This window comes from Stenotrophomonas sp. FR024, from assembly GCF_047500745.2.
Lineage (GTDB): Bacteria > Pseudomonadota > Gammaproteobacteria > Xanthomonadales > Xanthomonadaceae > Stenotrophomonas > Stenotrophomonas maltophilia_A.
Window position 1 is genome coordinate 1 of the sequence record NZ_JAXAXM020000017.1, and the last position, 54,919, is coordinate 54,919.

The following is a 54,919-nucleotide window of genomic DNA, read 5'->3' on the forward strand; positions in this document are numbered from 1 at the left end:
TGTGCGCAGGACTGCGCACACGAGCAAGCGGCGACCGAGCTTACATGGGTGAGGGCGCTTTGCTTGCGAAGCACGGCTTCGCAAGCGCCCGAACGCACAGCCGCCAGCGGCTGGGCCGGGCCCCGGAGGGGGACTTGCAGCGGCCCCCGCAACCGGCCCCACCCCGCCAACCCTCAGGAAACCCGCTTCTGCTGTTGCTTCGGCCGTTGCCGTTGCTTGCGCGTCTGCGGGTGCAGGGCGCAGCCCTGCCGACCAACCCTATACTTGCCGCCGTGAGTGAATTCCCTGCCCTCGTTCCGCTGGATGCGCCGCTGCTGGTGGGCTACAGCGGTGGTGTCGACTCCACCGTGCTGCTGCATTGGCTGTGGTGCTGCGCGCAAGCTTCCGGCACGGCGCTGCGCGCGGTGCACGTGCACCACGGGCTGCAGCCCGATGCAGATGACTGGGTGCTGCACTGCCAGCAGCAATGCGACGCCTGGGGCATCGAACTGGCCGTGCAACGCGTGCAGGTCGAGAACGGCACAGGCCTGGGCACCGAGGGTGCCGCGCGACTGGCACGACGCGCCGCGTTCGCGGCCGAACTGCGCGACGGCGAAACCCTGGCGCTGGCACAGCACCAGGACGACCAGGCCGAGACCTTCCTGTTGCGCGCCCTGCGCGCTTCCGGCGTCGATGGCCTGGCGGCGATGTCCACGCACAGCCGCCTTGGCGAAAAGCCTCTATGGCGACCGCTGCTGGCGGTGCCACGCAGTGCACTCCTCGACTACGCCCGCCAGCATGCACTGCACTGGATCGAAGACCCCAGCAACGCCGACGACCACGCCGATCGCAACTTCCTGCGCCTGCAGGTGCTGCCGCTGTTGCGCCAGCGCTGGCCGCATGCCGCTGCGGCGATGGCGGGCAGCGCAACGCACTGCGGGCAGACCCGCGAACTGCTTGACGAGGAAGACGCCGAGCTGATCGCACACCTGGAAGTCGCTCCACGCGTGCTGTCGCTGCAGCTGCTACGCCAGGTCTCACCCAGGCGCGCCGCGCGCGTACTGCGCGCCTGGGTGACCGGCCACGGTGCGGCACCGCTGCCGGCCACCGTGCTGCAGCAGGCGCTGGACGAGCTGCTGCCGGCCGACAACGATCGCCAGGCGCGGGTGCGCTGGCACGATCACGCGATCCAACAGTGGCGCGACCACGCCTACCTGCTGCCGGCCCGGCTGCCTGCGCTTCCCCACGAGTGGCAGGCCGAATGGGATGGACGCGCACCGCTGGCACTGCCCGATGGCGGACAGCTGCGCCTGCAGGGCACCCCGGCCTTCGATCGCCCGCTGCAGGTCCGTGCACGCGTGGGCGGTGAGCGCATTCTGCTGCCCGGTCGCCAGCATTCGCACGCGTTGAAGGACTGCCTGCAACGCGAACACCTCGCCCCCTGGCGACGCGCGCAGCTGCCGCTGATCTTTGATGGCCCGCAGTTGCTGGCCGCCGCCGATGTGCTCGTCGCCGCACCGCTGCAGGCCTGGCTGCAGGCGCATGGCGCACAGTTGCAGTGGCGCCCGGGCGGCTGGTGAATTGACCCCCGCGCGCGGCCCGTCCACACTTGCCGCATGGCCAAGAAGTCCCCCGAAAACGCCTCCCCGGTCGCCCAGTTCGAGCAGTCGCTCGAATCGCTGGAGCAGCTGGTGGAGCAGATGGAAACCGGCGAGCTGAGCCTGGAAGCTTCGCTCAGTGCTTACGAACGTGGCGTCGGTCTGTATCGCCAGTGCCAGCAGGCGCTGGAGCAGGCCGAGCTGCGCGTGCGCCTGCTCAGCGATCCGGCGCAGCCGGAAGCATCCGAGCCTTTCGATCCGCCCAGCCATGACGGCTGAGGTTCTGTTCGCGCGCTGGCGCGACCGTATCGAAAGCCAGCTCGACGCCGCGCTGCCCTCGCCTGCCGAAGCGCCGCAGCGCCTGCACCAGGCCATGCGCTATTCGGTGCTGGGCGGTGGCAAACGCATGCGCCCGCTGCTGGTCTACGCTAGTGGCCACCTGTTCGGTGCGCAGCCGGAAAGCCTGGATGCGGCCGCCATGTCCGTCGAACTCATCCACGCCTACTCGTTGGTGCATGACGACCTGCCGGCGATGGATGACGACGCGCTGCGTCGCGGCAAGCCGACCACCCACATCGCCTTCGATGAAGCCACCGCGATTCTGGCAGGCGACGCGCTGCAGACCCGTGCCTTCGGCCTGCTGGCCGATGCACCGCTGCCGGCCACGCTGCGCGTGGCCTGCCTGCAGATCCTGGCCCACGCGTCCGGCGCCGCTGGCATGTGCGGCGGCCAGGCGCTGGATATCGATGCCACCGGCCAGCAGCAGACGCTGGCGGCATTGACCCGCATGCATGCCCTGAAGACCGGCGCGCTGATCCGTGCGGCGGTGCGCATGGGCGCGCTGTGCGGCCAGGCCCACGAACCTCAGCTGGCCCAGCTGGACAGCTTCGCCGACGCACTCGGCCTGGCCTTCCAGGTACGCGATGACATCCTCGATGTCGAGGCCAGTTCCGAGCAGCTGGGCAAGACCGCCGGCAAGGACCAGGCGCAGGACAAGAGCACCTTCCCTGCCCTGCTCGGCATGGACGGTGCCAAGGCTCAGCTGCACGAACTGGCCGCACGCATGCAGTCGATCCTGGCCGGGTATGGCGAAGAGGCCGATGCACTGCGTGCACTGGCGACGCTGGCGGTCGAACGCGATCATTGATCGCTCGCCGGGCACCGCCCGTCGCTCCCCGCACATGAAAACGCCCGGCAATGCCGGGCGTTCTCAATTCCGCATGCCGCCGGTATTACTTGATCAGGCGCAGTGCGAACGGGTAGCGGTAGGCTTCGCCGTTGTTGGCCTTGACCGCTGCGATGATGCTGAACACCAGGCTGATGATGCCTACGATCGGGGCCAGGAACACGCCGATGATCACGATGGTCAGGATCATGCTGATGACCATGGCGATGGTCACGGTGATCTGGAAGTTCAGGGCTTCCTTGGCCTGGTCGGTCACGAAGGCCTTGCCCGCGTCATCCTTGTTGATCAGCCAGATGATCAGCGCGCCGATGAAGCCGGTGAAGATGCCCAGCAGGTGCGCGGCCAGGGCCATGGTGCGCTGGTCGGCCGGCACGTCGGTGGTGGCCGGCGGCGGCGGGACGTTATCGAATTCGCTCACGACAAAACTCCTTTTCATTGGGTGGTCTTGACCCACCAGCACCAAGCTGGTTGCGTCAGGCGGGCATAGCTTACGCCATCGACGCCATCAATCATTACCGGCGATGGTCATCCGCCCCAGCAGGATCGAACCGGTCCGGATGTGCGAGCGCGGGTCGACGTCACTGCCGACCGCTTCGATGCTGCTGAACATCTCGCGCAGGTTGCCGGCGATGGTGACGCCATCCACCGGGTACTGGATCTCACCATTCTCGACGCGGAAGCCGCCGGCACCGCGCGAGTAGTCGCCGGTCACCCCGTTCACGCCCTGCCCCATCAATTCGGTCACCAGCAGGCCATCGCCCATCTGCCGGGCGATGTCCTGCAGGGAGCCCGCGTTGGCGGCCAGCTGCAGGTTGTGCACGCCACCGGCATTGGCGGTGGTCTGCAGGCCCAGCTTGCGTGCCGAGTAGCTGCCCAGCACATAGCGCTGCAGCACGCCGTCACGGACCAGGGCCGAAGCACGCGTGGCCACGCCGTCACCGTCGAAGGCGGCCGAGCGCAGGCCACGGCGCAGGTGGGGCAGTTCCTCGATCTGCATCCAGTCCGGGAACAGCTGCTGGCCAACGCTGTCCAGCAGGAAGCTGGCCTGGCGGTACAGCGCACCGCCGGACACCGCCGACAGCAGGTGGCCGACCAGGCTGCGCGCCACTTCCGGGGCGAACAGCACCGGCATGCTGCCGGTGGCCATCGAACGAGGCTGCAGGCGGGCGACGGTGCGCTCGGCAGCACGACGACCGACCAGGCCCACCTCTTCCAGATCCTCGCGGGCCAGCGCGCTGGTGTACCAGCCATCGCGCTGCATGCCATCGCCCTGGCCGGCGATCAGCGCACAGCCCACCGAATGATGGGTGCCACGCTCACGGCCGAAAAAGCCATGCGAATTGGCGTACACCGACAGGCTCTGCATGCTCGACACCGAGGCGCCGTCGGAATTACGGATCTGCGCATCGGCCTCACGGCCTGCGTTCTCGCAGGCCAGGGCCAGGTCCACCGCCTCGTCGGCCTGCAGCGCCCAGGGGTGCCAGGCATCCAGATCCGGGAAGTCGGTGGCCATCAGCGCGGCCTCGGCAAGGCCGGCAGCCGGGTCATCTTCGGTGTGCCGGGCGATCGCACAGGCCTGCTCGACCGTGGCGGCAAGGCTGGCCTCGTTCAGGTCGCCGGTGCTGGCGCTGCCCTTGCGTTGGCCGAAATAGACGGTGACGGCGATACCGCGGTCACGGGTGGACTGCACGGTCTCCACCTCGCCAAGGCGGACATTGACCTCCAGGCCACGATCCTCGCTGCAACTGACCTCGGCCTGGCTGGCGCCCAGCGCACGGGCGCGGTCGAGCAGCTGCTGGGAGAGGTCGGCCAGCCGTTCCAGCCGGGCCAGGCTGTCGTCGCCGACAGCGACTTCAGGGGCGATCACGTTCAATGCTTTATCCTGTACGGGTTGGGCCCGGCATCACGCCGGGCGACTTTTTTTGAGATCAGGTAGGAACGATGCGCGGACGCGACGAAGAAACCGGTGAATTCCACGACAAGAGCCGCAGCCAGAACCGGCGCGACGCGCTCGACGTCCTGGCCCTGGGCGAGAAGCTGGTGTCGTTGACCCCGGCCCAGCTGGCACGCCTGCCGATCCCGGAAGACCTGCTGCCGCATATCGCCGAGTGCAAGCGCATCACCGCCCACATCGCCCACAAGCGCCAGCTGGCGTTCCTGGCCAAGCACATGCGCCGCGAAGAAGACGCCACGCTGGATGCGATCCGCGATGCGCTGGACGCCAACAGCGAAACCGGTCGCCGTGAAGTGGCGATGATGCACCGCGCGGAAGACTGGCGCGAGCGCCTGCTGGCCGAGGGTGACAAGGCGCTGGCTGCACTGCTGGACGACTACCCGCAGGCCGACCGCCAGCAGCTGCGCACGCTGGTGCGCAATGCGCAGGCCGAGAAGGCCAGGAACAAGCCGCCGCGCGCCTACCGCGAAATCTTCCAGGTGCTGCGCGCCCTGATGCTGCCGGCCGCGCTGGGCCTGAAGGCCAGCGCCGAAGACGCCGCCCCCGTCGACAGCGACGAAGCCGACGAGGACTGAGTCCGCGCCGGCCTGGGCGGTGGCGCTGGCCATCGCCCGGCTCAGGCCTGGGTACCGCCGACCGTGATGCCCTCGATCAGCAGCGAGGGCTGGCCGACACCCACGGGCACGCTCTGCCCGTCCTTGCCACAGATGCCCACGCCCTCGTCCAGGGCCAGATCGTTGCCGACCATGCGCACCTTCTGCATGGTTTCCGGACCGTTGCCGATCAGCGTCGCACCCTTCACCGGCGCGGTGATGCGGCCATCCTCGATCAGGTAGGCCTCGGTGGCCGAGAACACGTACTTGCCGCTGGTGATGTCGACCTGGCCGCCACCGAAGTTGACTGCGTACAGGCCCTTCTTCACCGAACGGATCATTTCCTGTGGGTCGTGCTGGCCGGCGCGCATGTAGGTGTTGGTCATGCGCGGCATGGTCAGGTGCGCGAACGATTCGCGGCGGCCGTTGCCGGTCGGCGCCATGCCCATCAGCCGTGCGTTGAGGCTGTCCTGCATGTAGCCGACCAGGATGCCGTCCTCGATCAGGGTGGTGCACTGGCTCGGGTGGCCCTCATCGTCGATGTTCAACGAACCACGGCGTCCGTCCAGCGTGCCGTCATCGACGATGGTCACGCCCGGGGCGGCAACGCGCTCGCCGATGCGGCCCGCGTAGACGCTGGTGCCCTTGCGGTTGAAGTCGCCTTCCAGGCCGTGGCCGACCGCTTCATGCAGCAGCACGCCGGGCCAGCCCGAGCCCAGTACCACCGGCATCACGCCGGCCGGTGCCGGAACGGCGTCCAGGTTCACCAGCGCCTGGCGCAGCGCCTCGCGGGCAAAGGCCTCGGGGCGACCGTCCGCGAACAGCTCCTCATACCCGTAGCGGCCACCACCGCCGGCATAGCCGGACTCGCGGCGACCGTTGTGCTCCACGATCACCTGCACGTTCAGGCGCACCAACGGGCGCACGTCAGCGCCCAGCACACCGTCGCTGCGGGCGATCAGTACCGTATCGACGCCGCCGGACAGGCTCACCATCACCTGCTTCACGCGCGGGTCGGCGGCGCGCAGGTAGCCATCCAGGCGCTTGAGCACCTCGACCTTGGCCTCGTTGCCGATGCCATCGATCGGGTCCAGCGCCGGGTACAGCGCGCGCGCGTTGCCGCGCAGCAGCGACCGCCCGGACTGGGCGCCACCTTCACGCGAGATCGCACGCGCCGACTGCGCCGCCGTCAGCAGCGCATCGGCATGGATGTCGTCGGAGTAGGCGAAGCCGGTCTTCTCGCCGGAAATCGCCCGCACGCCCACGCCCTGCTCGATGGAATGGGCGCCGTCCTTGACGATGCCGTCTTCCACGCTCCAGCTCTCGCGGCGGGCATGCTGGAAATAAAGGTCGCCGAAGTCCACACCGGGGCCGAGCAGCTGGCCGAAGGTGCGCTCCAGGCCAGCGGTATCCAGGCCGCCGGGGCGCAGCAGGCGGTCTTGGGCAAGCGTCAGGGCGATATCAGTCATGGTTCTCGATCTGGGGATGCGGGGGCGCTCAGGCAAGCCCCGTGAACAGGAATGCCGCGCTCAACGCGAGCGCGGCAGGCCGGTGACGGTCGGCGGAATGGCCGGCGCCGGTGTCGGTACGGGTGGCGGAGCCTTGTCGCGGCTGCGCTCGATCACTTCCACCTTCGGTTCCTTCCATGGACCGGTCACCTTGTAGGTACGGGCGCCAATCTCGCCCAATGGCTTTGACAATACCGCATTGGTGGCCGCGCCCAGCGCCGCCCCCACCGGGCCACCGGCGACCGCACCCACCACGGTCAGCAGATTGCCTGCACGCGGGTTGACGTCGATGGTCTGGTCAAACTGCTGGTTGCGCAGGTCGGCCTGGCCGCGGATGGTGATGTTGGCTGCCGGGCCTTCGATCAGCACTTTGTCGGTGCGTGCCATGCCCTGGCCGAACTGCATGCTGCCGTCGATCTGGTTGAACGCGAAGCCCTTGGAGAAGAAGTCGCGGAAGTCGAACATCAGGCGCCGCGGCAGCTGGGTGACACTGAGCAGGCCCAGCACCCGGCCGGCGCCCGGTTCCAGCTCCAGCAGCTGGCCGTTGCGCGCGTGCAGGTCCAGGCGGCCCTGCAGGTTGCCCAGCTGGAAGTCCGACGGCCCCCCACTCCACGTGGCCTGCAGCTGCGCCTGGCCGGAACCGCCACGCAGCTGGCCGCCGTAGTCGAGGTTCTGCATCAATCCGCCCAGGTCCTCGCTGCGCACCTGTGCGGTCAGCTCGGTGCGGCCACCACCGGTGCGGCCCAGCCAGCGACCGCTGATGTCGATCTCCTGGTCGGGCGCACGGAAGCGCAGCTCGTCCACGTTCAGGCCATTGGCCAGCGGCCGCGTACGCAGTACCGCCTGGCCCAGCACCACCTTGCCGAACTTCAGGTCGGCGATGTCCAGCGCGAACGGCGGCAGCTTGGCCGGGTCCATGTCGTTGGCGCCGGCCTGTACCCGTGCCGGTGCGGCCGGTGCACCCAGAGCCGCCGGCAGGGATTGCCAGTGCACGCGGTCGAGCTGGCCACTGATGGTGCCGCCGTCTGCATTGGGGACGGTCAGGCGCCCGGCCAGCGACGGGCCGTCCAGGCGCACATCCAGTGCCTGCGCGCCCGGGCGCAGCTGCAACCGGGTCTGCTCGAACACGCCACCGATCAGCTTCAACTGGCCGACCTGCACGTCCACCGCACGCAGCGGCATGGCGTCGTCATCACTGCCACCCCGCGCCAGGCTGATCCATTCCAGGGCGTCCAGGGTCGGGCTGCGGCCATTGACGGTCAATCCGCTCGGCGGCGGCTCGCGGTCGACATGGTCGCTGCCCAGCGTCACCTGCACACCGGTCTGGTTGTTGTGGCTGCGTGCGGCCAGCGCCAGGCGCTGGCCGAACGCCACGTCGATGCGGCCGGCCCCCATCGGCAGCTGTGCAGCCACGGTGGTCGCCAACGGCTCGGCAGCCGGTTTGTCCAGCGGCGCCGGCAGGTCCAGCCGGGTCCCGACCAGATCGGAGCTCAACCGCAGCTCGCTGGGCGGCGCAGGCGCCCCTGGAGCGACCTTGGGCAGGCTGACCGCGATGGTCCACGGCGAGGTTCCGGTGATGTAGGGCTTGAGCCACGCCATCTCCGGCGCGCGGTCGATCAGCACGCCAGCATCCAGCGTGGCCGACAGCTGCGATTCGAAGGCCAGTCTGCTGTCGTGCACGTAGCCACCGGCACGCAGGCTCAGGCGACCGTCCTGGCCGAGGTGGCGCACCGACAGTGCCTCGGCATCGAAACCGCCATTGCTGTAGCGCGCCTGTCCCTGCATGTTGTCGAAGGCGAGCTGGAAGCGCTTGTCGACCAGCTTCACGCCGGCCAGATCGACCGTCCCCTGCAGGTGGCCGCCACCTTCATCGTGGTGCAGTGGCTGCAGCAGATCGAAGGTCACATGCGCCGGGCCGGCAGCAGTGAGGTTGTCCAGGGTGTCGCCATAATCCTTGTGCAGCGGGCTCTGCCGCAGCATCGCCAGCAGCTTGCCCGCCTCGCTCTGCGCATCGGCGCGCACATACAGCGGCTGCTGCCCGAAATCCGGAATGCCCGCCTCGAACTTCTGCACAGCCACACCGGCCAGATCGCCGCGCCCATGCATGTCGAAGCCGGGGCCGATGAAGGCGATATCGGCGTCGACCTGGCTCATCAACGGCCAATCGTGCTGGAAACGGATGTCACCGTTGGTGATATGGCCGGTGGCCTCGAAGCGGCCATCGTTGTTGTCGAACGGCCAGTCGTCCAGGTCGCCACTGACCAGGCCGATGCCATTGCGCACCTGGCCGCCGGCCAGCGCCATGTCCAGCCAGTCGGTGGCGCCCTTGCTCATCTTGGAGTGGATCCAGAAGCGCTTGGCCGCGGTCATCGGCACGTCGTCCAGCTTGGCCGCCAGCTGCAGCCACGGCCGCGTACTGTCCCCCTGGAACCAGACCCCGCCGCGCACGTCGGCCGCATAGTCGGTGCCTTCCACGCGCATCGCCGCAGTACCGATACGCCAACCACCGCCCTCGTCGCGCCAGCCCACCACCTGTCCCGCCAGATGCAGGTCATGACGCACACCAAAGCCGGTCGGCCAATCGAACTGCAGCTGCCGTTGCGGCTGCAACTGCAGGCTGAAGCCATCCGCGTCGCCTTCGAAGCGCCCGCCCAGGCCGCGCAGGCCGGGCGAATTGCCCACGCTGGCGAAGCCCAGCGACTGCAGTTCGCCCTGCGCCCACAGTGGGCCATCGCGATCGCCCGCCAACTGCAACTCGCGCACATCCAGCTGCGGCCTGGACAGGAACAGCCAGCGACGCAGGCCCGGTTCGAGACGATCGCTCAGGGCCAGCGCACGCAGCGCGGTGCCGGCCTGCACTTCGCCAGAACGGACCCGCAGCTGCTTGCCAAGCTGCAGCTGCAGGCCATCGAGCTGCTGCTCGCCCTCTTCGGTTTTCAGGCGCAGGCGCGGCACCTGCAACGCCCAGCCATCAGCCTGGCGCTGCCAGCGCAGGCGTGCCTGCAACCGCTGCAGCTGCAGCTGCGGAGCCGCCATCGAGGGCATCGGTGCGCCATCGATGCGGACATCACGCAGGTCCGAATCGGTGGTCACCGCCACCGGTGCGAAATCGCGCAGGGTCAGCCACAGGTTGAGTTCGCCCTTGCCTTCGCGCAGGCGCACACCGCCGGCCGCCAGCAGCGGCGACCAGGCATGGAAATCGACCGGATCGGCGCCCAGCCAGGCCTGGCCATTGCCGCGCACGCGGTCCACGTCCAGCACCGCCGTCAACGGCAGCGCTTCGGTCTGGGCCCAGGCACGCACGCCTACACGCAGGCGGTCGCCATTGACCCGCAGGCGCACGTCGATGCGTGGCAGCGTGGTGTCGATTCCCAGCCCCGGCGCATGCACGCCCAGGCGGCCTCCGATCACCTGCAGTTCGCCCAGCCGGCGCAGCGCATCCAGCGGGTCCCCGCCATTGGCGGCCTGCGGCAGGCCGCGTACCGACCAGCGACCGTCCTCGCCCTGCTGCAGGTCGAGCGCCAGGCCACGCAGGCGCAGCTCGGTCAGCGACCGGCCAGGCAACAGGCCGCTGTACATCGATACCAGCACTTCGGCCTCGCCGATCGCCAGGCCCTGGCCGGCGCCGATGCGCAGGCCCTTGAGCTGCAGCAGCGGGCCGCGCCGGGTCCAGGCGGTCTGCAGCTGGTCGAAACGCACCGGCTGGCCAGCGCGTTCACTCAGCCAGGCGGCAATCCTGTCGGGATGGCGCTCGGCCAGCGGCAGCAGCTGGCTGAAGGTGCCCACCAGCAGTGCAAGCCCGACCAGGCCCACCGCGCAGGCGGCAATGAAATGACGGCGGATCCTTCGCAGTCGCAGGCGCGGCGGCGCGCTCATCGGCCACCGCCGGCCTGCGGCCGGCGAGGATCAGAGCAGAACGACATCGAATTGCTCCTGCAGGTACTGCTCGTCCGCCTGGAAGCGGATGCTCTTGCCGAGGAATTCCTCCAGCTCGGCCACCGCCGCGGATTCCTCGTCGGTGATGCGCGCGACCACCTTGGTCGACGCGATCACCAGCAGGCGCGCGGCATCGAACTGGCGCACGGCACGGGTGATCTCGCGGAAGATCTCGTAGGTCACCGTCTCGGTGGTCTTGATGCTGCCGCGGCCGCTGCACTGCGGGCAGGTCTCCGACAGCTGGCGCTCCAGGCTTTCCACCGTGCGCTTGCGGGTCATCTCCACCAGGCCCAGTGGCGAGAAGTCGTACACCGTGGTCTTGGCATGGTCGCGGGCCAACGCCTTTTCCAGGGTGCGCAGCACCTGGCGGCGATGCTCGGCATCGTCCATGTCGATGAAATCGATGATGATGATGCCGCCCAGGTTGCGCAGCCGCAGCTGCCGTGCCACCGCCTGTGCCGCTTCCAGGTTGGTGCGGAACACCGTCTCTTCCAGGTTGCGCTGGCCGAGGAACGAACCGGTGTTGACGTCGATGGTGGTCATCGCCTCGGTCTGGTCGATCACCAGGTAGCCACCGGATTTCAGCGGCACCTGCTTGTCCAGCGCGCGGCCGATCTCGTCCTCCACCCCGAACATGTCGAAGATCGGGCGATCACCGCTGTACAGCTCGATCTTCTCGGCCAGCACCGGCATGTACTTGGCAACAAAGGCCTGCAACTGCGCGAAGGTCTCCTTGGAGTCCACCTTCACCTTGTCAACGTCCTTGCGGATCAGGTCGCGTACCGATCGCAGCGGCAGGCTCAGGTCTTCATAGATGTTGCTGCACGAGGCCGCTTCGCGGCCACGACGCTCGACCACGTTCCAAACGCGCGACAGGTAGGCGATGTCCTCGGCGATGGCCTCTGCCGGCTGGCCCTCGGCATTGGTACGCACGATGTAGCCGTAGCCCCCGTGCTGCGCCGACAGTTCGGTCACCAGCGCCTTCAGGCGGGCGCGCTCGGTTTCATCCTCGATGCGTGCGGAAACGCCCACGACCTTGGATTGCGGCAGCAGCACCATGTAGCGCGAGGGAATGCTGATCTGGGTGGTCAGGCGTGCGCCCTTGGTCCCGATCGGGTCCTTCACCACCTGCACCACGATGTCCTGGCCGTCGCGCAGCAGCTCGACGATCGGCACGCTGGATGGCGGCGGCAGCGTGGTGTTCTCGGTATCGGCACTGGCCACCGGCGCCGGCCGCACCACATCGTTGGCATGCAGGAACGCGGCACGCTCCAGCCCGACTTCGACGAAGGCGGCCTGCATGCCGGGCATCACCCGCTGCACCTTGCCCTTGTAGATGTTGCCGACCACACCCCGGCGCCAACCGCGCTCGATGTGCAGTTCCTGCAGCATGCCGTTCTCGATCACCGCGACCCGGGTTTCGCGCGGGGTCACATTGACCAGGATTTCCTCAGACATCGGCAGCCTCCCTGGCGGCATCGGCAGTTGTGGCCGGCACGCCGCAGCGCGCCAGCAGACGATCGGTATGCAGCAATGGCAGCCCCATGACGCCGGAGTAGCTGCCGGAAAGATGTTCGATCCAGCGCTCGGCCCCGCCCTGGATGGCGTAGGCCCCGGCCTTGTCCAACGGCTCGCCGGTGGCCACGTAGGCGGCGATGTCGGCAGCGTCGATCGGGGCGAAGGTCACTTCGGAAATGACCAGTTCGCTGTCCAGCCCGTCCGCGCCGACCACCACCACGGCGGTCATCACCTGATGGGTACGCCCGGCAAGGCGCGCCAGCATCGCCCGCGCATCGGCGGCGTCAGTGGGCTTTCCGAACACGTCGCCATCCAGCACCACCTCGGTGTCCGAGCCGAGCACGCGCGCCTGCGGGTCATCGGCCAGCACCCGGGCCAACCCGGCGCGCGCCTTGTCGGCGGCGACCCGGCAGACATACTGTTCGGCGCTTTCAGCGGGCGCGCGCTGCTCGACGACCTCCAGGTCCAGGGCCTGGAAGGGGCGTCCGAGTCGGGCCAGCAGCTGGTTGCGTCGGGGGGAGCGGGAAGCAAGATAGAGCATCGGCACAGCATAACCTGAGGCCGCCACCTGAATCGTCGGCAACCCGTCCCGGAACGTGCGCAACCCCGAACGGGCTCACAGCGCGTTCATCGCTACGACACCACCCTCAACGGCACAACAAGGAGTTCTCCATGCGCCTGACCGCCACCCCGCTGCTGCTCGCCCTGTCCCTCGCCCTTGGAACCTCGATGACCGCCCATGCTGCCCCGTCGTCGCCGTCGATCGCCGCCCCGGCCGAAGGCACCCTGCTGAACATCTCGGCCAATGCCGAGGCGACCCGCGTGCCGGACGTGGCCACCCTGTCGGCCGGTGTGGTCACCCAGGCCGCCGATGGCAACAGCGCCATGCGCCAGAACGCCCAGCAGATGGACAAGGTACTGGCCGCGATCAAGGCCGCCGGCATCGCCGAGCGCGACGTGCAGACCAGTGGCGTCAGCCTCAATCCGCAGTACCGCTATGCCGACAACGAAGCACCGAAGATCACCGGCTACCAGGCCAGCAACACGGTCAGCCTGAAGGTGCGTGACATCGCCAAGCTGGGCAAGGTGCTGGATGCACTGGCTGCGCAGGGCGCCAACCAGATCAACGGCCCCAGCTTCGAGATCGACCAGCCGGAACCGGTCTACGACGAAGCCCGCCTGGCTGCATTGAAGAAGGCCCAGGCCCGCGCCCAGACCTATGCGAAGTCGCTGGGCCTGCAGGTGCGCCGCATCGTCAGCATTTCCGAGAACGCCGGCGGCGGCTACCGCCCGATGCCGATGATGCGGGCCATGTCGGCCGGCGCGGCGATGGACAAGGCCACCCCGGTCGCACCGGGTGAATCGACCGTCTCGGTCAACCTGGACGTGGTGTTCGAACTGGGTCGCTGATCCCGTTCGCCATTGCCGACAAAGGCGGATCCCGCAGGGGATCCGCCTTTTTCATGCCCATAGCCGGCGTTGGCTGAAGGCCAGCCCAACGATCGCCCCCCTGCCTCTAGGCAGTGGCTGCCCTGTCGCGCTACTGATGGACTGCCAGCCGCGTGCGGCAACCCCGCCACGGGCCCTGGTGCGTTGAGGACTTCGTCACTGGCATGGAGGTGGACCATGGTTCGTACGTATCCCGTTGCATCCCCGCACTTCGACCCCGCCCGCGTTGCCGCCTGGAGCGCGGCCATCGCCCTGCATCTGCTGGCCTTCCTGTTGCTGCTGATCCCGGCGACCTACCAGGCCGTGCAGGTCCCACGTGACAAGACTGCGGTCAGGCTGATCGAGAAGATCCCGCCACCGCCCACGCCGCCGGTTCCGATCCTGCCGAAAGAGATCGTCCAGGTGGTGCCGAAACCCCGGACGCAGCCGGTAGCACCGCCACTGCCTGCACCCACCGCGACCGTGGAGGAGACCCAGGGCATCGCACTGCCGGCCGCCGAACCGGCCCCGCCCCAGCTGGCACCGAGCATCGATACCTCCACGCCTCTGGCCGGCGCCCAGCTGCAGTACCGCAGCGCCCCGCCGCCGGCCTACCCGCTGGCGGCACTGCGCAACCGCGAGCAGGGTACGGTGCTGTTGCGGGTGGAGGTGGACTCCCACGGGCAGCCGGCGGTGGTCAGCATCGAGCGCAGCAGTGGCTCGCGCAGCCTGGACCAGGCCGCACGCCAGCAGGTGCTCAGGCACTGGCGCTTCGAGCCGGCCCAGCGTGATGGCGTGGCCGTGCCGGCCATCGGCATGGTGCCGGTGCAGTTCTCGCTGCCGGACTGAGGTGATCGCCGGCCCGGCTGCTTGCCGGGCCGGCGCTTCCGTCCGGACGGGTACGGACGGAACAGGATCAACTGTTATTGATTAAGCAAAAATTCACGACTTCGTCACCTGTCGGAAACCTAGATTGGTCCGTCCCGGAATCTTCCGGAGACAGCCCTCAACGCTACGGTTTTCCAGTTAGGAGAGAAGCTGTGAAACACCTGATCCAACGGCCCGCCAGCCGCCGCCGCACCACCCTGGCATCGTCCATCACCCATATCCTTACCGGCGGCACGCTGCTGCTGGTTGGCGCCGTGGCTTCCACCTCCGCTTTCGCGCAGGAAAAGGCCACCAACCTGGACCGCATCACGGTCACCGGTTCGAACATCCCGCGCACCAACACTGAAACACCGTCCCCGGTGCAGGTGGTGACCCGCCAGGAAATCGACCGTACGGGCAAGACCACGGTTGCCGAGTACCTGCAGACACTGACCGCCGACGGTTCCGGCTCCATTCCCAAGACCTTCGGCAACGGCTTTGCCGGCGGTGGTGCCGGCATCTCGCTGCGCGGCCTGGGCGCGGGTTCGACCCTTGTCCTGTTGAATGGTCGCCGCATGGCCACCTACGGCTTGGCCGATGACGGCCAGAAGGTTTTCACCGACCTGAGCACCATCCCGCTCGACGCCGTCGAACGCGTGGAAGTGCTGAAGGACGGCGCCTCGGCGATCTATGGTTCCGACGCCATCGCCGGCGTGGTCAACATCATCCTGCGCAGCGACTTCCAGGGCGCGATCCTCCGGGGCTCCTACGGCCTGTCTGGCGACAGCGATGGCGACGCGAAGAAGGCGACCCTGACCGCCGGTACCGGCGATCTGGCCACCGACGGCTGGAATGCCTTCTTCAGCCTGGATGTGGCAAAGACCGACGCGATCAAGATCAGTGATCGCAAGAACCGCAAGTGGATCGGTACCGGCGATACCCGCCCGTGGGGCTATGGCAACAACGCCCAGTTCCTCGGCGGCGCCTTCCTCAGCGGCAAGACCCGCGGCGGTGTTGGTCCGAACGGTTCGGTGTATGACGATCGCAATGTGACCAAGGACAATCCTGCCTTCCTGGTCGCATTGCCGGGCTGTGCTGGCCTGACCACCATTCCCGGCCAGACCGAGGCTACTGCACAGGCGCAGGGCTGCCTGTGGGATCCGAACCAGCTGTATCGCGATCTGACCCCGGAAGAGAAGTACGTCAACGTGTTTGGCCGTGCCAGCTTCGCGTTTGGTGAAGGTGGCGAGATCTACACCGAAATCGGCTACTCGAAGAAAGAGACCACCTTCAGCAACACCCCGTCCGGCGTATCCGGCAGCTGGGGCTTCCCCGAAGGCCCGGTCAACGGCAACAGTGGCCCGGGCGCAGTGGTGCTGGGCCCGAATCATCCTGACAATCCCATTCCCGGCCAGGCCTCGCGCCTGCGTTATTCGGCGTGGGATGTCGGTCCCCGCGTGACCAACAACACCAATGAGTTCACCCGCTTCCTGGTCGGCGTCAAGGGCAACTGGGGCGACTGGAGCTACGACACCGCCTATCTGCACTCGGGCACTGATCTGGTCAACAAGCGCACCGGCTTCCTCAACTACGACAACGTACGTTGCGCATTGGCCAACCCGAACTGCGCCGGTGGTGTTTGGCGCATCGGTGACAACGCGGGCATGAACTCGCAGGCGTTGTACGACTTCATCTCGCCGGATATCAGCGCCCGCGCCAAGTCCAGCCTGGACATGTTCGACTTCACCGTGTCGCGCAGCCTGATGGACCTGAAGGGTGGCCCGCTGGGCCTGGCATTGGGTACCGAATGGCGCAAGACCAGCAACAGCCTGACCCCGCAGACCTACACCGACAAGGGCCAGATCATCGGCCTGGGCTACTCGGCCTACGACGGCACCCAGAACGTGTACGCAGGCTACGTTGAGCTGTCTGCGCCCGTGCTGGAAACCCTGGAACTGTCCGGTGCGGTTCGCTACGACAAGTACGAGAGCGGTGAAGGCAAGGCCACGCCGAAGATCGGCATCAAGTGGACCCCGGCCGACTGGATCGCACTGCGTGGCAGCTACGCCGAAGGCTTCCGGGCACCCAACCCGGCCGAGAACGGCGATGGTGGCCTGGCAGCGTTCTCCAACGCGTCCGATCCGGTACGTTGCCCGAACGGCAACCCTGCACCGGGTGCCACCGGGGATGACTGCGGTGCCCTGCCGGTGGCCATCATCACCCGCCCGAACAAGGATCTGAAGCCGGAAGAGTCCAAGAGCTACTCGGTGGGTATCGTCCTGCAGCCGACGTCCACGACCTCGCTGACCATCGATGCCTGGCAGATCAAGCGCACCAACGAAATTGCCCAGGGCAGCACCTCCGAAGCCATTGCCGCCGGCAACGTGTTGCGTGACAGCAACCTGCTCAACGGCGTGCCCGGCACCGGCAGCATCCTGGCAGTCAACACGCAGTACATCAATGCCGCATCGACCCGGGTCCGGGGTATCGATACCGATATCCGCCAGACCTTCGACATCGGCCCGGGCCAGCTGGAGATGGACCTGCAGTGGAGCCATGTGCTCAAGTTCGAGCGCACCGATGCCGACGTGACGGTTGACTACGCGGGTACTCACGGCAACTGCGACGTGACCAACTGCATCGGCACCCCGAAGGACCGCATCAACTTCGGCACCACCTGGAGGCAGGGTCCGTGGAGCGTCAGCGGCGTTGCCAACTACATCTCGAAGATGGACAACAAGGACTTCCGTGGTCCGAACGGCTCCTATCTGTTCGCGTATGCAGACGGAACGGACGTCAAGAAGATCTCCTCGTTCACCACCTTCGACCTGTCGGGCCGCTGGAACATCACTGAAGCCTTCGAGTTGAACGCCTCGGTGCAGAACGTGTTCGATCGCATCGCGCCGCTGGATCCGTCCACCTACGGCGGTGTCAACTACAACCCGCTGCACTTCAGTGGTGCCATCGGTCGCTACTTCACCGTCGGTGCCAAGTACACCTTCAAGTAATACAGGCAATACACTTCAACGCAGCAACTTCGAAGGCCCGGGCAGCTGCCCGGGCCTTCGTCGTTCCGCCCCTTGCAGGCATGTTCACGGGCACATGGCTACCGTGTGCACGCGGCATCACCGCCGCAGGGGATCTGCATGGCCGCAACTTCGCAACGCCTGGGCCTGCCCGCGTTGACTGCACTGGTGGTCGGCTCGATGGTCGGCGCCGGCATCTTTTCATTGCCGCAGAACGTGGCGCGCAGCGCCGGGCCTGCCGCCGCGCTGATCGGCTGGGCCCTGAGCGGCGCGGGCATGCTGATGCTGGCCTTCGTATTCCAGGCGCTGGCCAACCGCCGGCCTGATCTCGATACCGGCATCTACGCATACGCACGCGAAGGCTTCGGCAACTACATCGGCTTCTCCGCTGCGTGGGGCTACTGGGTTGCCTCGGTGCTCGGTAACGCCAGCTTCTTCGTGCTGATCTTCAGTGGCCTGGGCCACTTCATGCCCGTGTTCGGCGAAGGCAATACCCCGGCCGCCGTGGCCGCATCGTCATTGCTGTTGTGGACCGTGCACCTGTTGGTGCTGCGTGGCCTGCGCACTGCAGCCATCGTCAATGGCCTGGTGACCGTGGCCAAGCTGCTGCCCATTGCGTTGTTCCTCATCCTGGCCGCCGGCGCGTTCCGCATGGACGTGTTCGGTGCCGATTTCCTGGGCACGCCCGCACTCGGCGATCTCGGCCAGCAGCTGCGCGGCATGATGCTGGTGACCGTATGGGTGTTCATCGGCATCGAAGGCGCCAGCATCTACTCGCGGCGCGCCGCACGCCGTGCCGACGTGGGTCGCGCCACGGTGATCGGCTTCCTCGGCGTGTGGCTGCTGCTGGTGCTGGTCAGCCTGTTGTCGATGGGCGTGCTGTCGCAGGCGGAACTGGCCGGACTGCCCAATCCGTCGATGGCCTATGTGCTGCAAGCCATTGTCGGCGAATGGGGCGCGACGGTGATCATCATCGGTTCGATCATCTCCGTTCTCGGTGCATTGCTGGCCTGGGTGCTGCTGTGCGCCGAAGTGCTCTATGCCGCCGCGGGTGACGGCACCATGCCGGCCTTCCTGGGGTGTGAGAACGCGCGCGGCGTGCCGGCCAATGCACTGTGGTTGAGCAACGGGCTGATCCAGTTGTTCCTGCTGCTGGTGCTGGTCAATTCCGGCAGCTATACCGGGCTGGTGCTGCTGGCCGCGTCGATGAGCCTGGTGCCCTACTTCCTGTCCACCGCGTTCGGTGTGCAGCTGGCCTGGCGTGGGCAGGCCTATGCCGGTGAACCAGGCGTGCGCTGGCGCGATTTCGTGGTCGCACTGCTGGCCAGCGCCTATGCGCTGTGGCTGGTGTATGCCGGTGGCCTGGACAACCTGCTGCTGTCGGTGCTGCTGTACGTGCCCGGTGTGGTGCTGTTCGCGCTGACCAGGCGCCAACGCGGCGAACAGGTATTCACGCGTTGGGAGGGGGTGCTGTTCGCTGCGATCCTGATCGTGGCGATCGCCACGCTGGTGGCGTTCTGGCGAGGCAATCTCGCGCTGTAGACCCGAGCCCACGCTCGGCTGGTTCATCCGCAGCAGCCGAGCATGGCTCGGCTCCACAACAGCAGTCGCGCAACCTCGACGCTACAAAGACGCAAAAAAAAAACCTGCATCTCGCGATGCAGGTTTTTCAAGGTGGCGCCCGAAGTTGGACTCGAACCAACGACCCCCTGATTAACAGTCAAGTGCTCTAACCGGCTGAGCTATTCGGGCAGACGACTAGTATAACCACTCTTCACGCGCGATGGTAGGGGTGATTGGCAATCATTGCGGCAGCCCGATACAGCTGCTCGGCCACCACCAGGCGCACCAGCATGTGCGGCAGCGTCAGCGGGCCGATCGACCACTTCTCATCGGCCAGCGCGGACACCTCCGGCGAATGCCCTTCCGGGCCACCGATCAGGAACGCCAGGTCCCTTCCCTGCCCGCGCCAGTGTTCCAGGCGCTGCGCCAGCTGTTCGGAACTGAGCTGGCGGCCCGGCACGTCCAGCGCCACCACATAGGCATTCTTCGGCAGCGCAGCGATGACCCGCTTGCCTTCATCTTCGGTGGCGCGACGCGGATCGCGCCCCTTGCCACGCAGGCCGGGCTCGATTTCCACCAGCTCGAACGGCAGCCAGTGCGACAGCCGCTTCTGGTACTCGGCGAAGCCCTGCGCCACCCAGCTGGGGGCGCGTTCACCGGTGGCGATCAGGCGGGCTTTCATCAACGGTCCTCCAAAACGTCGACGGCGCCATCGGCGCCGTCGAAGGGATGCATCAACGCGTGGCTCAGGCCACTTCGTCGTCGCTGGACGGCGGCTGGTCGCCGACGGTCCACAGGCGCTCGAGAGCGTAGAACTCACGCACGCGCGGCAGCATCACATGGACGATCACGTCGCCCAGATCGACCAGCACCCACTCGGCTTCGCGCTCGCCTTCCACGCCCAGCGGCATCACGTCGATGTTCTTGGCGAAGCGCACGACTTCGTCGGCAATCGACTTGACGTGGCGGGTCGAGGTGCCCGAAACGACGATCATGTAGTCGGCAACGCTGGACCGGCCGCGCACGTCGATCTCGACCAGGTCCTTGGCCTTCAGGTCTTCGGTGGCTTGGCGGACGCTGGCCAGCAGTTCCGGCACGGACGGCGGCGGGCTGGGCAGATCGACCTTGATGGTCTGGGGCTGGGTCTGGTTGCTCAAAGTGGATCGACTCGATAAACGTGGGGGCGATTATACGGGGATGGCGCCGCTGCGCCATTCACGGCCTGCCCGGGCGGTACAGCCCGTGTGCAGCCACATAGTCCGCCACGCCGGGTGGCAGCAGGGCGCGCCAGGGGCCGCCGGCGGCGATCTGCGAGCGCACGGCGCTGGCCGATTCCTCGCGCAGCGGGTGGTGCAGGCGCAGGATGCGCCCGGCCGGGCTGGCGAACAGGGCCTGCTCGGTGTCGGCCCAACGCCCTTCCAGCGCCCGGCCCAGCTCGCCATCCACCGCGGCCTGCAACGGACTACCCGGGCGCTCCGCCACCACGAAATGAGCCAGCCCGAACAACGCCTCCCATTCGTGCCAGCGGGACAGGCCAAGCAGGCTGTCGGCGCCGACCAGCCAGGCCAGCGGCCGGCTCGGCCCCAGCTCGCCGCGCAGCTCGCGCAGGGTGTCCACGGTGTAGGACGGCCGACCGGGGAAACGCGCCGCGCGTTCCAGCTCGCGGCGGTCCAGCAGCAGGCCTGGTTCGTCGCCGATGGCCAGCGACAGCATGGTGCAGCGCTGCTCGGCCGTGGCGCCGGGCACGGCACGGTGCGGCGGATCGGCCGCCGGCAGCATGCGCACGGCAACCTGCAGTTCGTCACGGGCAGCCCGCGCGATCGCCAGGTGCCCGAGGTGCACCGGATCAAAGGTGCCCCCGTAGTAGATCCGCAGGCTCATTGCTCAGGCCCGCGCCAGCAGGCGCACGGCACGCGGTTCGGCCACAGCCACCAGCAGGCGCTCCAGCGCCAGCCAGGCATCGCCGTCGGCGCGCCCCTTGGCGATACGGTCGACCAGTCCCGCTTCAGCCACGAAGCGCTCCCAGCGCTTGCTTTCCGGATGCCGCTGCAGCGCGCGCTTGTACGGCGCCTGCCGCGATTCCCAGATGCCGCGCGATTTCATTTCGGCGGCCAGGTTGCCACCCCGGGCCTGCACCCGGGCCAGGCCAGCACCGGCCAGCAGCTCGCGGATCACCATCGGCATCAACGCAGCCACCGCCTCACCCTCGCCTCGCAGGCCGGCCAGCATGCGCAGCACCGCCGGCGGTTGCCCGGAGAATGTCGCCTCCACCAGCCGGAACACGTCATAGCGGGCGGCGTCGGCCACCAGCGACTCCATGCGCTCCACATCCAGCGGCTGGCCATCGGCCAACAGCGCCAGCTTGTCGATTTCCTGGGCGGCAGCCAGCAGGTTGCCTTCCACCCGCTCGGCCAGGCGCTGCACGGCGGCCGGGTCCGCGCGCAGGCCCTTGCCACGCAGGCGGCGCTCGATCCAGTCCGGCAGTTCGTGCGGCTTGATCGCCCACGCCACCGACAGCACGCCGATGCGGTTGACCGCTTCGGCCCACTTGCCCTGGTGCGCCTTGCTCCATTCGTTGGCGGTGATCATCAACACCACGTCCGGCGCCGGATTGGCGCAGAACTGGCTGATCACCTCGGCACCGTCCTTGCCCGGCTTGCCGCTGGGCAGGCGCACCTCGACCAGGCGACGGGCGCTGAACAGGCTGGGGGCATTGAAACTGGCGTCGAGCTGGTTCCAGTCGAAATCACGCCCATCGGCGTCGAACACTTCACGTTCGCCAATGCCCGAGGCGCGTGCACGCGCGCGGATGGCGTCGGCCGCCTCCAGCACGCGCAGCGTTTCCGGGCCGGCAATCAGGTAGACCGGCGCCAGCGCGGTATCAGCGCCCTGGCTGGCCAGCTGCTCCGGACGCAGTTCCATGCGCGCGGCTCAGTGCTTGGCTGCGGGGACCGGCTCGGCCGGTACCGCGCCTTCGATCGGCTTGTCCTTCGGCGCCGACAGGCTGCCGCCCTTCTCGATCTCGGCACGCACCACGCTGTCGATGCGGCGGATGATCGAGGCGGACATTTCCCGGCGCAGTTCATTGGCCAGGATTTCACGTTCGGTGGTGGTACCGGTGGCGTCGGTCGGCGGCGACACGTAGTCGCGCGACAGCTCGATCACCTGCTGCGGCACCAGTTCGCTGCCGTCTTCGCGACGGAAGATGAAGATCACCGCGTAGCGCAGGCTGTATTCCTGCGCACGGCCCTGCGAGTCGATGGCGATCGGCAGGTCGCCCCAGCGCTCGGACAGTACCTGCAGCTGGGCGCTGGGCTCCTTGCTGTCCTCATCGGCCAGCCTGGCGCCGGAGGCCAGCAGGCTGCGGTTGAGCAGCTTGACCAGTTCGCTGTACGGCGCAGTGGAAACCACCTTCACCGGTGCCGTGTCGGTCGGCAGCATCAGCTTGTTGCGCAGATGGAAACCGCAGCCGGCAAGGCCGAGGACAAGAACGAGGGCAAGCAGGATTCGGGTCATGGAGACAGTCTGGCGGAGCCGGGCGATCACGGCAACACACAGCGTGCCCGAAGCCGCGTGAATGCAGGGCCATCAAACGCCGGGCCCTGCACCGGAATGGTACCGGCCACCACGCGGGTGGCCGGTACGGGGTACATCAGGCGGCGACGATGTTCACGATCTTGCCCGGCACGATGATGATCTTGCGCACCGTCAGGCCTTCCATGAACTTGGCCGCGTTGGGCTCGGCCAGGGCCAGTGCCTCGACCTGCTCGCGCGCGGCGTCGGCCGCCACGTCGATGGTGCCACGCAGCTTGCCGTTGACCTGCACGGCCAGGGTCAGCGCGTCGCGCACCAGCGCACCGGCATCGGCCTGCGGGAACGGCTGGTCTTCCAGCAGGGTCTCGCCATGGCCCAGCACCTGCCACAGGGCATGGCTGGCGTGCGGGGTGATCGGGTTGAGCAGCAGCACGATGGCCTGCAGCGCTTCCTGGCGCACCGCGCGCCCCTGCGCACTGCCGTCCTCGAACTTGGCCAGCGCGTTCATCAGTTCCATCACCGCGGCAATGGCGGTGTTGAAGCTGTGGCGGCGGCCATAGTCGTCACCGACCTTGCCGATGGTCTCGTGGGTCTTGCGGCGCAGTGCCTTCTGGTTGGCATCCAGTGCTGCAACATCCAGCGCCGGAGCGGCGCCATCGGCGGCATGCTTCTGCACCTGGGCCCACAGGCGGCGCAGGAAGCGGGCCATGCCATCCACGCCGGCTTCGTTCCACTCCAGCGACTGTTCCGGCGGCGCGGCGAACATCGAGAACAGGCGCACGGTGTCGGCGCCGTACTTGTCGACCATCGCCTGCGGGTCCACGCCGTTGTTCTTCGACTTGGACATCTTCTCGGTGCCACCGACCACCACCGGCTGGCCGTCGGCGATCAGGGTCGCGCCGGTGATGCGGCCGCGCTCGTCGCGCTGCACTTCCACATCGGCCGGGTTGATCCAGTCCTTCGAGCCATCCGGGTTCGGGCGGTAGTAGGTCTCGGCAATCACCATGCCCTGGCACAGCAGATTGCGCGCCGGTTCGTTGCTGTCGACCATCCGCGCGTCGCGCAGCAGCTTGTGGTAGAAGCGGAAATACATCAGGTGCAGGATCGCGTGCTCGATGCCACCGATGTACTGGTCGACCGGCAGCCAGTAGTTGCCGCGCTTGTCGACGGCATCACGGGCACCCGGCGAGGTGTAGCGGGCGTAGTACCAGCTCGACTCCATGAAGGTGTCGAAGGTGTCGGTCTCGCGCTCGGCCGCGCCGCCGCAGTCCGGGCAGGTGGTCTTGCGCCATTCCGGATCGGTCTTGATCGGCGAACCGGTACCCGAGAATGCCACGTCCTCCGGCAGCACCACCGGCAGCTGTTCTTCCGGCACCGGCACCGCACCGCACTTGGCGCAATAGATCACCGGAATCGGGCAGCCCCAGTAGCGCTGGCGGCTCACGCCCCAGTCGCGCAGGCGGTAGTTGACGCGGCGCTGGCCCTGCGCCTTGCGCTCAAATCGTTCGGCCAGGGCTTCGAAGGCACCCTGGAAATCCAGGCCATCGAACTCGGCCGAGTTGACCAGCTCGAAGGCACGGCTCTTGTCGCTGTACCAGTCCTGCCAGCGGCTGCCATCCCAGGTGCGCTCTTCTTCGGTGCGCGCATCCTTCAGCGCGATCACCTGCTTGATCGGCAGGCCGTACTTGTTGGCCACTTCGTTGTCGCGCTGGTCATGACCCGGCACGGCCATCACCGCGCCGGTGCCGTAGCCCATCAGCACGAAGTTGGCGACCCACACCGGCACCGGCTCGCCGGTGACCGGATGCAGCGCACGCAGGCCGGTGTCCATGCCGCGCTTTTCCTGGGTTTCCAGTTCCGCCTCGGACACGCCACCCTGCTTCAGGTCGGCCAGCATCGCGGCCAGTTCCGGGTTGTTCTTCGCCGCATGCAGCGCCAGCGGATGTTCGGCGGCGATCGACACGAAGGTCACGCCCATCACGGTATCCGGACGGGTGGTGAACACGCGCAGCGGATCCAGCACGCCGCCGTCAACGTCACGTACGTCGAACTGGATTTCCAGGCCCTCGGAGCGGCCGATCCAGTTGCGCTGCATGGTCTTGACCGAATCCGGCCAGCCGTCCAGCTCGTCCAGGCCGTCCAGCAGCTCCTGGGCGTAATCGGTGATGCGCAGGAACCACTGCGGAATCTCGCGCTTCTCGACCAGGGCGCCGGAGCGCCAGCCGCGGCCGTCAATCACCTGCTCGTTGGCCAGCACGGTCTGGTCGACCGGGTCCCAGTTCACCACCGCATTGCGGCGGTAGGCCAGGCCCTTGCGCATCAGGCGGGTGAACATGCGCTGCTCGTGGACGTAGTAGTCCGGGCGGCAGGTGGCGAACTCGCGCGACCAGTCAACGGCATAGCCCATGGCCTTGAACTGGCCACGCATGTGCTCGATGTTCTTGTAGGTCCAGGCCGCCGGTGCGGTCTTGTTCTTGATCGCGGCGTTTTCCGCCGGCAGGCCGAACGCGTCCCAGCCCATCGGCTGCAGCACGTTGTGGCCGGTCATGCGCTTGTAGCGGCTGATCACGTCGCCGATCGTGTAATTGCGCACGTGGCCCATGTGCAGCGCACCGGACGGGTACGGAAGCATCGACAGGCAGTAGTACTTCGGCTTGTCCGAAGTCTCGTCGACTTCGAAGGCACGGGTGGCGTCCCAGTACTGCTGGGCGGCGGATTCAACCTGCTGCGGGTCGTAGGCGTTGGTTTCAGCGCTGGTCATGGAACACGCGGATGCGGCGGCAAAGCGGTACAGCGTACCGCAGTGCGGCAAACGTCTCCAATCCCGCCCGCTGAAGGCCGGCTCCGCGAGCGCCCGAGGCCGGTCTCAGCGCGGCCGCGACAACGGCAGGGCCAGGGCCAGCCAGGCCGTCCAGCAGGCGAACGCAAGCCGTTGTGCCAGCGGCGCCGCCAACACGCCCTGCAGGGCAAACGCCGCCAGCGCGGCCAGTACGCCACAGGCGAGCGCCACTGCGCCCAGCGCGCGGCCATGCGCCTGGCGCAACTGCGACGTGCCCAGCAACAGGGTCCCGGCAACGAAACCCAGCACCCAGATCATCCAGGCGCTGGCATGCAGCTGGCTGGCCGGCCCGTGCAGGTCATCCACATCCAGCGGCAGCAGCCCCATCGCGGCGAACGCCAACCCGGCCAGCAGCAGCATCTGGCTGCCCACCCGGGGCGCCCAGCCGGCGGTTGCCGACAGCCCACGGCGCAGGCACTCGGCCACAACCACCGCCAGCAGGCCCGGCAGCACCAAGCCCAGCAGATTGAAGGCCAGCGCATGCGGCACCCCCTGTGCTCCCAGCAGCGCCACCGGGTGGCGAGCCTGTGCGTAGCCATCCAGGCCGGCGCCGAAACCGAGCACCGCCAGCACGAACAGCAGTGCGGCGACCAGACCGGAGAGGCGCAGCAACGGGGACAGGGACGACATGCAGGCTCCGGAAAGGGCGGCGACAGGAAGGCGGCATTGTCAGGCATTTACTACAACCCGGGTTGAGACCGGCATCGATCGTCACCATAGAATCAGTCTCCAGACGCCAAACGATGCTTCCCCCCATGACCGAGACGACCTACGTATTCGACGCCACCACTGCGACCTTCGAGGCCGAAGTCCTGCAGAAGTCGCTGCAGACGCCGGTGCTGGTCGACTTCTGGGCCACCTGGTGCGGGCCGTGCAAGACCCTCGGGCCGATGCTGGAAAAGCTGGCTGCCGAGTACAACGGCGCCTTCGAACTGGCCAAGGTCGACGTCGACAAGGAACAGCAGATCGCCGCCGCCTTCCAGATCCGCTCGGTGCCGACCGTGTTCCTGGTCAAGGGCGGCCAGCTGGTGGACGGCTTCCCGGGGGCCATCCCGGAAGGCCAGCTGCGTGAATTCCTGGCCCAGCACGGCATCGTGCCGGCCGACATCGGCGACGCCGTCGCCGAAGACGAAGCGCCGCTGGACCCGCAGGCGCAGGTGGACGTGCTGCGCGCGCAGATCGCCGCCGAGCCGGACAAGGACGAGCTGAAGCTCGACCTGGCGCTGGCCCTGCTGCAGATCGGTGGCGTGGATGAAGCCGGTCTGCTGATCGATGGCCTGCCCGCCAACCTGGCCACCGACGACCGTGCCGTGCGTGCACGCGCCCGGCTGTCCTTCGCCTCGGCCCTGAAGGACGCCCCGGCCGCCGAAGTGCTGGACGCGCGCATCGCCGCCGATGGCAAGGACCTCAAGGCACGCCACCTGCGTGGCGTACAGCTGCTGCTCGGTGGCCACGACGAAGCCGCGCTGGCCCAGTTCCTGGAAATGCTGCGGATCGACCGCACGTTCGAGGACGGACTGCCGCGCAAGGCCCTGATCGACGCCTTCAATGTGATCTCCGACGAGGACCTGGTCGGCCAGTACCGCCGCCGGATGGCCTCCCTGCTGTTCTGAACGGGAACCCACTTCGTTCAGAATCCCTGCACTGAACGCGGGCAATAATGCGCGGGATGGCGGCCGTACGGTCGCCACGATCCGTTCGGGGGGATGAGGTCGGGGCCATGGGGTCTTGCAGCTGCGCCCCCGCATTGCCGGGATTGCAAACTGTGACCTTCGTCCGCTCGCTGTCGTTCGCCATGCGCTTCCAGGGCGCGCTGCTCTGCGCTCTTCTCTTCCTGCCGGCCATGGCCGCCGCCCAGGACTGGAACTACCGGGTCCGTCCCGGCGATACCCTGTGGGATCTGGGAGGCCTGTACCTCAAGCCCTCGGTGCGCTGGCAGCAGCTGCAACAGCACAACCGCATCGACAACCCCTACCAGCTGCCGCCGGGGCAGCTGCTGCGCTTCCCGATCAGCTGGCTGCGCATCGAACCGGCACCTGCCCGCGTGCTGTCGGTGCGCGGCAAGGTCGAACTGTCAGGTGCCGATGGCAGCGCCTCGCGCGCGATACTCGCAGGGGAACAACTTCGCATCGGTGACACCGTGCAGACCGAAGGCGACTCCAGCGTCACGCTTGAATTCGCTGACGCCTCGCGCCTGCAGCTGCGCGAGTACTCCCGGCTGCGCCTGGACCAGCTCAGCCGCTACGGCCACACCGGCATGGTCGATACCCGCCTGCGCCTGCAGCAGGGCCGCGCCAGCAATCGGGTGACACCTGCCCGTGGCCCAGCCTCGCGCTACATCATCGATGCACCTACGGCGACCAGCAGCGTGCGCGGCACCGTCTTCCGGGTCAGCGCCGGTGACACCGGCCAGGTGGCTGCCACCGAAGTACTGCAGGGCAAGGTCCAGGTCGGCAACACCCACGGCAAGCGCCTGGTCCAGCCTGGACAGGCCAGCCGCAGCAGCAGCGCCGATGCCGCACCGGACGCTGTCTCCGCCCTTCTTCCAGCGCCGCAGCTGCGTAGCGACGAGGTGCGCCTGGCGCCCCTGCCGACCCTGCTCGCCTGGGACCCCGTCGACGGCGCCGCGCGCTACCGCGTGGAAGTGGTACAGGCAGCGACACCGGAAATCCTGCTGTTTGCCGCCACCACCGCCGACACCCGGCTGGCGATCGGTGACCTGCCCCCCGGCCAGCTGCGCATCCTGTTGCGCGCGGTGGATGCGCAGGGCGTGGAAGGCCTCGACGCCAGCGCCGATTTCGAACTCAGCGACCAGCCCCCGCCGCCGCTCACCGTGGCCCCCCTGCATGGGCAGACCGTCAACAGTGACCGCCCGCGCTTCCGTTGGAGCCAGGCGCCGGGCGCGCGCAGCAGTGTGCTGCAGATCGCCACCGAGCCGAGCTTCGTGCAGCCACTACAGGAACAGAGCACCCCAGGTACCGACCTGCGCCTGGCGCAGCCGCTGCCGCCCGGCAAGTACTTCTGGCGGGTGGCGTCGCGCGACGGCAACGGCCATCAGGGCCGCTACGGCCAGGCCCTGCCCCTGCAACTGAGCAATGAACCGGTCGACCCTGCCCTGCAGCCGCCTGAGGCCGCGCATGGCGAACTGACCCTGCGTTGGCAGGCCGGCAGCGAAGGCCAGCAGTACCGGGTGCAGGTGGACCGTCGTGGCGACTTCAGGGCGCCCCTGGTCGACCAGACCGTGAGCGAGCCGCAGGTCAGCTTCAAGCGGCCGTGGAGCGGCACCCTGCATGTGCGTGTGCAGTACATCGATGACGATGGTCATGCGGGTGAGTACTCACCGGCCCAGCAGATCAAGCTGCCCTGCCGCCTGTGCTACGGCGCCGGTGGTGGTGCCCTGCTGCTGTTGCTGTTGTTATGAGGCGCTCGCCGCTGCCGTGGCCGAAGCGGATCCTGCTGGCACTGCTGGCCGGGGTGCTGACGGTGATCGCCAGCCAGGGCCAGTGGCTGTGGCGACAGGACGAAGCGGCCTACGACGCCATGGTCGGCAACTGGGACTACCGCCCCGACCCCAGCGTGCTGATCGTGGCCATCGACGAGGGCAGCCTGCAGCGCATCGGCCAATGGCCCTGGCCCCGCTCGATCCATGCCCGCCTGCTCGACCGGCTGACCGATGCCGGTGCCGAGCGCGTCGCACTGGACCTGATGCTGTCCGAACCTGATCGTCGCGACAGCCGCCAGGACGATGAACTGGCCGCCGCGATACGCCGCAACGGCCGGGTGGTGCTGCCGGTACTCGCGGCACCGGCCGCCGGCGACCGCATGGCCGAGGAAATGCTGCCGATTCCGCAGATCGCGGCCAGTGCCGCAGCGATCGGCCACACCGATGTGGAAGTGGATGGCGATGGTGTCGCGCGCGGCGTGTACCTGCGTGCCGGCATCGGCCAGGCCCACTGGCCAGCACTGGGCCTGGCGCTGGCCGACCTGCCCGCGGGCGCGGTGCACGGCCTGCCCGACCCCGACCCGGAGATCGGTTCGCCCTATCAATGGCGGCGCAACGACTACGTGCGGGTGCGATATGCCGGACCGCCCGAACGCCTGCCGCAGGTGTCCTATGCCGATGTGCTGGATGGTCACGTGGACATGGCGATGCTGCACGGCCGCCGCATCGTGGTGGGCATGACCGCCAGCGGCATCGCACCGCGGCTGCTGACCCCGACCACCCGCGAGTTCTGGATGAGCGGCAGTGAGTACCAGGCCAACATCGCTTCGATGCTGCTGCAGCACAAGCAGATCGACCTGCTGCCCCGCCTCTGGCAGCACGCCATCAGTGGCGTACTGGTGGCACTGTGCGTGATCCTGCTCGGCCTGCGCCTGCCATGGCTCGCGGCGCTGTGCTCGCTGCCGCTTCCACCGCTGCTGAGCTGGTTGCTGTTGCGCGCCGGTGACCTGTGGTGGGCTCCGGCCAGCGCCATGCTGGGCATCCTGCTGGTGCTGCTGGCCTGGGCGACCTGGCGCGTCTCGGCCTGGCACCGCCTGGCCAACCGCGATGCGCTGACCGGTCTCGGCAATCGCCTGCGTTTCGAGCAGTCGCTGCAACAGGAATGCGATGCCGCGCGACGCAGTGGCAAGTCCTTGAGCCTCGCACTGATCGACGTTGACCATTTCAAGCGCCACAACGACCGCCACGGCCATCAGGTCGGCGACCGCGTGCTGCGCGATGTTGCACGCCTGATCGGTGCGCATGCGCGACGCCCTCGCGACATGGCCGCGCGCTACGGTGGCGACGAGTTCGCACTGGTGCTGCCCGATACCCCGACCGAGGGCGCGCGCCAGGTCATCGAGGACCTGATCGCCTGCGTGCGTGCACTGCCGGCGCCCGGTGACGGCAGCGAAGCAGGCGTCACCCTCACCATCGGCGTGTTCACCCGCGTACCCGACGGCACGCTGCAACCACACCATTTCGTCGAAGGCGCCGACACCGCGTTGTACCAGGCCAAGGCCAACGGCCGCGACGGGTATGTCATCGACGGCGAGGCGTGACCCTCGCCGCCCGGGGTGCAACATACGCATGCGAATGGTTAGACTGGGCGCCTCGCCCTGCGCCCCCGGACCCGCATGAACGCCCGCCTGTTCCGCTTCGGTATCAATCTCTGGCCGCCGTTCCTGTTCACCGGCATCCACGTCACCCGGGTCTCGCCGGACTACCGGCAGATCGACGTCGAACTGCGCATGCGGCCCTGGAACCGCAACTACGTCGGCACGCATTTCGGCGGCAGCCTGTTTGCGATGACCGATCCGTTCTGGATGCTTGGCCTGCTGCACATCCTCGGCCGCGACTACTACGTGTGGGACCGTGCCGGTGCCATCGATTTCCTCAAGCCCGGCAGAGGCACCGTACGTACGTCGTTCCGCATCGATGACGCACTGCTGGACGAACTGCGCGCCGAAGCCGCCGCTGGTGACAAAGTGCTGAGATGGTTCAGCAATGATGTCGTCGATGAAAGCGGCGAGGTGGTCGCCCAGGTGCGCAAGCAGGTCTACCTGCGGTTGAAGCCACACGCACGCTGAGCGCGCATCAGTCGCGTCCCGCAGCAGTCGAAGCCGATTCCTTCTGCAACGGCACCGACAGCCACGGGTTCTCTTCAGCGCTGCGCGCTGGAGAGCGACGCGGCACCTGCAGGTGGCGGCCGTCGGCCGACAGCTGCGGCGCCCGCACCGGCGAGCGGAACTGCACCGGCAGCCGCTGCAGTGCGTCCACCGGATCATCCGTCTGCTGCCGCAGCCAACGCTGCGCCCCCAGCAGCCGCACCATCGCCGCGGCATCCTGTGGCCGTGACGAATAGGCAGGATAGATCGGCGCGGCGATATCGGTCAGCACGCAGCCCATGACGTTCGACAGGCAGCCGAAGTCATGCTGCGGTGGCGCCGGCACTGGCAACGGGCGATCCGCTTCCAGCGCCGATGTGGCTGCCGCGCCACAGGCCCAGCCAAGATTGCCGGCCACGCGGGCCAGGGTGCTGCTGCGATCCAGCACCAGCACGCCGCCGAACTCCCGCGCCGATGTCTCGATCGCCGCCCGGCTCATCGCGTACTCACCCTGCATGGCACGGCACAGGCTCTGTTCCTCGGCCCGCAGCGGCTGCATGGCCTGTTCGCACTCCGCCGGCAAGGGGTGGTCGGCCGGCAGTTCGACCAGCATGTCGGCCAGCAGCTGGGCATTGGCCTGCACCAGGCTGGCACCGATGATGCTCTCGACCAGATAGCTGCTGCCGGGCAACAGCCGCCGGCCCAGTTGCAAGCCACGGCAGGCACCTCGCAGGGCACCGTCGATATCGCCCTGCACGTACGCCAGCGCGCGTGCACTGGTGGCGTCCATCACCACGCCATAGGTCGGCAATGGAACCAGAATGCCCTCGCCCTTCGGCGGGAACGGCGACATGAAGTAGTCCGCTTCGGCCAGCTGATCCAGCCGCGCATGCAAATGCTGGTGGCCGGCGTGGGCCTCCACGAAGCGTTGCGGGTCCGCGCGGACCTGGGCGAGGCAGCCGCTGGCGGCCGGCCCGCAACTGGCACCGGGACGCGAACGCAGCTCGGCATGGTTGGCCACCAGGTGTGTCTGGCCGCCGCTGCTGCCCCGCAGGTCGGCCTCCCAACGGCGCACGTCCTCGGCCAATGCCTGCTCGCGCTGGCGGGCATCCAGATCGTCGAACGGCAGCGTCCACAACAGGGCATAACCGTTGTGGCCAGTCGCCGGCAGGCGTGCTTCCAGTCGCTGCTGCGCCTGCAGCCGCGATTGGGGCACCGGCCACATGCGCGAGGCGCACCACACCACGATGGCCAGCACCAGCAGGCCTGCCAGGGTCCAGCCCAGTCCGCGCAGAATCTTCAACACAGCTTCCCTTCCATGTGCCGTTGCCGCAGTCGATTCCCCAGCGTAATCGACCGGCAGTGACCGCTACAATGCGCGCATGTCGCTCGAAGCCCCCGCCCTGGTCCCCCGCCCCTCCCTGCAGCGCCTGTTCCTGACCGGCCTGCTCACCCTGCTGCCGATCTGGCTGACCTGGGTCGTGGTCAAGTTCGTGTTCGTGCTGCTGTCGGGCATTTCCAGCCCCTTGGTGGTACCGCTGTCCGAGCAGATCGCGACAAGCTTTCCGCACTACCTCGGCTGGGTCCGCGCCGAATGGATCCAGGACACCATCGCCCTGCTGGCCACCCTGCTGGTGATCCTGGCGGTGGGCGTGGCCAGCCGCCGCGTGCTCGGCCAGCGCCTGCTGCGCTGGGTGGGCGCGGTCATCAAGCGCATTCCGCTGGCCAGCATCATCTACGACAGCGCCAAGAAGCTGCTGGACATGCTGCAGACCGAGCCGGGCAGCACCCAGCGCGTGGTGCTGATCGACTTCCCGCACCGCGACATGAAATCGGTCGGCCTGGTCACCCGCGTGATCAAGGAACACGGCACCGACCGTGAGCTGGCCGCGGTGTATGTGCCAACCACGCCGAACCCGACCTCGGGCTACCTGGAAATCGTGCCGGTGGAACTGCTGACGCCGACCGACTGGACCGTCGACCAGGCCATGAGCTTCATCATTTCCGGTGGTGCCGTGGCGCCGTCCAGCGTGCCGTTCACCCGTGCCGGCGAACGCACCGGCGAACGCACCGAATGACCCCGGCGCCGATCGAGCGCCCGCTGCAGGACCGCGCGGTCCTGCTGTTCATCGTGCTGGCCGCGTTCTTCTGCGGCAATGCGGTGCTGGCCGAGCTGATCGGGGTGAAGATCTTCGCGCTGGAAGACACCCTGGGCATCGCTCCGCTGAACTGGAACCTGTTCGGCCAGACCGGCTCGCTCAGCTTCACCGCCGGCACCCTGTTGTGGCCGGTGGTGTTCATCATGACCGACACCATCAACGAGTTCTTCGGCAAGCGCGGCGTGCGCTTCATCTCGTGGCTGGCGGTGGTGCTGATCGGCTACGGCTTCCTGTTCGCCTTCGCGGCCATTTCGCTGGCGCCGGCCAGTTGGTGGGTCACGTCGATGGATGGCCACGGCGTGCCCGACTACCAGGCGGCATTCGCAGCGGTGTTCGGCCAGGGCATGTGGACCATCGCCGGCTCGCTGGTGGCCTTCCTGCTCGGCCAGCTGATCGACGTGGCGGTGTTCCATCGCATCCGCCAGGCCACCGGAGAACGCCACGTGTGGCTGCGCGCGACCGGATCGACGGCGGTCTCGCAGGTAGTCGACAGCTTCGTGGTGATCTGGATCGCCTTCGTGCTCGGACCGCAGCACTGGCCGACCTCGCTGTTCCTGGCCGTCAGCAGCGTCAACTACATCTACAAGATGGGCTTTGCGATCGCCCTGATTCCGTTGCTGTACCTGATGCGGCGTGCCATCACCCGCTATCTGGGTGCCGAGCGAGCCGCATCGTTGCGCGCCGCCGCTGCGGCTGACTGAAGCCCCAGCAACAAAAAGCTGACTGCGCCTTCACGCTGGCCGTACGCGGCCGGATCGTGCAAGCTCCACGGTCTGTGTTCCACGGAAGCTCCTGATGCCGCATCCCACCCGCGCCCTGGCCGCCGCCATCGCCGCGTTGTTCCTGTTCAGCGCCGTGCCGTCGGCCGAAGCAGCGAAAAAGAAGGCCAGCCGCCCTGCCGCCGCGCAGACCCGCCAGGCCGCCAAGCCCAAGGCCCGGCCTGCCCGCGCTACCGCGCCGGCCCGTGGCAGTTCGGCGCGCCGTGCCACGCCGCGTCCGGTCGCACCGGCCCGCGCCGTACCCAAGCAGGTGCAGCTGGAGCGCCTGTATGACGAATACTGGGATGCCTCGATGCGGTTGAATCCGCTGCAGGCAACCTTCCAGGGCGAGGCCCGCTACAACGACCAGCTGCCCAACATCCTGTCCGCCGCGTGGCGCCAGCAATCGCACGACTTCACCACCGAGTGGCTGGGCAAGGTCGAGAAACTCGGCAGCGACGGCCTGCAGGGCCAGGACCTGCTCAGCTACGAGATCTTCGTGCGCGACGCGCGCGCTTCGCTGGCCGCCGAGCGCTACCCGAGCTGGATGATGCCGATCAGCCAGTACTACAACGTCGGCAGCATCATGGCGATCCTCGGTGCAGGTGCCGGCGCGCAGCCGTTCAACACAGTGCAGGACTACGACACCTGGTCGCGCCGTTCGCTCGGCATTCCCGAGCTGTTCGACCAGGCCATCGACAACATGCGCCAGGGCATGAAGGCCGGCGTGGTGCAGCCACGCGACCTGATGGAAAAAGTGCTGCCGCAGCTGGATGCAGTGATCAAGCCGACCGCCGAAGAGAGCATCTTCTGGTCACCGATCCGCACCATGCCGAACACCATCGCGGCCGAGGACAAGGCCCGCATCAGCGCCGAATACAAGCGCATGATCGAACTGCGCATCATGCCGGCCTATCGCGCCCTGCGCGGTTTCATCGCCACCGAATACCTGCCCGCCTCGCGCACCAGCAGCGGCCTGGGCTCACTGCCCGATGGCCAGGCCTGGTACGCCAACCTGATCGTGCAGACCACGGCCAGCGACCAGACCGCCGCGCAGCTGCACGCGCTGGGCGAACAGCGCGTGCAGGAACTGCAGGCGCAGATCGCCACGGTGATGAAGGACGCCAAGCTGCGCGGCACGCCGGCCAAGCTGCTGCGCAGCATGCGTAACGACCGCCAGTTCCAGTACGGCGACGCCAATGCGTTGATCAACCGCTATCGCCAGGTGCAGCAGCAGGTCAACGCACGCCTGCCGCAGGTGCTCGATACCCTGCCCAAGTCCGCGCTGGACGTGCGCGCGGTGGAACCGGAGCGTGCACTGACCGCCGCAGCAGCGGCCTACCAGCCGTCTGCGGCCGGGCAACCGGGCGTGCTGTACGTGAACACCCGCGACCTGGCCAGCCGCAAGCGCTGGAACGTGCCGGTGCAGTACCTGCATGAGGCGATCCCCGGCCACCACGTGCAACTGGGCCTGCAGCAGGAGCTGGCCAAGCTGCCGCGCTTCCGCCGCCTGGGTGGCGATCTCGCCTTCGTCGAAGGCTGGGGCCTGTATGCCGAAACACTGGGTGAGAACCTGGGCATCTACACCGATCCCTACGACCGCATCGGCTACCTGTATTCGCGCCTGCTGCGCGCTGCCCGCGTGGTGGCCGACACCGGCGTGAACGCCCAGGGCTGGAGCAAGCAGCAGGCCGTGGCCTACCTGCAGAAGACCGTGGACATGAGCAGCGATGACGCCAACGCCGAAGTCGAGCGGATCATGGCCCAGCCCGGCCAGGCGCTGTCCAACGTGGCCGGCCTGACCACCATTGTCGCCCTGCGCGACAAGGCCAAGGCACGCCAGGGTGCCGCCTTCGACCTGCGCCGCTTCCACGCCGAACTGCTGAAGGATGGCTCGATGCCGCTGGACGTGCTGGACCGCAAGATGGAGCGCTGGATGGCCCAGCCGGCCAGCGCCACGCCCGCGCCTTCACCCTGACCCCTCCGGAGCCGCCATGCGCCCTGCCGTCGCCCTGTTCGCCGTCGTGCTGGGCCTGCTGCCGCTGGCCACCTCCGCCGCACCGGTGCTGACCCCACCGGATGCGGGCATCGACGGCCTGATGCAGGCCTACGATGGCCAGGTACCCGGCGCCGCCGTGCTGGTACTGCACGACGGGCAACCGGTATTCCGCCGCGGCTACGGCCTGGCGGTGCTGGAGGACGGCACCACGATCACCGCAGCCAGCAACTTCCGGCTGGCCTCGGTCAGCAAGCAGTTCACCGCTGCGGCGGTACTGCTGCTGGTGGAGGATGGCCGGCTTGGGCTCGACCAGCCGGCCCGGCAGTGGCTGCCCGAGTTACCGCCGGCTGCAGCGGCCATCACGATCCGCCAACTGCTCTCGCACACCGGTGGCCTGCTCGACTACGAAGACCTGATGGACCCGGCTGACCCTCGGCAGGTGCATGATGCCGACGTGCTGACCCTGCTGTCGCGCCAGGACCGGCTGAATTTCGCACCCGGCACGCAGTATCGCTACAGCAACAGCGGCTATGCACTGCTGGCAATGATCGTCGGCCGCGCCTCCGGACAGGATTTCGCCACTTTCCTGCAGCAGCGCATCTTCCGCCCGCTGGGGATGGCGCATACCGTGGCCCACCAGGACGGCGAGGACACGGTCGCTGCACGCGCCTATGGCTACAGCTGGATCGATGGCCGTTGGCAACGCACCGACCAGAGCACCACCAGCGCCGTGCTCGGCGATGGCGGCATCTATTCCTCGCTGGACGACCTGGCCCGCTGGGATGCGGCGCTGTATGACGACCGCCTGCTGTCGAAAGCCTCGCGCCGCGCGATGTTCAGCCCGACCACGTCGACGCCTGAAGCCGACGTGCCGCACTACGGCTTCGGCTGGCGCCTGAACGGGCCGGTGCAATGGCACAGTGGCGAAAGCATCGGCTTCCGCAACGTGATCGTGCGCCATGCGGACAAGCACCTGACCGTGATCGTGCTGACCAACCGCAACGACCCCGAACCCTATCCGCTGGCGCTGAAGATCGCCCAGCGCTGGCTGGACACCCTGCAATGACCCGCGATGCCGACGCCCTGCTGGGCATCCACCACGCCGCACTGATCTGCAGCGACTACGCACGCTCAAAGGACTTCTACGTGCGCATCCTCGGCCTGCGCGTGCTGGCCGAGAACCACCGTGCCGCGCGCGATTCCTGGAAGCTGGACCTGGCCCTGCCCGACGGCGGCCAGCTGGAACTGTTCTCCTTCCCCTCCCCGCCACCCCGTCCCAGCCGCCCGGAAGCCCAGGGCCTGCGCCACCTCGCGTTCCGCGTCGCCCGGCTGGAACCCTTCATCCAGCGTCTGGCTGCGCATGGCGTGGTGTGCGAACCGATCCGCGTGGACGAATACACTGGCCGCCGCTTCACCTTCTTCGCCGACCCCGACGACCTGCCGCTGGAGCTGTACGAAGTCGGTTGATCCCCCGTTCCCACGGAAAGTCCCATCCACGCATGGCGTGGATCTACCGTGTCGACCAAGGTCGACACCTACCAACAGCCGCAGAAAGCTGTCAGAGGCAGGGCGCAGCCCTGCAAAGCCCCCCTTCCCCATACCCCGCCGAATGGGTATACAGTCGACCCATGCCGGCAGCGTGCCGGAATGAACCCTGGGAGGGGACCATGCGCAACACCTTCAAGACCCTGCTGCTGGCACTGCCGCTGTGCCTGGCCGCCCTGTCGGCACAGGCCGCCGACGGCGCCGCCGGCCGCTGGAAGACCATCGACGACAAAACCGGCAAGGTGAAGTCGATCGTCGAGATCAGCCAGGCCGCCAACGGCACGCTGACCGGCAAGGTGGTCGACATCCTGCACTCGGACAAGGGCCCGAACCCGGTCTGCGACGGCTGTGAAGGCGCCAACAAGAACAAGCCGGTGAAGGGCATGACCATTCTCTGGAACCTGAAGGCCGACGGCGCCAACAAGTGGTCCGGCGGCACCATCCTCGACCCGGCCAACGGCAAGACCTACAAGTCGAAGATGGAACTGCAGCCCGGCGGCACCAAGCTGGACGTGTCCGGCTGCATTGCCTTCATCTGCCGCGCGCAGACCTGGCAGCGCGAATAAGCCCCCAGGCCCCGCTTCATCCCCGTGACCCGGCTTCGGCCGGGTCACGTCGTTGCGGGCATGCGATACTCTGCGGTTCCCCTCGGCTTCACCCCGCGACCATGACCCGTACCGCGCTCGTCACCACCGCCCTGCCCTACGCCAACGGCCCGCTGCATCTGGGCCACCTGGTCGGCTACATCCAGGCCGACATCTGGGTGCGTGCGCGGCGAATGAGTGGCGGCAAGGCCTGGTTCGTCTGCGCCGACGATACCCACGGCACGCCGATCATGCTGGCCGCGGAAAAGGCCGGGGTCACCCCGGAAACCTTCATCGCCAACATCCAGGCCAGCCACGAACGTGACTTCGCCGCCTTTGGCGTGGCCTTCGATCACTACGACTCGACCAATTCGGCGGCCAACAAGGCGCTGACCGAGCAGTTCTACCTGAAGCTGGAAGCGGCCGGCCACATCAGCCGCCGCTCGGTGGCGCAGTTCTACGACCCGGCCAAGGGCATGTTCCTGCCCGACCGCTACGTCAAGGGCATCTGTCCGAACTGCGGCAGCCCCGACCAGTACGGCGACAACTGCGAAGTCTGCGGCGCCACCTATGCGCCGACCGACCTGAAGGAGCCGCGTTCGGTCATCTCCGGTGCCACGCCGGAAATGCGCGATTCGGAGCACTTCTTCTTCGAGGTGGGCCACTTCGATGCATTCCTGCGCGAATGGCTGGCCGGCGATGTCGCCCTGCCGGGCGTGAAGGCCAAGCTGGGTGAGTGGCTCAATGCCGAAGGTGGCCTGCGCGCGTGGGACATCTCGCGCGACGCACCGTACTTCGGTTTCCAGATTCCGGGCCAGCCGGGCAAGTACTTCTACGTCTGGCTGGATGCGCCGATCGGCTACCTGTCCAGCTTCCAGACCCTGTGCGGCAAGCTCGGCGAAGACTTCGAAGCGCATCTGCGCGCCGGCACCGCCACCGAGCTGCACCACTTCATCGGCAAGGACATCGTCAACTTCCACGGCCTGTTCTGGCCGGCGGTGCTGCATGGCACCGGCCACCGCGCGCCAACCCGCCTGCACGTCAACGGCTACCTGACCGTAGACGGCGCCAAGATGAGCAAATCGCGCGGCACCTTCGTGATGGCGCGTACCTTCCTCGACGCCGGCCTGGAGCCGGAAGCGCTGCGCTACTACTACGCCGCCAAGTCCGGCGGTGGCGTCGACGATCTCGACCTGAACCTGGGTGACTTCATCGCCCGCGTCAACGCCGACCTGGTCGGCAAGTTCGTCAACCTGGCCAGCCGCTGCGCCGGCTTCATCAGCAAGCGTTTCGACGGCCAGCTGGCCGCACAGCTGCCCGATGCGGCGCAGTACCAGCGCTTCGTCGACGGCCTGGCGCCGATCCGTGAAGCCTACGAGCGCAACGATCCGGCCGCGGCGATCCGCCTGACCATGACCCTGGCCGACGAAGCCAACCGCTACATCGACGACGTCAAGCCGTGGGTGATCGCCAAGCAGGATGGCGCCGACGCGCAGCTGCAGGCCGTGTGCAGCCAGGGCCTGAACCTGTTCCGCGTGCTGGTCACCGCCCTGAAGCCGGTGCTGCCGGCCACCGCTGCGCAGGCCGAGGCCTTCCTGGCCGCGCCGGTGACCGACTGGACCGAACTGGCGCAGCCGCTGCTGGGCCATCGCATCACCGAGTACACCCCGCTGTTCACCCGTATCGACCCGAAGAAGATTGACACCATGATCGACGCCTCCAAGGACACCCTGCAGCCGGCCGCCGCTGCCGCCCCCGCCGCCAAGACCGACGCCGCCAAGCCGGCCGCACCGGCACCGGCCAAGGACGAAGCCAAGGGTGCCGATGCTCCGGCCTACATCGGCATCGACGATTTCGCCAAGCTCGACCTGCGCATCGGCAAGGTGCTGGTCTGCGAGTTCGTGGAAGGTTCTGACAAGCTGCTGCGCTTCGAACTGGACGCCGGCGAGCTGGGCAAGCGCCAGATCTTCTCCGGCATCCGCGCCAGCTACGGCGAGCCGGAGAAGCTGGTCGGCCGCAGTGTGGTGTTCATCGCCAACCTGGCCCCGCGCAAGATGCGCTTCGGCCTGAGCGAAGGCATGATCCTGTCGGCCGGTTTCGACGGCGGCGCGCTGGCGCTGCTGGACGCCGACAGCGGCGCGCAGCCGGGCATGCCGGTCCGCTGATGCCCGCAGCGGGCGTGGTTGCGGCCACGCCCGCCGGCAGCACCGGCCTCGGGGCAACGCGATGGGAGGCAACGGAATGGAACTGGCGCTGTTCGACTTCGACCACACCGTGACCACCTGCGATACCTATGGCCGTTTCCTGCGCCGCGTGGCCACGGCCGAACAGCTGGCACAGGCGTGGTGGAAGGTCGGCCCGTGGCTGGCCGCATACAAGCTGAAACTGATCTCGGCCGAGCGCATCCGCGCGCGCGTCACCCGTTTGACCTTCAGCGACCGCCACAGCGATGACATCGCCACGCTGGCCGCCGGCTTCTCGCGTGAGTTCCTGCCCGACGTGGTGCGCCCGGAAATGCTGGAGCAGATCCGCTGGCACAAGGAACAGCAGCACACCGTGGTGATCGTGTCCGGCTCGCTGGACCTGTACCTGCGGCCGTGGTGCGAGCAGCTGGGCCTGCAGTTGATCTGCAACCGGCTGGAGAGCCAGGACGGACGCCTGACCGGCCGTTACGCCGGTGGCGACTGTGGCCCGCGCAAGGTCGAGCACATCCGCCGCCAGTTCGATCTGTCGCGTTACGTGCGCATCCATGCCTACGGTGACAGTTCCGAGGACAAGCCGATGCTGGCGCTGGCCCACGAGCGCTGGTTCCGTGGCAAACCCTTGAAGTAACCCCAACGCGCAGCCTTCGCCACGCATGAGCCTGATTCCTCCCCTGACCGAACGCCTCGACCGCCTGCTGCCGCAGACCCAATGCGGGCAATGCGGCTACGACGGCTGCCGCCCGTACGCGCAGGCCATGGCGCGCGGCGAGGCAGGCGTGGACCGCTGCCCGCCGGGCGGCGACGCTGGCGCGCGCGCACTGGCGCAGGTACTGGACGTACCCGCCATTCCGTTTGATCGTTCGCGCGGCGAGCACAAGGCGCCGCAGGTGGCATTGATCGTGGAAGCCGACTGCATCGGCTGCACCAAGTGCATCCAGGCCTGCCCGGTGGATGCCATCGTCGGTGGCGCCAAGTACATGCACACGGTCATTGCCGATCTGTGCACCGGTTGCGAGCTGTGCATTCCACCGTGCCCGGTGGACTGCATCGAGCTGGTGCCAACGTAGCCACCAGACCAACCGGCAGTGGAGCGGCGGGGTAGAGTCGACTGTTTGTCGACTGCTCTTCGTTCCGGCGGCGCAAAACCCCGCGCTGCGCGCGATAGTCGACTAACCGTCGACTCTACCCTCCGCTGGTGGGACCTGACCTTGCCTGCCGTTACGGTACCGCCGCCGTCACTACGATCTCGACCTTCCAGTCAGCGTGGGCCAGCTTGGCCTCGACCGTGGCACGCGCCGGGGTCGCACCCTCGACCACCCACTCATCCCACGCCTTGTTCATGCCGTCGAAGTCAGCCATGTCGGCCAGGAACACCTCGGCGCGCAGCACGTGCTGGCGGTCACTGGCGACCAACGCCAGCAGCTTGTCGATTTCTGCCAGCACCTGCCGGGTCTGGCCGGTGATGTCCTGGCTGGTGTCTTCCGGAATCTGGCCGGAGAGATAGGCGACCTTGTTGTATACGGTCATTTCGGACATGCGCGGTCCGACGTCGTAACGCTCCATCATGGGCGTGGCTCCTGCGGTTGATCAGGTCTGCATTGTCCTCCAAACCGGTCGACGGTGGGTGCACGGGCATCCTCCGCGACACGTCACTACCGGGCTCCGACGGTCCCACTGGTCAAATGACGATGACAGGCGCACGATGCGCCACGCCCGCGTTGACACCGCCCTCGCCCCTCCTGCCGCACCCTTGCGCCGATGACCGCCCCCGTCGATTCCACCACTGCCTCTTCCACGCCAACCTGGAAGCGGGTTGCCACCATCGTCATCCCCCTGCTGATCCTCGCCCTGGCCCTGCACGGCCTGGCCAACGAGTTCGACGAGCACGGCTATCGCGCCATCCGCCAGGCGTTCCGGCAGCTCAGCGGCACGCAGATCGCGCTCACCGTGGTACTCGGCCTGGCCAGTTACGCCTGCCTGATCGGTTTCGATGCCATCGGCCTGCGTCGCAGCGGCATCCGCGTGCACCCCGCGCGCGTCGGCATCACCGCCTTCCTTGCGCACACGCTGGGCCAGACCGTGGGTTTTGCCGCGTTGACCGGCGGCGCGGTGCGCCTGCGTGGCTACCGCAGCGCCGGCCTGGACCTGGCGCAGATCGGGCAGGTGGTGCTGATGAGCACGCTCGGTTTCGTGTTCGGTGCATGGCTGCTGATCAGTGTGGCGCTGTGCATGGAACCGGCAGCGGCGGCATTGGCGTTGCCGTTGAATCCAGACGCGGTGCGCGTGGTCGGCGTGGCCGCCCTGCTCGCATTTGTGGGCACCGTGTTGCTGGTCGGCCGCGAGGGACGGCAGTTCAGCGTGTTCGGCCATGCACTCTGGTTGCCCGACCGCCGCACCATGCTGGGTGTCACCGTACTCAGCGTGATCGAACTGGTGCTGGCCAGTGCCGCGTTCTACGTGCTGCTGCCGGACTCCACGCCGACCGGCCTGCCGGGCTTCGTCGGCCTGTACCTGGTGGCAGTGCTGGCCGGCTTGGTCTCGACGGTTCCCGCGGGCCTGGGCGTATTCGAATGGAGCCTGTTGAAGCTGTTGCCACAGGTGGCACCGGCTGCGGTGCTGGCGGCTGCACTGATCTACCGCGTCACCTACTACGTACTGCCGCTGGTGCTGGCCACGCTCCTCGCGCTCGCGCCGGCACTGCGTCAGCCGCTACAGGCCAGTGCCGGCGCAACCCGCGCCGGCTGGAACGCGCTGCGCCCGTGGCTGCCGCAGATCATCGCGCTGGCGGTGTTCAGCATCGGCGCCGCGCTGGTCATCGACGGCACGCTGCCGACGCCGCGCCGTCACCTGGTCAACGCCTCGCTGCCGATCCTGGAAACCTCGCACCTGATCGGCAGCCTCAGCGGGGTCGCGCTGCTGCTGATCGGCCAGGGCCTGGCCCGGCGCAGCCATGCGGCGTGGATGCTGGCGATGGTGGTGTGCGTGGTCACCCCGTTGCCGTTGTGGCTGCGTGGTGGCCAATGGCTGATCGCAGTTTCCGCAGTGCTGGCGGCGATGGCGCTGTGGGCCGCGCGCCGCGAGTTCTACCGCCAGGGCGCACTGCTGGATGAAGCCTGGTCGTGGCCGTGGCTGCGCAATCTCGGCCTGGTGCTGGTGGCGGTCACCTGGCTGCTGTTCTTCACCTACAGTCATGTCGAATACCAGAACGAGCTGTGGTGGCAGTTCGCGGTGTCGGGCAATGCACCGCGCGCACTGCGTGCGTTGCTGGTGGTCGCCATCGCGCTGGTGATGTTCGGCCTGGCGCGGCTGCTGCACAGCACGCGCAGCCCGCTGCCAGCCGCCGACGAGGCCACGCTGCAATCACTGGCGCCGGTACTGGTCGGTGCCACCGATACCCAGGCCTGCCTGGTACTGACCGCCGACAAGGCGGTGCTGCGCGATGACGCGAAACAGGGCTTCGTGATGATGCAACGCTACGGCGGTTCGCTGATCGCGATGGGCGATCCGGTCGGCCCGCCTGACGTGGCGCGCGCGTTGATCTGGCGCTTCCGCGAGGAAGCCGACCGGCTGGGCCTGCGCCCGGTGTTCTACCAGGTGGGCGAGACCTACTGGCAGACCTACCTCGACCTGGGCCTGGGCCTGGTCAAGCTGGGCGAGGAAGCGATGGTGCCGCTGCACGACTTCGGCCTGGAAGGCCGCGAACGCGCCGATCTGCGCCAAGCCTGGAACCGGGGCAAGCGCGGTGGCCTGTCCTTCCGCGTGGCACCGGTGGAGGAAATTCCCAGCCTGCTGCCGCGCCTGCACGCAATTTCCAACGCGTGGCTGGAAGACAAGGCCGGCGATGAGAAGGGCTTCTCGCTGGGCAGCTACGACCCGGACTACCTGGTGCGCTTCCCGGTGGCGCTGGTCGAAGCCGAGGGCCAGATCGTGGCGTTCGCCAACCTGTGGCAGGCACCGGCTGGCGCCGAGCTGTCGGTCGACCTGATGCGCCACGTCAACGAAGCACCGAAGGGCACGATGGACTTCCTCTTCATCGAACTGTTCCTGTGGGGCCGCGCGCAGGGCTATGCGCGTTTCTCGCTGGGCATGGCACCGTTGTCCGGGCTGGCACAGCATCGGCTGGCCGGTCGCTGGAACCGACTGGCCGGTCTGCTGGCGCGGCACGGCGAACGCTTCTACGGGTTCAGTGGCCTGCGCCGCTTCAAATCGAAGTTCGATCCGCAGTGGCGGCCGCGCTATCTCGCCGCGCCCGGCGGCATGCATCTGCCGGCCGCGCTGCTGGATGCCACGCGCCTGATCTCGCTGGATCCGCGGCGGAATTGAAGCCGCGATCCGCCAGGCATGACCCGGCGCTACCTGCCACCCGGCAGGTGTCGACCTTGGTGGACACGCTCATTCCACGGCACCTTCAGCCCCGGCGCCGACCAAGGTCGGCGTCTACCAACAGCCGTCGAGCGTGGCTCGACGCTACATGCGCCTGGTAGGTGTCGACCTTGGTCGACACGCTCATTCCACGGCACCTTCAGCCCCAGCGCCGACCAAGATCGGCGTCTACCAAACGCTACACCCCGCCCTTCAGGATCACTTCGGCGAGGCGGTCGTAATCGCCACCGAAATGGTGATCGCCCGGCAGCTTCACCTTCCTCACGCCGTCATTGGCCGGCAGATCCGGGCACAGCGCGTCCTCATCCTTGTCGCCGTACACGCACAGCGTTTTTTCCGCCGGCAGCCTGGCCACTTCCGGTGCAATCGGCAGGCCGTCACCGCCACCGCCCAGCCAGTTGCTGACATGGAATTCGAAGTCGGCCTTCCTGCCCACCGACAGCAGCACGATGCGCTCCAGCGCCTCACGGGTGCCGACGTCGAGCTGGTTGATGGTGGCCGGCAGCACGTCGGCGCCCTGCGAGAAACCGATCAACATCACCTTGTCGCGGTGCCATTGCTGGCGGTAGTGGTCGATGATCTTCTGCAGGTCGCCCGCAAAGCCCTTCGGTGTGCGCTTGCTCCAGAAGTAGCGCAGCGAATCGATGCCGACGACCGCCACGCCATGCTCGTTGAGTGACGACGCCACGTTCTTGTCCAGGCCAGCCCAGCCACCGTCACCGGAGACGAACACCGCCAGCGTATCGCCGCTGCCGGTCGCCGGCATTTCCACCACGGGCAGGCCCTTCAGTGCAGCAGGCGGCGGTGCCAGGCTGACGCCGGCCTGCGCGCCGATCACCCGTGCCGCAGCCACCAGGCCCGGTGACGCATCACCGCGCGCGGTGCGCTTGAACTCGCGTGCCATCGCGACCTGCTGCACGAACGCGCTGGCCTGGCCGACCTTGCAGCCGCGGTCACCGGCCGCGCTCAACCACGGAAAATTCAGTTCGGCCGGCTGCAGCCTGTCGTGCTTCACACCATCGCCGCAGACCATGCGCTGGTGGTTGTGGTCCGGGCAGAAGCCGGTGGTCAGTACACCGGCAAACACCTGGGTATCGGCCTGCGCTGCCAGCGAATAGGCCATCTCGGCACCTTCGCCATCACCGCCGACCAGCGGCAGGTGGTAGCCGGGCAGATGCAGCGAGGCCTGCAGCCAACGTGAGAAATTCTCGACGTCACCGGAACCGAACGAACAGGTCAGGTCCCCCTCGCGCTTGAGCACACCGCGCAGGTGCGCAATGTCCACTGCCGCGACCAGCGCGCCATCGGCACGCAGGGCCTCGATCGGCAGGCGGCTGGTGTCACCACCGGCCGTGGGTTCGTGGAACCAGATCACCACCCGTTGCGGCGTGCCGGATGGCATGTGCACCGGAATCTGCTCGAACCGCCCATGGCTGAACTGCTGCGGGGTCACGGCCGCCGTTGCCGGCAGCGCGGCCAGCGCCAGTACCACACCCATTGCCCTGCCCAGCCCTGCACGCTTCATATCGCATCCCCGATGGAATGCGCACACGATACGCCGCCGCCGCGTGCACGGCACGTACCGGCGCAGGCCGTTGGGGATTCAGTGGGCTGCGGCCCGACGGCTGCGACGGTACAGGGCCATCGCCAGATACAGCAGCCAGCCAACGATCACCGCGATCACCACTTTCTGTCCCAGCCCACGCGGTGGACCACCACGCCACAGCACATGCAGCCACAGCAGCACAAAGGCCAGCCATGCCCAGCCCCAGAGCAGGCCCGCAGCGGACTGCCAACCCGGTTCGCGGCGCAGATACCAGGCCTGCAGCAGCATGCCGACGCTGGCACACAGGAACGCCGTGTTGGCTGCCAGCCCATGGATGAACGGTGCCAGCAGCGGTGTTGCTTCAGGCAGCCAGCTGTCGCCGATGGCGACCGTCGCCAGGCCCAGCGCGGAAACCGTGAACAGCAATGGTGCGGCCGCACTGCGCCGCGGGCCGATGCTGCCGCGATACAGCGCAATGCCAAGCGCCGCAATGGCCAGCGCCAGCAGGCAGTAGGCAGCGCGCAATGCCAGCCCCCACGGCCCGTGCAGGTACAGGCTCAAGGTCGCCCGCACCCAGTCCAGATCACTGCGCGCAACCTGGGTCCACAGCGCGGTGGCCACGAACAGCACCAGTGCCACCAGCGCCAGCACCGCCGCCGGGCGTGCACGGCTCATGGTGCGGCCTCTGGATGCCGCGTCTTCCACTCGGCCAGCGCCTTGCGGTAGCGCTGCAGCTCATCGGAATACAGGTCCAGCACACACAGCGGGCAACCACTGCCGCAGCATTCGTTGGGGCCGGGTTCTTCCGGTGGCAGCGGGCGGGGATCGGGATCAGGGACGGACACGGTCGGAAACGGCAATCATTGGAAACAGGTCACCAGTGTACCGGGCCGGCTCAAACGCCCAGCTGACGTCGCAGGTTGTCACGAGCGGCCGCGTCCAGGCGCTGGTGGAAGAACCCGCTGAGGAAGATCCGCGGAGCGCGCAGCAGGCCCTGCAGGAAGCGGCGACGGCCGGCACGGTACAGGAAGCCCGGCACCACCCCTTTGTATTCTTCGGCCACGCCACGGTCATAGGCAGCGAACACCGGTTCCGGCGCGGCCAGGATCGCCATGTCGCAGTCCAGGAACAGCGCCGCCTCGGCATCCACATCCTCCGGACCAAGCGCGCCGTGGCGGGCGGTCAGCAGGATCAATTGCTCCACGCGAGCGGCGTCGACAGTGGCAAGCTCTGGCGCCTGTGTGATCGCCTGTAAAGCCAGCTGCGCCGAACGCGCCTCGTTGTCCTTGCGCCCCGCCTGGTAGATCGCATCGTGATAGAGCACGGCCAGATAGATCTCGGCCGGCTGCTTCCAGCCGGGGCCGTCGGCGACCTCCTGGCAGTGCTGCAGCACCGCGCGCACATGGCCGAAGTGGTGGTAGGCCCGTGGCGGCGTTGCATAGCTGTCCTGCAGCGCCTGCCACTGCGCCGGGGCAAGCGTCAGCGGTGAGAAGTCCATGACCTGATCATCCCGCCTGTGCCGGCGCCGGGCAAGCTGGCGGTTTTTTCACCACGCACTCACAACGCTTGCCGGGCGGGGCCCGGAGCCAGTTGTCCACAGCTTTGTCGAGCGCTGGTCCACACCGGTTGTGGATGAACGCGGCGCCGACCAACGGTCGCTGCAGCCGGACATCCATGGGCATACACTCGCCACAGGCGGGAGCGCCCGCCGCTGCCGGGAACCGTCATGTACCGTTCTGCCGCCCATTGCCTCACTCTTTCGCTGCTGGCCTTCTGTGCTCCTGCCTTCGGCGCAGGCCAGGCACCGCCCGCCGATGTGGTGACGCCCCCGACCATCACCGTGTCGGCCGCACGTGTGCCGACCCCGGAAGAAGTGTTCGCCATTCCCGCGGACCTGCGCGCGATGCTCCAGAAGCAGGTGATCCAGCGCAGCTACTCCCGCGACCAGCGGCTGCAGGCGCTCGTGGAGATGATCTTCGACCAGCACGGGCTGGACCTGCAGTACGACGCCAATGCGACCTACACCGTCAGCGATATCTGGCAGCACCGCCGCGCCAACTGCCTGGCCTTCACCCTGCTGTTCGTGACGCTTGCGCGGGAGGCTGGCATCCAGGCCCGCGTGCAGGAAGTCGGGCAGGTGGTGTCCTGGTACCAGGACCAGGACGCGGGCGTGGTCTACAGCGTCGGCCACGTCAACGCCGGTGTCGACGTCGGTGGGCGTTTCGGTACCGTCGATCTGGATCGCAATGTGCTCTATGACCGCCGCGGCCCGGTTCCCGTCAGCCGTGCGCGGGCGTTGGCGCACTTCTACAACAACCGGGGTGCGGAGCGCCTCGCCGACGGTGATTTCGTCGGCGCGCGTGCATTCTTCGACGCGTCCCTGGCTCAGGACAGCGGGTTCGCTCCGGTGTGGAACAACCTCGGCGTGCTCGACCACCGCGAAGGCAACAACGAGGCGGCGCGGCAGGCGCTGGACCGATCGCTGCAGCTGGAAGGCCGCCAGGATGCCGCACTGACCAATGCCTCCGCGCTGTTCCGCAGCCTGGGCTTGACCGCGCAGGCGCAGTCACTTGAGCGCCGGTTGAAGTCGGTGCAGCGCGAAGACCCGTTCGCGCAGTACATGTTCGGCGCCAAGGCCGAACGTGCCGGCCAGCTGGACCAGGCGATCCGCTATTACCGGCAGGCCGTTCGCCTGTATGACACCGCGCATCAGTTCCACTTCGGGCTGGCACGCGTCTATTTCCTGGCTGGCCAGCTCAAGCGCGCCGATCGCGAACTGCTGCGTGCACAGGAACTGGGGGGCGCGCCGGAGCAGGCGCGCTACCAGGCCAAGCTGGACAGCCTGGCCCGCTGGCGCGCGCAGCAGCAGGCCAAGCGCTGAAGGCGATCAGGCCTTCTTGAGGAAGCAGGTCTTCAGGACCAGGCCCTTGATCTTGTCCGAGTTGCCTTCGATGTGCTCGGCGTCATCCTCGACCAGGCGGATGTTGCGGATCACGGTGCCCTGCTTGAGCGGGATCGAGGAGCCCTTGACCTTCAGGTCCTTGATCACGGTGACGGTGTCGCCGGCCTGCAGGGTGTTGCCGTTGCTGTCACGCACGACCAGGGTGGAACCGGCGCTTTCCTCGGCGGTCCATTCGAAACCGCAGTCGGCGCAGATCCACAGCGCACCATCGGCGTAGGTGTTTTCCAGGGTGCACTGCGGGCAGGCGGGGGCAGAAGACATCAGCAAGTACCTCAAAGTGAATCAACAGCCGCCATTGTAACCGCCTGGCTCGCTGCCCTTTTCCGGCCAGCGCCCGGCGGCTCGCATGACCCGATCCGGAACCCCCATCCAGAACAGAAGGCCGCAGGAACTTGCAGTCGGCGACGAACTGCAGCAGAGTGCGCGGCCCCTGATCGCCCCCGGAACTCCCCATGCGCCTCGGCATCGACTTCGGTACCAGCAACTCCGCCGCCGCCATCGTGCATGAGGGGAAACTGCTGCCGATCCGCTTCGGCGACGCCGAGCAGTTCCGTACCAGCGTGTACTTCCCCGGCGTGGTGCCCGACCCGGATGACTTCCAGCTCGACGCCGGCCAGGAACACGAGCTGCAGCAGATGATCGACAGCGCCGCGCGCGCGGCCCGTGCCGCCGGCCAGGAACGCACGCCGCAGGCGCTGCGCCGCGAAGCCCTGCGCGCACTGCGCCGGGAATGGATGGAAGCCCGCGCCGGCAAGGAGCGCAGCGCCAGCGACCTGCTGCAGAACGCGGTCTACGGCGACGACGCGCTGGAAGCCTATTTCGAGGAACACGAAGGCAACCTGGTGCAGAGCCCGAAGTCGATGCTGGGCTACAATCTGCACCCGCGCGCGAAGCAGACCATCACCGGCATCGCCGCGCACATCCTCGAGCACATCCGCCTGACCGCCAGCGCCCAGCTTGGCCAGCCGCTGCGTGCCGCCCTGCTCGGCCGCCCGGTGCAGTTCCGCAGCTCGATCGGCGCGGCCGGCAACGATCAGGCACTGGACATCCTGCGCGAAGCCGCCACCCAGGCCGGTTTCGACCAGATCGATTTCCTCGAGGAACCGGCCGCGGCGGCCATGCATTACCACGCCGAAAGCCGCGAGCGGCACCAGGCGGTGATCGTTGACATCGGCGGCGGTACCACCGATATCGCCCACGCCGAGGTTGGTGGCGATGCTGCGCCGCGCATCCACCGCGCCTGGGGTATCGCCCGTGGCGGTACCGACATCGATCTGGCGCTGAGCCTGTCCAGCTACATGCCGCTGTTCGGCCGCGGCATCACCCGCGTGCCCGCCCACCACTACGTGGAAGCCGCCACCGTGCAGGACATGACGCGCCAGCGCGACTTCCGCCAGCACAAATACGACCATGTCGACGAACCGTGGGGCGCGCGCCTGCAGGCCCTGCAGGACACCGGCAACACCGCCCGCCTGTACCGCGATGTCGAACGCGCCAAGATTGCCCTCAGCGCCGCCAGCGAACACCGCAGCACGCTGGACTACATCGCCCGCGACCTGCATGCCGACAGCAGCGCCGACGGACTGGCCGCCGCCGCCCATGGCTACCTGGAGCAGATCCGCGAGCTGCTGGCCCAGGTCCGCAGCGACATCGGCGGCGACCCGGACGCGGTGTTCCTGACCGGTGGCATGTCCCGTGCCGGCTACCTGCGCCAGGCCGTGGCCGAGGCCTTCCCGGGGGCCCGCATGGTCCACGGCGAGCCCTCGCTGGGCGTGGTCCAGGGCCTTGCGCTGGCGGCAGCCAGCCAGGATTAACAAAACGTTACGCGGTCTAAGTTACTCTTGGTCGGCTAGAACCACGCTGCACCTTCCGCCGGCCACGCCGGTGTGTGTCCACAGTGCAGCCTGGCCCGCCCCGCGGGCCTAGCGGCCATGCCTTCCTGGCTCGTTCATGGTCCGCGCAGCACCTGAGCCGCCATCGAGACCCGCTTTGGGCACCCGCCAGGCCCCTGTGGCCTTACAACCTGACGCAGCACCTGCACCCATCGACTGCCGCCGTTGTGACGCGGTCTGTTGCCGGCTGCCCGTGCTGCTGCAACCCGGCGACCACGTGCCCGGCCAGTTCCTGTCACGCGACACCCACGGCCGTGCCGTGATGGCGCGCAACGAGGAAGGCTGGTGCGCAGCGATCGATCCCTATCACCTGCGCTGCACGATCTATTCGCAGCGCCCGGCGATCTGCCGCCAGTTTTCGATGGGCGGCGATGACTGCCGCCGCGAGCGGCAGGACTACCTGCGCCAGGCCGATGCCTGGGCGCTTTCCTCCCCTTCCACCTGACAGGAGCAACCATGCCCCGCAAGGCAAAGACCCCCGCGAAGGCCAGCAACAGCATCCGCAGCGAACGCAAGGGCGCGGCCGCCAGCACAGTGGTCAGCAGCGATTCGATCGCTTCGGACCTGGCAGCGTTCCGCAAGGCCGGTGGCAAGATCGAAGTCCTCGGCACCACCTGGGCACTGAAGAAAGCCAGCTGACCCAGTATCGACCGCGGCGGCGCTGCCGCCGCGGCCTGCCGGATCGCGTTCAGCGGTCCAGGCGTACCCGCACACTGCCCGAATGCGACTGGATGCGGATGTCACCATCACCGCCGCCCAGACGCGTATCGAGGTGGCTGCCCGGCCCATAGCGCGGCCGCTCCACCTGCCCGGCGTCACTGTTGATCGAACCACTGAAGCTGTTCACCGACAGCTGTGCCGACACCGTGCGCGGCAGGCTCAGCGTAACCGAGGCACTGACCGATTCGACGTTGATGCGGCCGCCGGGAGCCAACCCGGCCGCTGCCAGATCGATGCTGCCCGAGACGGTCTCCACCGCCAGCCGCTGCACGCGCCCGGCGTCCACCTCGACCCGGCCGGACACCGTCTGCGCACCGATATCACCGGACACGCCGCCGCCGGCCTCGATCCGGCCACTGACCGTGTTCACGTCCAGCTTCGGCGTCTGCAGGCGTGCGCTGACGCTGCCACTGACCGTGTTGAGCTTGCTGTCGCCACTGCGGCCAGCCGCGCTCAGGCTGCCGCTGACCGTGTCGGCCTGCAGCCGTCGCACATCGATGCCACTGATGTCCTGGCTGGCGCTGACCGTGCTCAGCAGCAGCTCCACCGAGCGCGGCACGTTCAGTACCAGCGTCGCGCCACCATTGCTGCTGCGGCGCGGGTATTCGATCTCCCAGCGCACACGGTTGGCACTTTTCTCCTGACGCAGCTGCAGGCCGTCGCTGAGCGTGCCGGTGAGCTGCACGTCATTGCGGTCCCAGCCACGCACGGTCACCTTGCCGGCCACATTGCTCAGCTCGATGCGACCGCCCGCGGCCAGGGTGTGGCGCTCGTCGATGCGGGTGTCGGCCAGCGCCACGGCAGGGGCCAGCAGCAGCGCGACACAGCAGGAAATCAGGGTTCGGGTCATGGGGGTCTCCTCAGGTCGTCAAGCCGGACTCGGCGGCATAGGCCGCCTGCCGGGTCAATTCCAGCCGCAGCGCGTAGGTGCGCTTGAGCTGGCCAAGCAGGTGCGGCGCACGCGGGTCCTGCGCCAAGGCGGCACGGATCTGCGCTGCGCTTTCATCCAGTTCGTGCAGCGCCGGCTGCCATTCCGGCGCCCGTCCATCGGGCAGCGAAGCGACGGCCTGCTGGTACTGCTCGGTCATCGCCGCCGCCTGCAGCTGCAGCGCTGAAGGTACCGGCACCTCCGGCTGCGCATGCCGCCACGGTGCCACCGCGTAGAGCGCCAGGCTGGCCGCCAATGCCGCACCGACCGGCAGCCACCAGCGACGCCGCGAGCGCGCTGGCAGGGCCACCACATTGTCGCCCGGCGCAGGTGCCGCCTGCGGTTCACGCGGCGGCAGCTGCGCCGACAGGCGTGCCCAGCCATCGGTGGGTACGCCGCGTTCGGTCGGCAGCGCGCGCAGCCGGGCCAGCAGATCGTGGTCGGAATCGTGGTCGTGTGTACTCATGTCATGTCTCCCAGCCGTGCGCGCAACAGGCCGCGCGCACGATGCAACTGTGCCTTGGAACTGCCGACGGCCATCTGCAGCTGTTCGGCGATTTCCTGGTGTTTCCAGCCTTCGATGTCGTGCAGTACCAGTACCGCACGTGCCCGTGGCGGCAGTGTCGACAGTGCCCGTTCGAGGTCGCGTTCGGTGCCGGCGCAACGATCGTGCACTGCCAGCTCCTGCAACCCTCCGTCCACTTCGTCGAGGCTGTCGTGATCCTGCCCGCCCGCTCGTCCGCGCAGCTCCATCAGTGCCGCGTTGACGCCCAGCCGGTGCAGCCAGGTCGACAGGCTGCTCTCGAAACGGAAGCCCGGCAGCGCCTTCCACGCCTGCAGGAACGCTTCCTGCAGCGCGTCCTCGGCGCGTGCCTGCTGGCCGCCACACAACCGCCACAGCACAGCGAACACACGGGGCGCGTGGCGCCGGTACAGCAGTTCATAGGCAGCGGTATCACCGGCGGCCGCCGCGCGCACCAGGGCGGGTTCATCGACGGCGTCATTGGCGGCAGGCGGCGCGGGCATGGTGGTGTCGAGCATATCGCTTGGATGCGGCGACCCGGGAAAAGGTTTAGAGCCGATCGATGATCGATGGCATGCAACCTTTTGGGTGGCTGCTGCATCCATGAAAGGTCCTTCGCGAAATTGCCGTCCAGGAGTCCTGCCATGTCCAGCCCATCCTGCGCCGCCCTGCTGGTGATCACCGCCTGTGTCCTGCTGCAGGCGCTGGGCCTGTCACTGCAGCTGCGTCCCGACAATGGCCGCGCCTGCCTGCAGCAGCACCGCCAGGAGCTGGTGTGCGTGGCCTGGAACCCGGCGGTCGAATCCCCCGCACGCGCCGGGTAACATCAGGGGCCGTTCCCGCCGCCTGTTTTCGCCCCATGATGTTGTCGCTGAAGGATCACCTGCCCGCCTGGACCCACCCGTGGTTGAACTACGCCGGCGTCGCGCTGCAGATCGTACTGGTGCTGCTGGTCGCATGGCTCCTGCGCGTGCTCGCCCGTCGCCTGATCCGCCGCTTCGCCGAGCACTACACGCTGCCGCCGGAAATGGTGATGGGCGCGCGCCGGATCACCAGTTTCGTGGTCTATTTCAGTGCCCTGCTGTACATCCTCAGCCTGCTCGGCGCGAAGCCGTCGGTGCTGTGGACCGCGTTCACCGGCTTTGCAGCCGTGGGCGCGGTGGCCTTCTTCGCGGCGTGGAGCGTGCTGTCCAACATCTTCTGCACGCTGCTGATCTTCACCACCCGCCCGTTCCGCCTGCACGACTACATCGAGGTGCTGGAAAACGGCGAGAAGCCGGGCCTGAAGGGCCGGGTGATCGACGTGAACCTGATCTACACCACGCTGCAGGAAACCGGCGACGGCCACGAGGGCACGGTGCTGCAGCTGCCGAACAACCTGTTCTTCCAGCGCACGGTGCGCCGCTGGCGCGACCCGGCGCAGGCCCCCGGCGGCATCCAGGGCGACGGTTGAGGGTGGTTTTCGGCAGGGCTGCGCCCTGCACCTGCTACGAGCGGGAGCAACAGCACCAGCAACAGCCGGCATTTCGTGGGTTGGCGGTGTGGATCCGGTTGAGGGGGACGCTGCAAGTCCCCCTCCGGGGCCCGGCCCAGCCGCT

General features: G+C 67.8%; 51 protein-coding genes and 1 tRNA gene. 28 read left to right on the top strand and 24 right to left on the bottom strand.

Annotated elements, in window-relative coordinates; translation table 11 throughout:
* Positions 1-272: 272 nt before the first annotated feature.
* From tilS to ACMZ91_RS17005, 3 genes are read left to right on the top strand one after another with little or no spacing between them, the layout of a single operon-like run.
* Positions 273-1,559 carry a tRNA lysidine(34) synthetase TilS gene (tilS, locus tag ACMZ91_RS16995; protein WP_414577669.1) on the top strand — a complete coding sequence of 429 codons (1,287 nt, stop codon included), beginning with the start codon at positions 273-275 and terminating at the stop codon, positions 1,557-1,559.
* Between the two features lie 36 nt (positions 1,560-1,595).
* Positions 1,596-1,856, top strand: a complete 261-nt coding sequence (locus tag ACMZ91_RS17000; protein ID WP_005410522.1) for an exodeoxyribonuclease VII small subunit — start codon at positions 1,596-1,598, stop codon at positions 1,854-1,856.
* On the top strand, positions 1,846-2,724 hold the full coding sequence (locus tag ACMZ91_RS17005; protein ID WP_414577667.1) for a polyprenyl synthetase family protein: 879 nt from the start codon (positions 1,846-1,848) through the stop codon (positions 2,722-2,724). Before ACMZ91_RS17000 ends, ACMZ91_RS17005 begins: the two co-directional genes overlap by 11 nt.
* An 85-nt stretch (positions 2,725-2,809) precedes the next feature.
* Here the strand turns inward: ACMZ91_RS17005 and ACMZ91_RS17010 are convergent, their stop codons facing one another.
* Positions 2,810-3,181 carry a DUF4870 domain-containing protein gene (locus tag ACMZ91_RS17010; protein ID WP_010482972.1) on the bottom strand — a complete coding sequence of 124 codons (372 nt, stop codon included), beginning with the start codon at positions 3,179-3,181 and terminating at the stop codon, positions 2,810-2,812.
* Between the two features lie 87 nt (positions 3,182-3,268).
* Positions 3,269-4,636, bottom strand: coding sequence for a metalloprotease PmbA (gene pmbA / locus ACMZ91_RS17015; RefSeq protein ID WP_414577665.1), 1,368 nt, complete (start codon positions 4,634-4,636; stop codon positions 3,269-3,271).
* A 68-nt stretch (positions 4,637-4,704) separates the two neighbouring features.
* Here pmbA and yjgA point away from each other — a divergent pair, with 68 nt between their 5' ends.
* On the top strand, positions 4,705-5,292 hold the full coding sequence (gene yjgA / locus ACMZ91_RS17020) for a ribosome biogenesis factor YjgA (protein ID WP_049462721.1): 588 nt from the start codon (positions 4,705-4,707) through the stop codon (positions 5,290-5,292).
* A 41-nt stretch (positions 5,293-5,333) separates the two neighbouring features.
* On the opposite strand, the gene tldD is transcribed toward yjgA, so the two are convergent.
* The 4 genes from tldD to ACMZ91_RS17040 are packed head-to-tail and all read right to left on the bottom strand — an operon-like array spanning position 5,334 to position 12,813.
* A complete protein-coding gene (gene tldD / locus ACMZ91_RS17025; protein WP_414577663.1) occupies positions 5,334-6,779 on the bottom strand; it encodes a metalloprotease TldD in 1,446 nt (481 codons plus the stop codon).
* Positions 6,780-6,839: 60 nt separating this feature from the next.
* A complete protein-coding gene (locus ACMZ91_RS17030) occupies positions 6,840-10,694 on the bottom strand; it encodes a YhdP family protein (RefSeq protein WP_414577661.1) in 3,855 nt (1,284 codons plus the stop codon).
* A gap of 30 nt (positions 10,695-10,724) precedes the next feature.
* Positions 10,725-12,212 (bottom strand): ribonuclease G, encoded by a 1,488-nt coding sequence (gene rng / locus ACMZ91_RS17035; protein ID WP_010482960.1) that lies wholly within the window; start codon positions 12,210-12,212, stop codon positions 10,725-10,727.
* Complete coding sequence (locus ACMZ91_RS17040; protein WP_032128990.1) at positions 12,205-12,813, bottom strand: Maf family nucleotide pyrophosphatase; 609 nt, start codon at positions 12,811-12,813, stop codon at positions 12,205-12,207. The genes rng and ACMZ91_RS17040 overlap by 8 nt, the downstream gene beginning before the upstream one ends.
* Positions 12,814-12,944: 131 nt before the next feature.
* On the opposite strand from ACMZ91_RS17040, the gene ACMZ91_RS17045 reads away from it, so the two are divergent.
* The 4 genes from ACMZ91_RS17045 (at position 12,945) to ACMZ91_RS17060 (ending at position 19,135) form a co-directional block, all read left to right on the top strand.
* The gene (locus ACMZ91_RS17045; RefSeq protein WP_006382138.1) at positions 12,945-13,682 is read left to right on the top strand and encodes an SIMPL domain-containing protein; all 738 of its coding nucleotides are present in this window, start codon (positions 12,945-12,947) and stop codon (positions 13,680-13,682) included.
* Between the two features lie 216 nt (positions 13,683-13,898).
* Positions 13,899-14,549, top strand: coding sequence for an energy transducer TonB (locus ACMZ91_RS17050; protein WP_164080899.1), 651 nt, complete (start codon positions 13,899-13,901; stop codon positions 14,547-14,549).
* Between the two features lie 191 nt (positions 14,550-14,740).
* Positions 14,741-17,575, top strand: a complete 2,835-nt coding sequence (locus tag ACMZ91_RS17055) for a TonB-dependent receptor (RefSeq protein ID WP_032128988.1) — start codon at positions 14,741-14,743, stop codon at positions 17,573-17,575.
* Between the two features lie 138 nt (positions 17,576-17,713).
* Positions 17,714-19,135, top strand: a complete 1,422-nt coding sequence (locus tag ACMZ91_RS17060; RefSeq protein ID WP_149909443.1) for a basic amino acid/polyamine antiporter — start codon at positions 17,714-17,716, stop codon at positions 19,133-19,135.
* 133 nt (positions 19,136-19,268) lie between these two features.
* On the opposite strand, the gene ACMZ91_RS17065 is transcribed toward ACMZ91_RS17060, so the two are convergent.
* The 8 genes from ACMZ91_RS17065 to ACMZ91_RS17100 form a co-directional block, all read right to left on the bottom strand.
* Positions 19,269-19,345: transfer RNA gene (locus ACMZ91_RS17065), tRNA-Asn, on the bottom strand.
* 22 nt (positions 19,346-19,367) lie between these two features.
* A complete protein-coding gene (gene rlmH, locus ACMZ91_RS17070) occupies positions 19,368-19,838 on the bottom strand; it encodes a 23S rRNA (pseudouridine(1915)-N(3))-methyltransferase RlmH (protein WP_005418108.1) in 471 nt (156 codons plus the stop codon).
* A 64-nt stretch (positions 19,839-19,902) separates the two neighbouring features.
* Positions 19,903-20,313 carry a ribosome silencing factor gene (gene rsfS / locus ACMZ91_RS17075; RefSeq protein ID WP_005418109.1) on the bottom strand — a complete coding sequence of 137 codons (411 nt, stop codon included), beginning with the start codon at positions 20,311-20,313 and terminating at the stop codon, positions 19,903-19,905.
* Between the two features lie 58 nt (positions 20,314-20,371).
* Complete coding sequence (gene nadD, locus ACMZ91_RS17080; RefSeq protein WP_414577659.1) at positions 20,372-21,037, bottom strand: nicotinate-nucleotide adenylyltransferase; 666 nt, start codon at positions 21,035-21,037, stop codon at positions 20,372-20,374.
* 3 nt (positions 21,038-21,040) lie between these two features.
* Complete coding sequence (gene holA / locus ACMZ91_RS17085; protein WP_032128985.1) at positions 21,041-22,078, bottom strand: DNA polymerase III subunit delta; 1,038 nt, start codon at positions 22,076-22,078, stop codon at positions 21,041-21,043.
* A 9-nt stretch (positions 22,079-22,087) separates the two neighbouring features.
* A complete protein-coding gene (locus tag ACMZ91_RS17090) occupies positions 22,088-22,672 on the bottom strand; it encodes an LPS-assembly lipoprotein LptE (protein ID WP_032128984.1) in 585 nt (194 codons plus the stop codon).
* A 136-nt stretch (positions 22,673-22,808) separates the two neighbouring features.
* Positions 22,809-25,451, bottom strand: coding sequence for a leucine--tRNA ligase (gene leuS, locus ACMZ91_RS17095; protein WP_032128983.1), 2,643 nt, complete (start codon positions 25,449-25,451; stop codon positions 22,809-22,811).
* Between the two features lie 105 nt (positions 25,452-25,556).
* Positions 25,557-26,159, bottom strand: a complete 603-nt coding sequence (locus ACMZ91_RS17100) for a DUF998 domain-containing protein (RefSeq protein WP_149909442.1) — start codon at positions 26,157-26,159, stop codon at positions 25,557-25,559.
* A 125-nt stretch (positions 26,160-26,284) separates the two neighbouring features.
* Here ACMZ91_RS17100 and trxA point away from each other — a divergent pair, with 125 nt between their 5' ends.
* The 4 genes from trxA to ACMZ91_RS17120 all read left to right on the top strand — a co-directional run bounded on the left by trxA (position 26,285) and on the right by ACMZ91_RS17120 (position 31,100).
* On the top strand, positions 26,285-27,142 hold the full coding sequence (gene trxA / locus ACMZ91_RS17105) for a thioredoxin (RefSeq protein ID WP_164080895.1): 858 nt from the start codon (positions 26,285-26,287) through the stop codon (positions 27,140-27,142).
* A gap of 107 nt (positions 27,143-27,249) precedes the next feature.
* Positions 27,250-28,950, top strand: coding sequence for a FecR family protein (locus ACMZ91_RS17110; RefSeq protein ID WP_414577656.1), 1,701 nt, complete (start codon positions 27,250-27,252; stop codon positions 28,948-28,950).
* On the top strand, positions 28,947-30,572 hold the full coding sequence (locus ACMZ91_RS17115) for a CHASE2 domain-containing protein (protein WP_414577654.1): 1,626 nt from the start codon (positions 28,947-28,949) through the stop codon (positions 30,570-30,572). Before ACMZ91_RS17110 ends, ACMZ91_RS17115 begins: the two co-directional genes overlap by 4 nt.
* A 75-nt stretch (positions 30,573-30,647) precedes the next feature.
* Positions 30,648-31,100, top strand: a complete 453-nt coding sequence (locus ACMZ91_RS17120; RefSeq protein ID WP_032128978.1) for a DUF4442 domain-containing protein — start codon at positions 30,648-30,650, stop codon at positions 31,098-31,100.
* Between the two features lie 7 nt (positions 31,101-31,107).
* Here ACMZ91_RS17120 and ACMZ91_RS17125 read toward each other — a convergent pair whose 3' ends face one another.
* The gene (locus ACMZ91_RS17125; RefSeq protein WP_414577653.1) at positions 31,108-32,424 is read right to left on the bottom strand and encodes a hypothetical protein; all 1,317 of its coding nucleotides are present in this window, start codon (positions 32,422-32,424) and stop codon (positions 31,108-31,110) included.
* A 76-nt stretch (positions 32,425-32,500) separates the two neighbouring features.
* On the opposite strand from ACMZ91_RS17125, the gene ACMZ91_RS17130 reads away from it, so the two are divergent.
* From ACMZ91_RS17130 to rnfB, 9 genes are all read left to right on the top strand, one after another.
* Entirely contained in the window at positions 32,501-33,196 is a 696-nt protein-coding gene (locus ACMZ91_RS17130; protein WP_005414135.1) for a DUF502 domain-containing protein, read from the top strand.
* The gene (locus ACMZ91_RS17135; RefSeq protein WP_049398695.1) at positions 33,193-33,978 is read left to right on the top strand and encodes a queuosine precursor transporter; all 786 of its coding nucleotides are present in this window, start codon (positions 33,193-33,195) and stop codon (positions 33,976-33,978) included. Before ACMZ91_RS17130 ends, ACMZ91_RS17135 begins: the two co-directional genes overlap by 4 nt.
* 94 nt (positions 33,979-34,072) lie before the next feature.
* Positions 34,073-36,013 (top strand): DUF885 domain-containing protein, encoded by a 1,941-nt coding sequence (locus tag ACMZ91_RS17140; protein ID WP_277779250.1) that lies wholly within the window; start codon positions 34,073-34,075, stop codon positions 36,011-36,013.
* A 16-nt stretch (positions 36,014-36,029) separates the two neighbouring features.
* Positions 36,030-37,100: a serine hydrolase domain-containing protein gene (locus ACMZ91_RS17145; protein WP_414577651.1), complete on the top strand. Its 1,071-nt coding sequence runs from the start codon at positions 36,030-36,032 to the stop codon at positions 37,098-37,100.
* On the top strand, positions 37,097-37,501 hold the full coding sequence (gloA2, locus tag ACMZ91_RS17150; protein ID WP_049463208.1) for an SMU1112c/YaeR family gloxylase I-like metalloprotein: 405 nt from the start codon (positions 37,097-37,099) through the stop codon (positions 37,499-37,501). The genes ACMZ91_RS17145 and gloA2 overlap by 4 nt, the downstream gene beginning before the upstream one ends.
* A 200-nt stretch (positions 37,502-37,701) precedes the next feature.
* On the top strand, positions 37,702-38,145 hold the full coding sequence (locus ACMZ91_RS17155; protein WP_032130402.1) for a DUF2147 domain-containing protein: 444 nt from the start codon (positions 37,702-37,704) through the stop codon (positions 38,143-38,145).
* Between the two features lie 101 nt (positions 38,146-38,246).
* Complete coding sequence (metG, locus tag ACMZ91_RS17160; RefSeq protein WP_049463207.1) at positions 38,247-40,328, top strand: methionine--tRNA ligase; 2,082 nt, start codon at positions 38,247-38,249, stop codon at positions 40,326-40,328.
* Positions 40,329-40,404: 76 nt separating this feature from the next.
* Positions 40,405-40,995: an HAD family hydrolase gene (locus ACMZ91_RS17165; protein ID WP_049463206.1), complete on the top strand. Its 591-nt coding sequence runs from the start codon at positions 40,405-40,407 to the stop codon at positions 40,993-40,995.
* Positions 40,996-41,020: 25 nt separating this feature from the next.
* The gene (gene rnfB / locus ACMZ91_RS17170) at positions 41,021-41,434 is read left to right on the top strand and encodes an Rnf electron transport complex subunit RnfB (protein ID WP_080291848.1); all 414 of its coding nucleotides are present in this window, start codon (positions 41,021-41,023) and stop codon (positions 41,432-41,434) included.
* A gap of 151 nt (positions 41,435-41,585) precedes the next feature.
* Here rnfB and ACMZ91_RS17175 read toward each other — a convergent pair whose 3' ends face one another.
* Entirely contained in the window at positions 41,586-41,933 is a 348-nt protein-coding gene (locus ACMZ91_RS17175) for a RidA family protein (RefSeq protein WP_005410556.1), read from the bottom strand.
* A 192-nt stretch (positions 41,934-42,125) separates the two neighbouring features.
* Here ACMZ91_RS17175 and mprF point away from each other — a divergent pair, with 192 nt between their 5' ends.
* Positions 42,126-44,690 carry a bifunctional lysylphosphatidylglycerol flippase/synthetase MprF gene (gene mprF / locus ACMZ91_RS17180; protein WP_134951636.1) on the top strand — a complete coding sequence of 855 codons (2,565 nt, stop codon included), beginning with the start codon at positions 42,126-42,128 and terminating at the stop codon, positions 44,688-44,690.
* A gap of 238 nt (positions 44,691-44,928) precedes the next feature.
* On the opposite strand, the gene ACMZ91_RS17185 is transcribed toward mprF, so the two are convergent.
* From ACMZ91_RS17185 to ACMZ91_RS17200, 4 genes are all read right to left on the bottom strand, one after another.
* On the bottom strand, positions 44,929-46,275 hold the full coding sequence (locus tag ACMZ91_RS17185) for a virulence factor family protein (protein ID WP_414578567.1): 1,347 nt from the start codon (positions 46,273-46,275) through the stop codon (positions 44,929-44,931).
* A 78-nt stretch (positions 46,276-46,353) separates the two neighbouring features.
* Positions 46,354-46,971, bottom strand: coding sequence for a DUF998 domain-containing protein (locus ACMZ91_RS17190; protein ID WP_032130397.1), 618 nt, complete (start codon positions 46,969-46,971; stop codon positions 46,354-46,356).
* Positions 46,968-47,141, bottom strand: a complete 174-nt coding sequence (locus tag ACMZ91_RS17195; protein ID WP_049398321.1) for an oxidoreductase-like domain-containing protein — start codon at positions 47,139-47,141, stop codon at positions 46,968-46,970. Before ACMZ91_RS17195 ends, ACMZ91_RS17190 begins: the two co-directional genes overlap by 4 nt.
* Before the next feature lie 50 nt (positions 47,142-47,191).
* Positions 47,192-47,794, bottom strand: a complete 603-nt coding sequence (locus ACMZ91_RS17200) for an HD domain-containing protein (RefSeq protein ID WP_164081437.1) — start codon at positions 47,792-47,794, stop codon at positions 47,192-47,194.
* Positions 47,795-48,022: 228 nt separating this feature from the next.
* On the opposite strand from ACMZ91_RS17200, the gene ACMZ91_RS17205 reads away from it, so the two are divergent.
* A complete protein-coding gene (locus tag ACMZ91_RS17205; protein ID WP_414578564.1) occupies positions 48,023-49,177 on the top strand; it encodes a tetratricopeptide repeat protein in 1,155 nt (384 codons plus the stop codon).
* Between the two features lie 6 nt (positions 49,178-49,183).
* Here the strand turns inward: ACMZ91_RS17205 and ACMZ91_RS17210 are convergent, their stop codons facing one another.
* Entirely contained in the window at positions 49,184-49,519 is a 336-nt protein-coding gene (locus ACMZ91_RS17210) for a zinc ribbon domain-containing protein YjdM (RefSeq protein ID WP_010482882.1), read from the bottom strand.
* Between the two features lie 191 nt (positions 49,520-49,710).
* Between ACMZ91_RS17210 and ACMZ91_RS17215 the strand changes: the two genes are divergently transcribed.
* The 3 genes from ACMZ91_RS17215 to ACMZ91_RS17225 all read left to right on the top strand — a co-directional run bounded on the left by ACMZ91_RS17215 (position 49,711) and on the right by ACMZ91_RS17225 (position 51,789).
* The gene (locus ACMZ91_RS17215) at positions 49,711-51,072 is read left to right on the top strand and encodes an Hsp70 family protein (protein WP_032129362.1); all 1,362 of its coding nucleotides are present in this window, start codon (positions 49,711-49,713) and stop codon (positions 51,070-51,072) included.
* A gap of 229 nt (positions 51,073-51,301) precedes the next feature.
* The gene (locus ACMZ91_RS17220) at positions 51,302-51,595 is read left to right on the top strand and encodes a YkgJ family cysteine cluster protein (protein WP_053462562.1); all 294 of its coding nucleotides are present in this window, start codon (positions 51,302-51,304) and stop codon (positions 51,593-51,595) included.
* A gap of 11 nt (positions 51,596-51,606) precedes the next feature.
* A complete protein-coding gene (locus tag ACMZ91_RS17225) occupies positions 51,607-51,789 on the top strand; it encodes a hypothetical protein (protein ID WP_005410566.1) in 183 nt (60 codons plus the stop codon).
* A gap of 49 nt (positions 51,790-51,838) precedes the next feature.
* Here ACMZ91_RS17225 and ACMZ91_RS17230 read toward each other — a convergent pair whose 3' ends face one another.
* Genes ACMZ91_RS17230 through ACMZ91_RS17240 form a run of 3 tightly spaced genes read right to left on the bottom strand, consistent with a single transcriptional unit; the run spans position 51,839 to position 53,839 of the window.
* Entirely contained in the window at positions 51,839-52,720 is an 882-nt protein-coding gene (locus ACMZ91_RS17230) for a DUF4097 family beta strand repeat-containing protein (RefSeq protein ID WP_032129361.1), read from the bottom strand.
* 10 nt (positions 52,721-52,730) lie between these two features.
* Positions 52,731-53,264, bottom strand: coding sequence for a hypothetical protein (locus ACMZ91_RS17235; protein WP_032129360.1), 534 nt, complete (start codon positions 53,262-53,264; stop codon positions 52,731-52,733).
* Positions 53,261-53,839: an RNA polymerase sigma factor gene (locus tag ACMZ91_RS17240; RefSeq protein ID WP_032129359.1), complete on the bottom strand. Its 579-nt coding sequence runs from the start codon at positions 53,837-53,839 to the stop codon at positions 53,261-53,263. Before ACMZ91_RS17240 ends, ACMZ91_RS17235 begins: the two co-directional genes overlap by 4 nt.
* Positions 53,840-53,965: 126 nt before the next feature.
* Here ACMZ91_RS17240 and ACMZ91_RS17245 point away from each other — a divergent pair, with 126 nt between their 5' ends.
* Together ACMZ91_RS17245 and ACMZ91_RS17250 are read left to right on the top strand one after the other, a co-directional pair.
* The gene (locus ACMZ91_RS17245; RefSeq protein WP_049398314.1) at positions 53,966-54,145 is read left to right on the top strand and encodes a hypothetical protein; all 180 of its coding nucleotides are present in this window, start codon (positions 53,966-53,968) and stop codon (positions 54,143-54,145) included.
* A gap of 35 nt (positions 54,146-54,180) precedes the next feature.
* Positions 54,181-54,774, top strand: a complete 594-nt coding sequence (locus tag ACMZ91_RS17250; RefSeq protein WP_080291803.1) for a mechanosensitive ion channel family protein — start codon at positions 54,181-54,183, stop codon at positions 54,772-54,774.
* Positions 54,775-54,919: the final 145 nt, after the last annotated feature.

What these genes read in the sequence shown, in the direction of transcription:
- ACMZ91_RS17030 (WP_414577661.1), bottom strand. Translation starts at nt 10,694, where the DNA reads ATGAGCGCGCCGCCGCGCCTGCGACTGCGAAGGATCCGCCGTCATTTC.
- metG (WP_049463207.1), top strand. Translation starts at nt 38,247, where the DNA reads ATGACCCGTACCGCGCTCGTCACCACCGCCCTGCCCTACGCCAACGGC.
- ACMZ91_RS17140 (WP_277779250.1), top strand. Translation starts at nt 34,073, where the DNA reads ATGCCGCATCCCACCCGCGCCCTGGCCGCCGCCATCGCCGCGTTGTTC.
- ACMZ91_RS17050 (WP_164080899.1), top strand. Translation starts at nt 13,899, where the DNA reads ATGGTTCGTACGTATCCCGTTGCATCCCCGCACTTCGACCCCGCCCGC.
- rng (WP_010482960.1), bottom strand. Translation starts at nt 12,212, where the DNA reads ATGTCTGAGGAAATCCTGGTCAATGTGACCCCGCGCGAAACCCGGGTC.
- ACMZ91_RS17240 (WP_032129359.1), bottom strand. Translation starts at nt 53,839, where the DNA reads ATGCTCGACACCACCATGCCCGCGCCGCCTGCCGCCAATGACGCCGTC.
- ACMZ91_RS17190 (WP_032130397.1), bottom strand. Translation starts at nt 46,971, where the DNA reads ATGAGCCGTGCACGCCCGGCGGCGGTGCTGGCGCTGGTGGCACTGGTG.
- mprF (WP_134951636.1), top strand. Translation starts at nt 42,126, where the DNA reads ATGACCGCCCCCGTCGATTCCACCACTGCCTCTTCCACGCCAACCTGG.
- ACMZ91_RS17100 (WP_149909442.1), bottom strand. Translation starts at nt 26,159, where the DNA reads ATGTCGTCCCTGTCCCCGTTGCTGCGCCTCTCCGGTCTGGTCGCCGCA.
- ACMZ91_RS17215 (WP_032129362.1), top strand. Translation starts at nt 49,711, where the DNA reads ATGCGCCTCGGCATCGACTTCGGTACCAGCAACTCCGCCGCCGCCATC.
- ACMZ91_RS17130 (WP_005414135.1), top strand. Translation starts at nt 32,501, where the DNA reads ATGTCGCTCGAAGCCCCCGCCCTGGTCCCCCGCCCCTCCCTGCAGCGC.
- ACMZ91_RS17185 (WP_414578567.1), bottom strand. Translation starts at nt 46,275, where the DNA reads ATGAAGCGTGCAGGGCTGGGCAGGGCAATGGGTGTGGTACTGGCGCTG.
- ACMZ91_RS17175 (WP_005410556.1), bottom strand. Translation starts at nt 41,933, where the DNA reads ATGATGGAGCGTTACGACGTCGGACCGCGCATGTCCGAAATGACCGTA.
- ACMZ91_RS17110 (WP_414577656.1), top strand. Translation starts at nt 27,250, where the DNA reads ATGGGGTCTTGCAGCTGCGCCCCCGCATTGCCGGGATTGCAAACTGTG.
- gloA2 (WP_049463208.1), top strand. Translation starts at nt 37,097, where the DNA reads ATGACCCGCGATGCCGACGCCCTGCTGGGCATCCACCACGCCGCACTG.
- ACMZ91_RS17145 (WP_414577651.1), top strand. Translation starts at nt 36,030, where the DNA reads ATGCGCCCTGCCGTCGCCCTGTTCGCCGTCGTGCTGGGCCTGCTGCCG.
- ACMZ91_RS17135 (WP_049398695.1), top strand. Translation starts at nt 33,193, where the DNA reads ATGACCCCGGCGCCGATCGAGCGCCCGCTGCAGGACCGCGCGGTCCTG.
- ACMZ91_RS17250 (WP_080291803.1), top strand. Translation starts at nt 54,181, where the DNA reads ATGATGTTGTCGCTGAAGGATCACCTGCCCGCCTGGACCCACCCGTGG.
- rnfB (WP_080291848.1), top strand. Translation starts at nt 41,021, where the DNA reads ATGAGCCTGATTCCTCCCCTGACCGAACGCCTCGACCGCCTGCTGCCG.
- ACMZ91_RS17090 (WP_032128984.1), bottom strand. Translation starts at nt 22,672, where the DNA reads ATGACCCGAATCCTGCTTGCCCTCGTTCTTGTCCTCGGCCTTGCCGGC.
- ACMZ91_RS17040 (WP_032128990.1), bottom strand. Translation starts at nt 12,813, where the DNA reads ATGCTCTATCTTGCTTCCCGCTCCCCCCGACGCAACCAGCTGCTGGCC.
- holA (WP_032128985.1), bottom strand. Translation starts at nt 22,078, where the DNA reads ATGGAACTGCGTCCGGAGCAGCTGGCCAGCCAGGGCGCTGATACCGCG.
- ACMZ91_RS17200 (WP_164081437.1), bottom strand. Translation starts at nt 47,794, where the DNA reads ATGGACTTCTCACCGCTGACGCTTGCCCCGGCGCAGTGGCAGGCGCTG.
- ACMZ91_RS17045 (WP_006382138.1), top strand. Translation starts at nt 12,945, where the DNA reads ATGCGCCTGACCGCCACCCCGCTGCTGCTCGCCCTGTCCCTCGCCCTT.
- ACMZ91_RS17210 (WP_010482882.1), bottom strand. Translation starts at nt 49,519, where the DNA reads ATGTCTTCTGCCCCCGCCTGCCCGCAGTGCACCCTGGAAAACACCTAC.
- ACMZ91_RS17120 (WP_032128978.1), top strand. Translation starts at nt 30,648, where the DNA reads ATGAACGCCCGCCTGTTCCGCTTCGGTATCAATCTCTGGCCGCCGTTC.
- yjgA (WP_049462721.1), top strand. Translation starts at nt 4,705, where the DNA reads ATGCGCGGACGCGACGAAGAAACCGGTGAATTCCACGACAAGAGCCGC.
- leuS (WP_032128983.1), bottom strand. Translation starts at nt 25,451, where the DNA reads ATGACCAGCGCTGAAACCAACGCCTACGACCCGCAGCAGGTTGAATCC.
- ACMZ91_RS17000 (WP_005410522.1), top strand. Translation starts at nt 1,596, where the DNA reads ATGGCCAAGAAGTCCCCCGAAAACGCCTCCCCGGTCGCCCAGTTCGAG.
- ACMZ91_RS17245 (WP_049398314.1), top strand. Translation starts at nt 53,966, where the DNA reads ATGTCCAGCCCATCCTGCGCCGCCCTGCTGGTGATCACCGCCTGTGTC.
- rlmH (WP_005418108.1), bottom strand. Translation starts at nt 19,838, where the DNA reads ATGAAAGCCCGCCTGATCGCCACCGGTGAACGCGCCCCCAGCTGGGTG.
- ACMZ91_RS17225 (WP_005410566.1), top strand. Translation starts at nt 51,607, where the DNA reads ATGCCCCGCAAGGCAAAGACCCCCGCGAAGGCCAGCAACAGCATCCGC.
- ACMZ91_RS17155 (WP_032130402.1), top strand. Translation starts at nt 37,702, where the DNA reads ATGCGCAACACCTTCAAGACCCTGCTGCTGGCACTGCCGCTGTGCCTG.
- ACMZ91_RS17165 (WP_049463206.1), top strand. Translation starts at nt 40,405, where the DNA reads ATGGAACTGGCGCTGTTCGACTTCGACCACACCGTGACCACCTGCGAT.
- ACMZ91_RS17060 (WP_149909443.1), top strand. Translation starts at nt 17,714, where the DNA reads ATGGCCGCAACTTCGCAACGCCTGGGCCTGCCCGCGTTGACTGCACTG.
- trxA (WP_164080895.1), top strand. Translation starts at nt 26,285, where the DNA reads ATGACCGAGACGACCTACGTATTCGACGCCACCACTGCGACCTTCGAG.
- tldD (WP_414577663.1), bottom strand. Translation starts at nt 6,779, where the DNA reads ATGACTGATATCGCCCTGACGCTTGCCCAAGACCGCCTGCTGCGCCCC.
- ACMZ91_RS17235 (WP_032129360.1), bottom strand. Translation starts at nt 53,264, where the DNA reads ATGAGTACACACGACCACGATTCCGACCACGATCTGCTGGCCCGGCTG.
- ACMZ91_RS17005 (WP_414577667.1), top strand. Translation starts at nt 1,846, where the DNA reads ATGACGGCTGAGGTTCTGTTCGCGCGCTGGCGCGACCGTATCGAAAGC.
- ACMZ91_RS17230 (WP_032129361.1), bottom strand. Translation starts at nt 52,720, where the DNA reads ATGACCCGAACCCTGATTTCCTGCTGTGTCGCGCTGCTGCTGGCCCCT.
- nadD (WP_414577659.1), bottom strand. Translation starts at nt 21,037, where the DNA reads ATGAGCCTGCGGATCTACTACGGGGGCACCTTTGATCCGGTGCACCTC.
- ACMZ91_RS17115 (WP_414577654.1), top strand. Translation starts at nt 28,947, where the DNA reads ATGAGGCGCTCGCCGCTGCCGTGGCCGAAGCGGATCCTGCTGGCACTG.
- ACMZ91_RS17205 (WP_414578564.1), top strand. Translation starts at nt 48,023, where the DNA reads ATGTACCGTTCTGCCGCCCATTGCCTCACTCTTTCGCTGCTGGCCTTC.